The 56,099-nt window shown below is 67.7% G+C and carries 52 protein-coding genes and 1 tRNA gene; 28 read left to right on the forward strand and 25 right to left on the reverse strand.

Annotation, left to right across the window (positions count from 1 at the left end; genetic code table 11):
- Nucleotides 1–76: 76 nt before the first annotated feature.
- The 3 genes from QPK32_RS19970 to QPK32_RS19980 all read right to left on the reverse strand — a co-directional run bounded on the left by QPK32_RS19970 (nt 77) and on the right by QPK32_RS19980 (nt 2,396).
- Nucleotides 77–904: an SDR family NAD(P)-dependent oxidoreductase gene (locus QPK32_RS19970; protein ID WP_374046772.1), complete on the reverse strand. Its 828-nt coding sequence runs from the start codon at nt 902–904 to the stop codon at nt 77–79.
- 80 nt (nt 905–984) lie between these two features.
- Complete coding sequence (locus QPK32_RS19975) at nt 985–1,407, reverse strand: MarR family winged helix-turn-helix transcriptional regulator (protein WP_290414550.1); 423 nt, start codon at nt 1,405–1,407, stop codon at nt 985–987.
- Between the two features lie 68 nt (nt 1,408–1,475).
- Nucleotides 1,476–2,396, reverse strand: a complete 921-nt coding sequence (locus QPK32_RS19980; RefSeq protein ID WP_290414551.1) for a LysR family transcriptional regulator — start codon at nt 2,394–2,396, stop codon at nt 1,476–1,478.
- A 113-nt stretch (nt 2,397–2,509) separates the two neighbouring features.
- On the opposite strand from QPK32_RS19980, the gene QPK32_RS19985 reads away from it, so the two are divergent.
- The gene (locus QPK32_RS19985; RefSeq protein ID WP_290414552.1) at nt 2,510–3,109 is read left to right on the forward strand and encodes an FMN-dependent NADH-azoreductase; all 600 of its coding nucleotides are present in this window, start codon (nt 2,510–2,512) and stop codon (nt 3,107–3,109) included.
- A gap of 23 nt (nt 3,110–3,132) precedes the next feature.
- Here QPK32_RS19985 and QPK32_RS19990 read toward each other — a convergent pair whose 3' ends face one another.
- Nucleotides 3,133–3,711 (reverse strand): ester cyclase, encoded by a 579-nt coding sequence (locus QPK32_RS19990; protein ID WP_290414553.1) that lies wholly within the window; start codon nt 3,709–3,711, stop codon nt 3,133–3,135.
- A 116-nt stretch (nt 3,712–3,827) separates the two neighbouring features.
- Between QPK32_RS19990 and QPK32_RS19995 the strand changes: the two genes are divergently transcribed.
- Nucleotides 3,828–4,730, forward strand: coding sequence for a LysR family transcriptional regulator (locus tag QPK32_RS19995; protein WP_290414554.1), 903 nt, complete (start codon nt 3,828–3,830; stop codon nt 4,728–4,730).
- 77 nt (nt 4,731–4,807) lie between these two features.
- Here QPK32_RS19995 and QPK32_RS20000 read toward each other — a convergent pair whose 3' ends face one another.
- The 3 genes from QPK32_RS20000 to QPK32_RS20010 form a co-directional block, all read right to left on the reverse strand.
- Entirely contained in the window at nt 4,808–5,845 is a 1,038-nt protein-coding gene (locus QPK32_RS20000) for an LD-carboxypeptidase (RefSeq protein WP_290414555.1), read from the reverse strand.
- Entirely contained in the window at nt 5,846–8,608 is a 2,763-nt protein-coding gene (locus QPK32_RS20005) for a TonB-dependent receptor (RefSeq protein ID WP_290414556.1), read from the reverse strand.
- 180 nt (nt 8,609–8,788) lie between these two features.
- Nucleotides 8,789–10,585 (reverse strand): ABC transporter substrate-binding protein, encoded by a 1,797-nt coding sequence (locus QPK32_RS20010; RefSeq protein WP_290414557.1) that lies wholly within the window; start codon nt 10,583–10,585, stop codon nt 8,789–8,791.
- Between the two features lie 267 nt (nt 10,586–10,852).
- Between QPK32_RS20010 and QPK32_RS20015 the strand changes: the two genes are divergently transcribed.
- Both QPK32_RS20015 and dacB read left to right on the forward strand, forming a co-directional pair.
- Nucleotides 10,853–12,091, forward strand: a complete 1,239-nt coding sequence (locus tag QPK32_RS20015) for a nucleoside recognition domain-containing protein (protein WP_290414558.1) — start codon at nt 10,853–10,855, stop codon at nt 12,089–12,091.
- A 44-nt stretch (nt 12,092–12,135) separates the two neighbouring features.
- Nucleotides 12,136–13,698 (forward strand): D-alanyl-D-alanine carboxypeptidase/D-alanyl-D-alanine-endopeptidase, encoded by a 1,563-nt coding sequence (dacB, locus tag QPK32_RS20020; protein WP_290414559.1) that lies wholly within the window; start codon nt 12,136–12,138, stop codon nt 13,696–13,698.
- Between the two features lie 176 nt (nt 13,699–13,874).
- Here dacB and QPK32_RS20025 read toward each other — a convergent pair whose 3' ends face one another.
- The 8 genes from QPK32_RS20025 to murQ form a co-directional block, all read right to left on the reverse strand.
- Nucleotides 13,875–14,798: a hypothetical protein gene (locus tag QPK32_RS20025; protein WP_290414560.1), complete on the reverse strand. Its 924-nt coding sequence runs from the start codon at nt 14,796–14,798 to the stop codon at nt 13,875–13,877.
- Nucleotides 14,799–14,950: 152 nt separating this feature from the next.
- Nucleotides 14,951–15,577 carry a M15 family metallopeptidase gene (locus tag QPK32_RS20030; RefSeq protein WP_290414561.1) on the reverse strand — a complete coding sequence of 209 codons (627 nt, stop codon included), beginning with the start codon at nt 15,575–15,577 and terminating at the stop codon, nt 14,951–14,953.
- Nucleotides 15,574–16,485, reverse strand: a complete 912-nt coding sequence (locus QPK32_RS20035; protein ID WP_290414562.1) for a LysR family transcriptional regulator — start codon at nt 16,483–16,485, stop codon at nt 15,574–15,576. Before QPK32_RS20035 ends, QPK32_RS20030 begins: the two co-directional genes overlap by 4 nt.
- Before the next feature lie 72 nt (nt 16,486–16,557).
- The gene (locus tag QPK32_RS20040; protein ID WP_290414563.1) at nt 16,558–17,598 is read right to left on the reverse strand and encodes an N-acetylmuramoyl-L-alanine amidase; all 1,041 of its coding nucleotides are present in this window, start codon (nt 17,596–17,598) and stop codon (nt 16,558–16,560) included.
- 4 nt (nt 17,599–17,602) lie between these two features.
- Nucleotides 17,603–18,562, reverse strand: coding sequence for a BadF/BadG/BcrA/BcrD ATPase family protein (locus QPK32_RS20045; RefSeq protein ID WP_290414564.1), 960 nt, complete (start codon nt 18,560–18,562; stop codon nt 17,603–17,605).
- A gap of 82 nt (nt 18,563–18,644) precedes the next feature.
- A complete protein-coding gene (locus QPK32_RS20050; RefSeq protein WP_290414565.1) occupies nt 18,645–20,285 on the reverse strand; it encodes a glycoside hydrolase family 10 protein in 1,641 nt (546 codons plus the stop codon).
- 54 nt (nt 20,286–20,339) lie between these two features.
- Nucleotides 20,340–21,605, reverse strand: coding sequence for an MFS transporter (locus tag QPK32_RS20055; RefSeq protein WP_290414566.1), 1,266 nt, complete (start codon nt 21,603–21,605; stop codon nt 20,340–20,342).
- 47 nt (nt 21,606–21,652) lie between these two features.
- Nucleotides 21,653–22,534 carry an N-acetylmuramic acid 6-phosphate etherase gene (murQ, locus tag QPK32_RS20060; RefSeq protein ID WP_290414567.1) on the reverse strand — a complete coding sequence of 294 codons (882 nt, stop codon included), beginning with the start codon at nt 22,532–22,534 and terminating at the stop codon, nt 21,653–21,655.
- 330 nt (nt 22,535–22,864) lie between these two features.
- Between murQ and QPK32_RS20065 the strand changes: the two genes are divergently transcribed.
- From QPK32_RS20065 to QPK32_RS20115, 11 genes are all read left to right on the forward strand, one after another.
- On the forward strand, nt 22,865–24,109 hold the full coding sequence (locus tag QPK32_RS20065; RefSeq protein ID WP_290414568.1) for a D-amino acid dehydrogenase: 1,245 nt from the start codon (nt 22,865–22,867) through the stop codon (nt 24,107–24,109).
- 226 nt (nt 24,110–24,335) lie between these two features.
- A complete protein-coding gene (locus QPK32_RS20070; RefSeq protein ID WP_290414569.1) occupies nt 24,336–24,785 on the forward strand; it encodes a YchJ family protein in 450 nt (149 codons plus the stop codon).
- Nucleotides 24,786–24,804: 19 nt separating this feature from the next.
- Nucleotides 24,805–26,412: a carboxyl transferase domain-containing protein gene (locus QPK32_RS20075; RefSeq protein ID WP_290414570.1), complete on the forward strand. Its 1,608-nt coding sequence runs from the start codon at nt 24,805–24,807 to the stop codon at nt 26,410–26,412.
- Nucleotides 26,413–26,421: 9 nt separating this feature from the next.
- Nucleotides 26,422–27,207 (forward strand): enoyl-CoA hydratase/isomerase family protein, encoded by a 786-nt coding sequence (locus QPK32_RS20080; protein WP_290414571.1) that lies wholly within the window; start codon nt 26,422–26,424, stop codon nt 27,205–27,207.
- Between the two features lie 31 nt (nt 27,208–27,238).
- Complete coding sequence (bioA, locus tag QPK32_RS20085; protein WP_290414572.1) at nt 27,239–28,579, forward strand: adenosylmethionine--8-amino-7-oxononanoate transaminase; 1,341 nt, start codon at nt 27,239–27,241, stop codon at nt 28,577–28,579.
- A gap of 2 nt (nt 28,580–28,581) precedes the next feature.
- Nucleotides 28,582–29,769, forward strand: coding sequence for an 8-amino-7-oxononanoate synthase (gene bioF / locus QPK32_RS20090; RefSeq protein WP_290414573.1), 1,188 nt, complete (start codon nt 28,582–28,584; stop codon nt 29,767–29,769).
- Nucleotides 29,766–30,599 (forward strand): dethiobiotin synthase, encoded by an 834-nt coding sequence (gene bioD, locus QPK32_RS20095; RefSeq protein WP_290414574.1) that lies wholly within the window; start codon nt 29,766–29,768, stop codon nt 30,597–30,599. Before bioF ends, bioD begins: the two co-directional genes overlap by 4 nt.
- 21 nt (nt 30,600–30,620) lie before the next feature.
- Nucleotides 30,621–31,649, forward strand: a complete 1,029-nt coding sequence (gene bioB, locus QPK32_RS20100) for a biotin synthase BioB (protein ID WP_290414575.1) — start codon at nt 30,621–30,623, stop codon at nt 31,647–31,649.
- Nucleotides 31,650–31,792: 143 nt separating this feature from the next.
- On the forward strand, nt 31,793–33,817 hold the full coding sequence (locus tag QPK32_RS20105) for an acetyl/propionyl/methylcrotonyl-CoA carboxylase subunit alpha (RefSeq protein WP_290414576.1): 2,025 nt from the start codon (nt 31,793–31,795) through the stop codon (nt 33,815–33,817).
- Nucleotides 33,818–33,922: 105 nt separating this feature from the next.
- Nucleotides 33,923–34,852 (forward strand): glyoxylate/hydroxypyruvate reductase A, encoded by a 930-nt coding sequence (locus QPK32_RS20110; RefSeq protein WP_290414577.1) that lies wholly within the window; start codon nt 33,923–33,925, stop codon nt 34,850–34,852.
- Nucleotides 34,853–34,872: 20 nt separating this feature from the next.
- Nucleotides 34,873–35,781: a hydroxymethylglutaryl-CoA lyase gene (locus QPK32_RS20115; RefSeq protein WP_290414578.1), complete on the forward strand. Its 909-nt coding sequence runs from the start codon at nt 34,873–34,875 to the stop codon at nt 35,779–35,781.
- Nucleotides 35,782–35,834: 53 nt separating this feature from the next.
- Here the strand turns inward: QPK32_RS20115 and QPK32_RS20120 are convergent.
- Nucleotides 35,835–35,911 (reverse strand) — tRNA-Pro (locus QPK32_RS20120).
- A gap of 99 nt (nt 35,912–36,010) precedes the next feature.
- On the opposite strand from QPK32_RS20120, the gene QPK32_RS20125 reads away from it, so the two are divergent.
- From QPK32_RS20125 to QPK32_RS20135, 3 genes are all read left to right on the forward strand, one after another.
- Nucleotides 36,011–36,685, forward strand: coding sequence for a hypothetical protein (locus QPK32_RS20125; protein ID WP_290414579.1), 675 nt, complete (start codon nt 36,011–36,013; stop codon nt 36,683–36,685).
- Between the two features lie 63 nt (nt 36,686–36,748).
- Nucleotides 36,749–37,333: a TetR/AcrR family transcriptional regulator gene (locus tag QPK32_RS20130; protein WP_290414580.1), complete on the forward strand. Its 585-nt coding sequence runs from the start codon at nt 36,749–36,751 to the stop codon at nt 37,331–37,333.
- A gap of 107 nt (nt 37,334–37,440) precedes the next feature.
- Nucleotides 37,441–38,013: a DUF308 domain-containing protein gene (locus QPK32_RS20135; RefSeq protein WP_290414581.1), complete on the forward strand. Its 573-nt coding sequence runs from the start codon at nt 37,441–37,443 to the stop codon at nt 38,011–38,013.
- On the opposite strand, the gene rsmI is transcribed toward QPK32_RS20135, so the two are convergent.
- Nucleotides 38,000–38,917: a 16S rRNA (cytidine(1402)-2'-O)-methyltransferase gene (rsmI, locus tag QPK32_RS20140; RefSeq protein ID WP_290414659.1), complete on the reverse strand. Its 918-nt coding sequence runs from the start codon at nt 38,915–38,917 to the stop codon at nt 38,000–38,002. The two genes, QPK32_RS20135 and rsmI, sit on opposite strands and share 14 nt — an antisense overlap.
- Nucleotides 38,918–39,065: 148 nt before the next feature.
- Between rsmI and QPK32_RS20145 the strand changes: the two genes are divergently transcribed.
- From QPK32_RS20145 to QPK32_RS20175, 7 genes are all read left to right on the forward strand, one after another.
- Nucleotides 39,066–40,337 carry a penicillin-binding protein activator gene (locus QPK32_RS20145; protein ID WP_290414582.1) on the forward strand — a complete coding sequence of 424 codons (1,272 nt, stop codon included), beginning with the start codon at nt 39,066–39,068 and terminating at the stop codon, nt 40,335–40,337.
- A gap of 1 nt (nt 40,338) precedes the next feature.
- Nucleotides 40,339–40,698 (forward strand): YraN family protein, encoded by a 360-nt coding sequence (locus QPK32_RS20150; protein ID WP_290414583.1) that lies wholly within the window; start codon nt 40,339–40,341, stop codon nt 40,696–40,698.
- Between the two features lie 56 nt (nt 40,699–40,754).
- Nucleotides 40,755–41,351: a phosphoheptose isomerase gene (locus QPK32_RS20155; protein ID WP_290414584.1), complete on the forward strand. Its 597-nt coding sequence runs from the start codon at nt 40,755–40,757 to the stop codon at nt 41,349–41,351.
- Nucleotides 41,341–41,994: a BON domain-containing protein gene (locus tag QPK32_RS20160; protein WP_290414585.1), complete on the forward strand. Its 654-nt coding sequence runs from the start codon at nt 41,341–41,343 to the stop codon at nt 41,992–41,994. The genes QPK32_RS20155 and QPK32_RS20160 overlap by 11 nt, the downstream gene beginning before the upstream one ends.
- A gap of 178 nt (nt 41,995–42,172) precedes the next feature.
- Nucleotides 42,173–42,697 (forward strand): TlpA disulfide reductase family protein, encoded by a 525-nt coding sequence (locus QPK32_RS20165; RefSeq protein ID WP_290414586.1) that lies wholly within the window; start codon nt 42,173–42,175, stop codon nt 42,695–42,697.
- 221 nt (nt 42,698–42,918) lie between these two features.
- The gene (locus QPK32_RS20170) at nt 42,919–43,566 is read left to right on the forward strand and encodes a hypothetical protein (RefSeq protein ID WP_290414587.1); all 648 of its coding nucleotides are present in this window, start codon (nt 42,919–42,921) and stop codon (nt 43,564–43,566) included.
- A 62-nt stretch (nt 43,567–43,628) separates the two neighbouring features.
- Nucleotides 43,629–44,333, forward strand: a complete 705-nt coding sequence (locus tag QPK32_RS20175; protein ID WP_290414588.1) for an MgtC/SapB family protein — start codon at nt 43,629–43,631, stop codon at nt 44,331–44,333.
- On the opposite strand, the gene QPK32_RS20180 is transcribed toward QPK32_RS20175, so the two are convergent.
- The 4 genes from QPK32_RS20180 to oxc form a co-directional block, all read right to left on the reverse strand.
- Nucleotides 44,302–46,248 carry a helicase-related protein gene (locus QPK32_RS20180; protein WP_290414589.1) on the reverse strand — a complete coding sequence of 649 codons (1,947 nt, stop codon included), beginning with the start codon at nt 46,246–46,248 and terminating at the stop codon, nt 44,302–44,304. The two genes, QPK32_RS20175 and QPK32_RS20180, sit on opposite strands and share 32 nt — an antisense overlap.
- A 76-nt stretch (nt 46,249–46,324) precedes the next feature.
- Nucleotides 46,325–46,753 carry a PAS domain-containing protein gene (locus tag QPK32_RS20185; RefSeq protein WP_290414590.1) on the reverse strand — a complete coding sequence of 143 codons (429 nt, stop codon included), beginning with the start codon at nt 46,751–46,753 and terminating at the stop codon, nt 46,325–46,327.
- An 81-nt stretch (nt 46,754–46,834) separates the two neighbouring features.
- Nucleotides 46,835–48,085, reverse strand: coding sequence for a formyl-CoA transferase (gene frc, locus QPK32_RS20190; protein WP_290414591.1), 1,251 nt, complete (start codon nt 48,083–48,085; stop codon nt 46,835–46,837).
- A 114-nt stretch (nt 48,086–48,199) separates the two neighbouring features.
- Nucleotides 48,200–49,903 (reverse strand): oxalyl-CoA decarboxylase, encoded by a 1,704-nt coding sequence (gene oxc / locus QPK32_RS20195; RefSeq protein WP_290414592.1) that lies wholly within the window; start codon nt 49,901–49,903, stop codon nt 48,200–48,202.
- Between the two features lie 193 nt (nt 49,904–50,096).
- Between oxc and QPK32_RS20200 the strand changes: the two genes are divergently transcribed.
- Together QPK32_RS20200 and QPK32_RS20205 are read left to right on the forward strand one after the other, a co-directional pair.
- A complete protein-coding gene (locus QPK32_RS20200) occupies nt 50,097–50,705 on the forward strand; it encodes a Crp/Fnr family transcriptional regulator (RefSeq protein ID WP_290414593.1) in 609 nt (202 codons plus the stop codon).
- 188 nt (nt 50,706–50,893) lie between these two features.
- Nucleotides 50,894–51,031, forward strand: a complete 138-nt coding sequence (locus QPK32_RS20205) for a hypothetical protein (RefSeq protein WP_290414594.1) — start codon at nt 50,894–50,896, stop codon at nt 51,029–51,031.
- 100 nt (nt 51,032–51,131) lie between these two features.
- Here the strand turns inward: QPK32_RS20205 and QPK32_RS20210 are convergent, their stop codons facing one another.
- The 4 genes from QPK32_RS20210 to QPK32_RS20225 form a co-directional block, all read right to left on the reverse strand.
- Nucleotides 51,132–52,148: a 2-dehydropantoate 2-reductase gene (locus QPK32_RS20210; RefSeq protein WP_290414595.1), complete on the reverse strand. Its 1,017-nt coding sequence runs from the start codon at nt 52,146–52,148 to the stop codon at nt 51,132–51,134.
- Between the two features lie 17 nt (nt 52,149–52,165).
- Nucleotides 52,166–52,933: a fumarylacetoacetate hydrolase family protein gene (locus QPK32_RS20215; protein ID WP_290414596.1), complete on the reverse strand. Its 768-nt coding sequence runs from the start codon at nt 52,931–52,933 to the stop codon at nt 52,166–52,168.
- A 79-nt stretch (nt 52,934–53,012) separates the two neighbouring features.
- A complete protein-coding gene (oxlT, locus tag QPK32_RS20220; RefSeq protein ID WP_290414597.1) occupies nt 53,013–54,368 on the reverse strand; it encodes an oxalate/formate MFS antiporter in 1,356 nt (451 codons plus the stop codon).
- Nucleotides 54,369–54,708: 340 nt separating this feature from the next.
- Nucleotides 54,709–55,044: a hypothetical protein gene (locus QPK32_RS20225; RefSeq protein WP_290414598.1), complete on the reverse strand. Its 336-nt coding sequence runs from the start codon at nt 55,042–55,044 to the stop codon at nt 54,709–54,711.
- A 123-nt stretch (nt 55,045–55,167) separates the two neighbouring features.
- Here QPK32_RS20225 and QPK32_RS20230 point away from each other — a divergent pair, with 123 nt between their 5' ends.
- The gene (locus QPK32_RS20230; protein WP_290414599.1) at nt 55,168–56,094 is read left to right on the forward strand and encodes a LysR family transcriptional regulator; all 927 of its coding nucleotides are present in this window, start codon (nt 55,168–55,170) and stop codon (nt 56,092–56,094) included.
- The last annotated feature ends 5 nt before the right edge of the window (nt 56,095–56,099 follow it).

Here is a 56,099-nt window from a genome sequence, read left to right on the forward strand (position 1 = left end):
GGTAGCTAACCACCAACTCAATCAAGATACAAGGGTGGGCGCGGCCGGCGTAGGCACCACGTGCCCACCATCGCGTTCACGCGGCCTTGGCGCTGGCCACGCCGTAGCGGCTGGCCGGCTGCGTGCCCGACAGTTCCGGATGCATCGCGCGGCGCGCGGCTTCGTAGGCATCCCACTTGGCGCCGTCCTGCAGGGCGGGGATGGTGGCGAACTCGCCCTGGTCGAAGCCGGCCAGCGCGGCGTCGACCATGTCCTCGGCACGCATCACGATTTCCTGCGGCAGGTGTTCGACCGGCACGCCGGCGATGCGCCAGAAGTCGGTGGCGGTGGCGCCCGGCAGCACGGCCTGCACGCGCACGCCCTTGTCGGCCAGCTCGTGCTGCAGCGACTGGCTGAAGGCGACGACAAAGGCCTTGCTGCCGCCGTAGACGCCGTTCAGGATTTCCGGCGCGATCGCGGCGATCGAGGCGATATTGATGAAGGCGCCGTGCTTGCGCTCGACGAAGCCCGGGGCCGCGGCATAGGTCAGGCGGGTCAGCGCGGTGACGTTCAGCGCGATCATGTCCTGCATCTTGCCGATGTCCGATTGCAGCAGCGGGCCGGTGCCGCCGACGCCGGCATTGTTCACGAGCAGCGTGATGCTCGCATCGCCGCGCAGCAGGTCTTCGACGCGGGCCAGGTCGGCAGCCCGGGTCAGGTCGGCGGCGACGGTGCGCACGCTGCGGCCGTGGGTGGCTTCCAGGCGGTTGGCCAGCTCCTGCAGGCGGTCGGCGCTGCGGGCCACCAGCACGAGGTCGTAGCCGCGCTTGGCGAGGCGGTCGGCATAGATGGCGCCGATGCCGGTCGATGCACCGGTGATGACGGCGGTGCCCAGCTTGGTGTTGTCGGTTTGGCTCATGATCATTCTCCTTGAAAGTGGTCGTTGAATGTTTTGTGTGTGTACGCACACATTAGTCTAAAAAATTTTGCTGCTGCTGTTGCTACTCAGGTCCCCAGCTTGTGCGTCGACTCGCGCAACTGGCTCGCCAGCTCGCTGCCGAACTTGCGCTCGAATTCTTCCTGCGCGGCCTGCCACACGGGCAAGGCCTCGGCCAGCTTGCGCCGCCCCGCATCGCTCAGGCGCACCACGTTGCGGCGGGCGTCTTCCTGGTCCGGTCCGATGGCCAGGTAGCCGTCGCGCTCCAGCGGTTGCAAGGCACGCACGACGCTGGTGCGCTCCATCACGAGCCCGTCGACCAGGTCCTTCATCGACGCCGCACCGGCGTCGTCGACGTAGATCAGGATCGAAAACTGCGTGCTCGTCAGACCCACGGTCGACAGGCGGTCCTCGTACAGCTTGGTGATGAGACGCGCCGCCTTGCGTGAAGCGAAGCAGTTGCAGTAAGTGAGTCGTTCCGAAGTAGCCATGGACTCAGTATCTAGTGTGTGCACACACATGTCAAGCACTTTTTTCGCGGCCGCGAAAAAACGAGGCTTCAGCAATCCGGGCAGCGGCCCGGCAGGTCTTCGATATGGGCCTTGAGCATGTCGATGAACACCCGGGTGCGGGCGGGCACCAGCCGCCGCCCCGGCAGCAGGCACCAAATGCCGACGCTGGGCAAGCCCCATTCCGGCAGCACGCGTACCAGCCTGCCCTGGTCGATCAGCGACTGCACCACGTAGTCGACGGGCAGGTGGGCGATGCCGGCGCCGGCCAGGGCCAGGTCGCGCTGCAGGCGCGGCGAATTGCAGCGGACGGCGCCCAGCGGCGTCCACTCGGACCGCTCGCCACCACGCTCCAGCCGCCACGCGACGGGCAGGCCGTCGTTCCCCGCCAGCGGCAGGCAGGCGTGCGCCGCCAGCTCGGCGGGCAGTTGCGGGGATCCGTGCCGCGCCAGGTAGTCCGAGCTGGCATACAAGCCTTCGCGCATGTCGAACAGCTTGCGCGCGACGAGCGTGGCATCGTCCGGCAGCCGCGGCGCGGCCCGGATCGCCAGGTCGAAGCGCTCGCCCAGCAGGTCGACGCGGCGCGGCGACACGTCCAGGCGCAGCGCGATCTCCGGATAGCGCTCGCGGAAGGCCAGGCAGAAGCGGGGGAAATCGAACTCGAGGAAGTCGGGCGGCATCGAGACGCGCAGCTCGCCGCGCGGGGCGGCCTGGCGGTGCAGCGCCAGCGCCGACACCTCCTCCGCCTCGTCCACCAGGCGGCGCGCATGCTCGAGGATGCGCTCGCCGAATTCCGTGATCGCCAGGCGCCGCGTGCTGCGCACGAACAGCTTTTCTCCCAGCGCCTCCTCGAGCAGGCCCAGGCGCCGTGACAGCGTCGACTTGGGCAGGTCGATGCGCTCGGCCGCCTGCGTGAAGCTGCCGGCGTCGACCACGCGCACGAACAGGATCAAGTCATTCGCATCGACCATCGGACCGCCTCATTTTTCCAGGAATGGAACAATGATACCCGCAATCCCCACTTAATTCCCGGAAATATGCGGAATAGAATGCTTCCATCGTTTGAACACCCGTGGAGAAAACCATGAACATCCTGCAGATCAACGGCAGCGCCCGCGCCAATGGCGCCAATTCCACCCGCGTCGCCGACGCCATCACGGCGCGCCTGAAGGCCCGTCATCCGGACGCGACCGTCGAGCTGCGCGACCTGGCGCGCGACCCGCATCCGATGCTGGACGAAGCGGCGCTGGGCGCCCTGTTCACGCCGGCCGACCAGCGCACGCCGGAACAGGCCGCGCGCGTGGCCCTGGACGACGCCCTGATCGCGCAACTCAAACGCGCCGACGTCGTCGTGCTGGGCGTGCCGATGTATAACTTCGGCGTCTCGGTGCAGACCAAGTCCTGGATCGACGCCATCGCCCGCGCCGGCCAGACCTTCCGCTACACGGCCAACGGCCCCGAAGGCCTCGTCACCGGCAAGAAGGTCTACGTGGGCCTGGCCCGCGGCGGCATCTACCGCGACACGCCCAACGATGCGCAGGTGCCTTACCTGCGGGGCGTGCTGGGCCTGATGGGCATGACCGACGTCGACTTCATCTACGCCGAAGGCGTGAACATGGGTCCGGAACGCGCCCAGGCCGCCTTCGACGCGGTGGAGGCGCAGATCGCCGAAGCGATCGCCTGATCAGCTCAGCGAGCGCCTGGGCGTCACTTGGCGACCAGGCCCAGTTGCTGCATCAGGGTCAGGTTGTCCTCGATGTGCCAGTTGTCGACGATGCTGCCGCCCTCGATGCGGTAGATGTCGGTGGCGATGAAGTCGATGTCCTGGCCCCGGCCCTTGACCTTGTCCTGCGTGCCTGCCCATTGCCCCGTGAAGTGGCCGTGGAAGCGGTAGTGCGCCGTGACGCGGTCGCCCGTGACGATCATCTGCTGCAGGTCCGCCTTCAGGTCCGGGATCGCGGTGCGCACGAACTTCGAGGCGGCCAGCGGTCCCTGCGGGCCCTGGGCGCGGCCCGGAGGCAGCGTGCGGTCGGTGAAGCGCGGGGCCAGCGCGGCCTGCGCGAAACGGTCCTCGCCGGTATCCCAGAACGTGGCGTAACGGCGCGCGGCCAGCATGGCGGCCTGCGCCTGCGCCTTGGGCAGCGACTTGTCGACGATGACCGTCCGGGCTTGTACCAGGTCGGCATCGGCAACGGGCGCAGCGGCGGAAGCGGCGCCATGGACGGACAGCGCCAGCAGCAGGCCGGCGCCGAAAGAAGCGGTACGGTGGATGGATGCGGTATTCATGGTGGGTTCCTTGTTGTCGTGGGCCGTGTGCTGCTCGGCCATGGACTCATCATAGATTTCCCGAATGTGGAAAAATAGCGGGTAGAAAGGAAAGGATTATTTCCAAAAACCGCAAAATGACCACGCTCGCCCACCATTTCCCCGCCCTCCTCGCCTTCGCCAAGATCGTCTCCTGCGGCAGCCTGTCGGCCGCCGCGCGCGAGCTGGACGTGCCCGTCTCCGTCGTCAGCAAGCGCCTGTCCCTGCTCGAAACGAGCCTCGGCACGCGCCTGCTGCAGCGCACGACGCGGCGCCAGGTGCTGACCGAGGAAGGCGCGCTGTTCCACGCCCGCGTGCTGCGCATCCTCGACGAGGTGGCGCAGGCCGAGGCCGTGCTGCAGCAGCGCCGCGAGGGCGTCGAAGGGCTGCTGCGCGTGACGGCGCCGGGAGAACTGGGGCGGCGCTGGATCGTGCCCGTCGCGGCGGCGTTCCAGGAGCGGCATCCGCGGGTGACGCTGCAACTGGACTTGAGCGACAAGGTCGTCGACCTGATCGACCACGGCGTCGACATGGCGGTGCGCTACGGCGCGCTGGCCGATTCCTCGCTGGTGGCGCGCGAGCTCGCGCCGAACTACCGCGTGCTGTGCGCCTCCCCCGCCTACCTGGAACGCCACGGCGAGCCGCGCGTGCCGGAGGACCTGGCCGCGCACCGCTGCATCGTGATCGGCGACCAGCGCCGCACCGACTGGCGCTTCGACGGCGCGGACAAGGCCGTCGTGCGCGTGGAGGCCAGCGCCCTCACCAACGACGGCGGCGCCGCCCACCAGCTGGCGCTGGAAGGCGCGGGCATCGCCCTGAAGTCGATCTGGGACGTCGGCGACGACCTGCTGGCCGGCCGCCTCGCGCGCGTGCTGCCCGGCCACGCGATCGCGGCGGCGCCACTGCATGCTGTCTATCCGCACCGGCGCAACCTGGCGCCGAAGGTGGAGGCGTTCGTCGCGTTCCTGCGCGAGCGCTTGCAGGACGCGTGGCGGTGGTGACGGCATGGTGGGCACTTGGTGCCCACCCTATGTGACCGCAACAAAGTAGGGTGGGCACCAAGTGCCCACCATGCCCCTCAAGTGACCGCAGGCTCCAGCAAGGTCAGCGTTTGGACCTGCGTGTCGAGCCGTGCCCGGATCCCCAGCGGGATCGTGAACTGGTGGCGGATATGCCCGAACGAGTAGCCCGTTACCGCGGGCACCCGCAGCGGCTTCAAATGCACGTCGAGCGTCTCGTCCAGCGTCAGCGACGATCCTTCTCCCTGCGGCCCGCAGTTCTCGCAGATGCCGATCATCAGCGCGGCCGCCTTGTCGAAACCGCCGGCCAGGTCGAGCTGGGTCATCCAGCGGTCGATGCGGTACGGTTCCTCGTTGACTTCTTCGATGAACAGGATGGCGTCCTTCCAGTCGGCCGCATACGGCGTGCCGGCCAGCGCGCTCACCAGCGACAGGTTGCCGCCCACGAGGGGACCGGTGGCCACGCCCCCGTGCACGGTGCGCACGGCGTAGTGCGGCTCCTCGCGCGCGCGCTGCGCGTTCTCGGGCGCCATCGCGATCGTGTACGCCGGCTGCGGCTCCATCAGCACGGACAGCAGGTGGCCGTCCGCGTACGCCGACGGGGTGCTCGATGCTACCGGGCCGTGGAAGGTCACGAGGCCGGCATGGCGGCGGATCGCCAGGTGCAGCGCCGTGATGTCCGAGTAGCCCAGCAGGACTTTCGGATTGGCGCGGATCAGCGCGTAGTCGAGATGCTTCAGCAGCGAGATGCAGCCGGAACCGCCGCGGATCGCCCACACGGCCTTCACTTCCGGGTCGCGGAACATGCCGTGCAGGTCGGCGATGCGGGCGGCGACGGTGCCGCCGTAGTTGCCCCAGACTTCGCGCAGCCAGGCGCCCTGCTTGACGCGAAAGCCGAGCGATTCGATGTGCCGGACCGCCTTCTCGATGGCGGCGTCGCTGGTGTAGCCGCTGGGGGCCACGAGGCCGACCAGGTCGCCGCGGCGCAGGCGCGGAGGTTTGATGAGCGTTTGCATGCGGGGGATGGCGCGCGCCGGCAGTGCCGGCAGCAGCAGGGCTGCCGCCAGCGCGCGCTGAAAGGTGCGTCGATCGGCCAATCAGAAGAACTTGTACTTGACGTCGAAGCTCAGCGAGCGGCCGCGCGGGTCGGCCACGCGCGGATCCCAGCCGGCGCCCACGACTTCGTCCACGTTGTGCGCGGTGAACGGCGGGTCGCGGTCGAACAGGTTCTGGATGCCGACGGTGATGGTCGTGTTCTTCAGGCCCGTGTACGTGCCCGACAGGCCCCACGTCGTGTAGCTGGACACGTGCGGGTTGAAGCCGGCCGGCGGCGTGCTCTTGCCGGCGTCCGGCAGCTGGTCCTTGTAGCCGTCGCGGTACAGGTTGCTGAGCAGGACGCTCCAGTCGCCGCGGCTCACGTTGAAGGTCGCGTTGTGCTTCCAGCGCAGGTAGATGTCGCGGGTGTAGAAGTTGCCCACGTATTCGACGTAGGGCTGGCCTTCGAACTCGGCGAACTGGTAGCTCTGGGTCCAGGTGCCGTCCAGCGAGGCATTCCACTTGTAGCCGCCCGGCAGGGTGCCGCGGCCGCGCAGGCCGACGTCGGCGCCGCGCGTCTTGAGGCCCGCCGCGTTGATCCAGCCGGCGTCGATGTACTCGATGACGCCGTCGGCGCCGCGGTGGATGTAGTCCTGCAGGTAGGCCGAATTGGCCAGCACGACCTGCGGGGTGCGGTTCAGGATGCGGTCCTTGACGTTGATCGCCCAGTAGTCGACGGACACCGAGAAGTTCGCGTTCGGCTCGACGATGAAGCCCAGCGTGCCCTGCTTCGAGGTTTCCGGCTTCAGGTTCGGGTTGCCGCCGCTGAAGTAGTCGAGGCGCTCGATCGCGCAGAAGCGCGGATCGCCCGGGTGCGTGGCGCAGCCGACCGGGTCGGACACGCCGCTCGGCAGTTCCTGGCTCAGGCGGCCCGCGTACAGCTGGTTGAAGCTCGGCGCCAGGAAGCCCTTGTTGGCCGAACCGCGCAGCATCAGCCAGCCCGTCGGCTTGTAGCTGAAGGCGACCTTCGGATTCGTCGTCGCGCCGATCAGGCTGTAGTCGTCGCGGCGGATCGCCAGCTGCAGTTCCAGGTCCTTGATGACGGGGACGGCCAGCTCGGCGTACACCGCCTTGATGTTGCGCGCCACGCGGTCCTGGTTGCCGTTGCCCGGCGCCAGCAGGATCTGGGTGGCGTCGACGTCCTGGCGGAACTGGTAGCTCTCGCGGCGCAGGTCGGTGCCGATCGCGCCCGAGACGGCGCCGGCCGGCAGGTTGAACAGTTCGCCGGAGATCGAGCCGTTCAACTGGGTCAGCGTGGTCTTGCCGTGCTGCAGGCGGCCATAGAACTTGGTCGATTCCAGCGCATCCATCGCCTGCTGGCTTTGGCCTTCGGCCGGCGAAGCCCACGGGTTCACGACGCCGCTGCCCAGCACCTTGTACAGGGCGGCCGTGTTCGCGTAGCCGTCGAGCAGGTCGGTCGTCGTGCGGCTGAAGCTGTGCGACAGGTCGAGGCGGTAGTCCCACTTGCTGGCGATGGTGCCCTCGGCGCCCAGCAGCAGGCGCGCGGTGTCCGTCTCGTATTTCTGGGTGCGGTCGCCCAGCGGCCAGGCGCGCCACTTGTAGATGATCGGCTTGGTCGGGTCGTAGCTCGGGATGTAGGCCGACAAGTCCTGGTAGTACTGGCCGCCGACCGGGTAGGCGTTGCCGGCCGCCAGCGTGGTCGAGATCTGCACCGGCGTCAGGATCGCCGAGGTGCTGGTGTGCGCGCCCACGACTTCCGCGTACAGGCGGTGTTCCGGCGTGAGCTGGTAGGTGCCGCGGCCGACGAAGTTGGTGCGCTCGGTCGGCAGCTGCATCACGTAGTCGCCGCCGTAGTCGTACGAGCAGGAATAGGTCGAGCGCAGCGGCGACGTCACGTTGGCCCACAGATTGGTCGCGTACTGCTGCATGCCGGCGACCGTGTCGCACTTGCCTTGCAGGCTGAGCAGGCCCGCCTGCAGGTAGTTGCTGTTGCTGCCCGGCATGCGGAAGCCCGTGCCCAGCGCCGTGCCGGCGCCCGTCAGCTGGTTCGCGACGGGGGTGCCCGTGGTATCCGGGGCCAGGCCGCGGCCCGGCTGGAAGCCGTTGGCGAAGCCGCGCTGGCTGGAATCGAGGCGGTCGTTCTTGTCGTAGCCGATGGCGGCCATCACGTTGAAGCGGTCGGTGTCCAGGTTGCCCTTGCCGGCGATCAGCTGCAGGCGGCGGGTGGCGCCGCCGCCGTGTTCCGTGAAGTTGCCGCTGGCATTCGCCTGCACGCCTTCGAAGTCGGTCTTGAGGATGAAGTTGATCACGCCGCCGACGGCGTCGGTGCCGTAGATCGCGGAGGCGCCGTCCTTCAGGACCTCGACGCGGGCGACGGCCGCCAGCGGAATCGTGTTCAGGTCGACCGCCTTGCCCGACAGGCCATAGCCGGCGATGCGGCGGCCGTTGATCAGCACCAGGGTGCCGGATGGGCCCAGGCCGCGCAGCGAGGCGAAGGAGCCGCCGCCGCTGACGCGGTCGGCGTCGGCGCCGAACACGTTGTTCCCCGAGGTCATGTTGTCCGCGCCGGTGCCGTTCGCCGAGATCAGGCGCAGCATCTGTTCCGCATTCGTGATGCCCTGCTTGTCCATCTGGTCGATCGAAATCGTCTGCACGGGGAGCGCGCCTTCGACGGCCATGCGCTTGATGCTGGAACCCGTGATCTCGACGCGCTGCATGGCGGCGGACGATTGCGCCTGCTGGGCGAGGGCGGGGGCGGCCGCGCCGATCAGGGCAATCATGTGGGCAAGAGTCTTCAACTTCACGCGTCTTCTCCTTCGGGTTCTGCTAGGGCTCGGCTTGGGATGTAACAGTCAAGTAATGTCTTTGCATTACGATATTTGTGCGTTCAAAGGTAAGCGTAGAGTTTTTCGCCAGCCAATGAATAATCCGGCGCTGAGTATAACTAGAGGGAATGTTTAGTTAGGGAAAAACCAACGCGGCCCTCACTTCTCTCTGCTGTTCCGTTCTCTTTCCGCAACATCCACGTCCAGGTAACGCCACTGCGTGAACTCGACCGGGTGGCGCTTGTAGTTTTTAAGCCACGGTTGACGGATATCGGCCGACAGCACATGGGTCAACGGCACCCAGGGGTTATAGGCGTGGATCAGCTGGTTCATCTCGGCGTACAGCTTCTGGCGCGCCGGACCGTTGGTCAGCTGGCGCGCCTGCTCGTAGCGGATGTTGTAGGCCGGCAGGTCAAAGCGCGCATAATTGGCGCGGCCCGCGTTCGGGCCGTACAGCAGCTGGTAGAAATTGTCGCCGTCGGGGAAGTCGGCGATCCAGTTACTCTCGAACATCTGCACCTTGCCGAGGCGCGAGGCCTTGATGATCTCCGTCTTCTTGTCCGACTTGAACACGACGCGCAGGCCGACGGCGTTCAGGCATTTGCGCCACAGCTCGTCGCGCAGGCGGCCGCCCACTGTCGCTTCGCTGCTCATTTCCAGCGTCAACGGTTCCGTCTCTCCCGGCTTGCCGCCGCGGCGGGGCTGGCGCCGAAAGCCGTCCGGATCGCGCTTGTCGTAGCCGTACCGGTCCAGCAGCGCGTTCGCGAGCGCCGGGTCGTGCGGCACGGGGCTGCGGTAAGCGGGGTCGTAGCCCAGCACGCCGGGCGGCAGCGGCGACTCCGCCTTCATCGCGAAACCCTTCTTCAGCAGGGCGATGTCCTCGGCGCTGTCGTAGCTGAGCGAGATGGCGCGGCGCAGGGCGATTCGCTCCTTGCCATAGCCGCCCAGCACCGGGTCCTGCATGTTCATCCACATGTAGTAGGTCTGCAGCACGGGAAAGCGATACAGCTGCATGCCGCGCCTGGCGAGGTCCGGCTTCAGCTTGCCGTTGTCGATGACCATGTCCGTCATCGATTCCGGCACCTGTTCCAGGTAGTCGTACTCGCCGTTCAGGAAGCCCAGCATGCGGCCCTGGAATTCCTCGGCAATCTTGACCTCGACGCGGTCCACGCGCGGCAGGCGCTGGCCTTCGAGCGCCTTGGCGATGGCCTGGTCCGCGGGATCGGCGCCCGGCGTGCCGTGGAAGACGGCCGTGGAATCGGGATTGGCGACCAGCACGATGCGGTCGCTGCGCTTCCAGTCGCCCAGCATGAACGGCCCCGTGCCGACCGGGTGGTTGCCGGCCTGGCCCGGATACGCTTCGATCACCTCGCGCGCGACGACGCCGCTGGCGGGCGTGGCGAGATAGAACAGGAAGTTGTTGTCCCGCGCGGACAGGCGGATGCGCAGCGTGTAACGGTCCGGCGCCTGCAGGCCGGGAATCTCGGTGGCGTAGCTGAACCGGTCCTTCAACGCGGCATCGCCCAGCAGCTTGCCGTCGAACATGAAGGACCAGGGCGATTTCAGCGACGGGTCGTACAGGCGCTTGATGCTGTAGACGTAGTCGGCAGCCGTCACTTCGCGCTTGCCGCCCTTGAACGCCGGGTCCGGCGTGAAATGGATGCCGGGGCGGAGGTGGAAGGTGTAGGTCAGCCCATCCTGCGAGATCTCCGGCAGGCCCGTCGCCGTATTGCCCTGCAATTTGACGGGACGCGCCAGGTAGTCGTAGCGCAGCAGCGGATCGAACAGGTTTTCCAGCAGCGACAGCGTGGCGATGTCGGAGGCGACGGCGGGGTCGAGGCCCGTCTCGCTGGTGGACAGGAACATGTGCAGCACCTTGGGCGGGGCGGCGCAGGCGCTGCCGGTGGCGAGGGCGGCGAAGAGGACGGCGGTGGCGAGGGAGCGGAATGGCGGCATGGCGGAGGTCCTGGGGGCGTTGCGTATCATAGGGCCAGGGTTATGAGCAGGCAATATGCCAGTGAAATTGGGCCCCTGCCTTCGCAGGAGCGACGGAACACGCGTCATCGCTCCCAACACAACGTCATCCCTGCGCAGGCAGGGATCCAATTCCCTCTACAGCACCCCACTCCACATAACTTTTTTGCATAACCCCGCCGCATTCTTTCATCAGTGCAGCTTCCCCAGCGCCTATACTCTCCCCTGCACATCGAACGCACACATCACATGGCTCTGAACTACATCTGGATCGGCTTCTTCCTGGTCGGCTTCGTCGCGGCGCTCGCGCAACTGGTTTTCTTCGGCGACACCGAGATCTTCAAGCGCATCATCGACGGCACCTTCGAGTCCGCCAAGACGGGCGTGATGGACATCGCGCTGCCGCTGGCCGGCGTCATGACGCTGTGGCTGGGCATCATGAACATCGGCGAGAAGGCGGGCGCGATCGGCTGGCTGGCCAAGCTCATCTCGCCGTTCTTCTCGCGTATCTTCCCGGAAGTGCCGAAGGACCATCCGGCCACGGGCCACATGGTGATGAACTTCTCGGCCAACCTGCTGGGCCTGGACAATGCCGCCACCCCGTTCGGCCTGAAGGCGATGGAAAGCCTGCAGACGCTGAACCCGAACAAGGACACGGCCACCAATGCCCAGATCATGTTCCTGGTGCTGCACACCTCGGGCCTGACGCTGATCCCGCTGGCGATCATGGCCCAGCGCGCCATCCTCGGCGCGGCCGATCCGTCCGACATCTTCATCCCCTGCATGGTCGCGACCTACGTCGCCACCGTCGCCGGCATCATCGCCGTGTCGATCCGCCAGCGCATCAACCTGTTCGACGGCGTGGTGCTCAGCTGGCTGGGCGGCATGACGGCGGCGATCGCGCTGATGATGTGGTATTTCACCAGCTACCTGAGCAAGACCGAGATCGAGACCGTCTCCAAGGTGGCCAGCAACTTCATCCTGTTTTCCATCATCGTCGTGTTCATCGTCGGCGCCATGCGCAAGGGCGTCAACGTGTACGAGGCCTTCATCGAAGGCGCCAAGGGCGGCATCCAGACCTCGCTCACCATCATTCCCTACCTGGTCGGCATGCTGGTGGCGATTTCCGTGATCCGCAACTCCGGCGTGCTCGGCTACGTCGTCAACGGCCTCGCCTGGGTCATCGGGCAGCTGGGCCTGGACACCAGCTTCACGCCGGCGCTGCCGACGGCGCTGATGAAACCGCTGTCCGGCAGCGGCTCGCGCGCGCTGATGATCGACGCGATGAAGACCTACGGCGTCGACTCCTTCGTGGGCCGCCTGGCCTGCATCTTCCAGGGCTCGGCCGACACCACGTTCTACATCGTCGCCCTGTACTTCGGCTCCGTCGGCGTGCGCAAGACCCGCTATGCGATTTCCTGCGGGCTGATCGCCGACCTGGCCGGCATCGTCGCCGCCATCTCGGTGGCCTACGTCTTCTTCGGCTGACGCTTCGGCTGACCCGACAACGATCAACACTGACAAGGACCAGCATGTCTCGACGCTTCGCTCCCGCCCTCGCCCGCACTGCCGCCGCCGCCGCCACCGTATTCCTGCTGGCCGCCTGGCTGCCGGCCCGCGCGCAGTTGCCGGAACCGGTGACGAGCGCCCTGCGCGCGGCGGCGATCCCCGAGAGCGCCCTGTCCGTGCTGGTGCTGCGCGGCGACCAGACCGTGCTGGCGCACCTGGCCGACCGTCCCATGCAGCCGGCGTCGACCATGAAACTGATCACGACGCTGGCCGGCCTGGAGCAGCTCGGCCCCGTGTTTCGCGGCCGTACCGAATTGCGCACGACCGGGACCGTGGAAGGCGACACGCTGAAGGGCGACCTGTACCTGCGCGGCGGCGCCGACATGGACCTGTCCACGGAGGCCTTGACGGCGATGCTGCGCAGCCTGCGCACACAGGGCATCCACCGCATCGACGGCCGCCTCGTCGTCGACCGCCAGCTGTTCAATCCGGCCCGCGCCGACCTGGGCCGCGCCCCCTTCGACGAGTCGCCCGAGGCGTACTACAACGTCGTGCCCGACGCGCTGCTGATCAACAAGAACATGCTGCAGATCGACATGCGCAGCATCGGCACGGGCAAGCGTGTGAAGGTGACGATGCAGCCGGACCTGGAGGGCGTGACGATCGCCTCCGACATGACGCTCGTCGATGCCGATTGCAGCGCGTGGGAAGACGGCTGGAAGACCCCGGAAGCCGTCCCGCAGCCCGATGGCGGCATCAAGGTCATGCTGCACGGGACCTTCCCGAAAAACTGCGCCGCCCATTACGCGATCAACGTCGTCGACCGCCAGGAATACGTCGACCGCCTGCTGCGCCTGACGTGGAAGCAGCTGGGCGGCAAGCTCGCGGGGACGACCGTCGAAGGCGCGACGCCGCCGGAAGCGCGCCTGCTGGCCGAGCACGTCTCGCGCGCGCTGCCGGAACTCGTCCGCGACATCAACAAGCCCTCGGACAACGCCCTGGCCCGCACCTTGTACCTGAGCCTGGGCGCGCTCGAAGCGGACCCGCTGCTGGGCAGCCGTCCGCAGGCGGGCGGCGCCGCCACGACCCTGTCGCGCAGCGAAGCCGTCGTGCGCACTTGGCTGCGCGGCCACCGCATCGACGATGCCGGCCTGGTGCTCGAAAATGCCGCCGGCCTGTCGCGCACCGAGCAGGTCACCGCGGTGCAGATGGCGGGTGTGCTGCAGGCGGGCTTGCGCAGCAACTGGGCGCCGGAATTCTTGGCCAGCATGCCGATCGTCGCCGTCGACGGCACCATGCGCCGCCGCCTGGCCGGCAGCCCGGCCGCCGGACGCGCGCGCATGAAGACGGGCACGCTGCGCAACGTGGTCGCCCTGGCCGGCTACGTGCCGGATGCGTCCGGTCGCCAGTGCGTGCTGGTGGCCATGCTGGGCAGCGAACTGGTCGGCAACGGACGCGGCCGCGCCGTGCTCGACGCGCTGGTCGACTGGGTCGCGCGGCTGGACGGCGCACCGGCCACGATGCCGGCGCCGGCACCGGCGCCGGACGGTAGGGTGGGCAGCTCCACCATGCTGCCCGCACGATGACGACGCGTGCGCTGCCCACGCGGTGATACGCGCCGCTCGATCCGTCGAGGCCGCGAGCGGCGCCGGGGTCAAGGCAGCTAAGCCAGGCGCAACCATCCGCAACCGCCACGTATCACCGCGTGGACGGCATCACCGGCGCGGCTCGGCCACCACCAGCCCTGGCCGAGCCGTCCACCCTACCGCAAGCCGTCCGGCATCGCGGTGGAGGCCGTGCCCGGCGCCGTTGCGGACGTCGGCGCCGGCGCGGTGACAGAGGTGGTCGCTGCTGCAGGCGCAACCGCTGCCGGAGTAACCGCTGCCGGGGTGGCTGCTGCCGGCGTGGCCGGTGCCGGGGCCGCCGCCGTTGCAGGGATCGTCGCTGCGGGCGCTGTCACCACCGCTGCAGGCGCTGCCGTCGTTGCCGCCGGTGCCGCCGCTGCGGGCGCCACGGCCGCCACGGCCTGCGCATTGCCCGGTCCCGATCCCATCCACGGCGCCTCGGCCAGCTCCGGCCGCGCCTCCACCAGCGAGACGTTCGCGCCCGTGCCTTCGCGGATCGCGCGCACCAGGTCCATCATCGTGTTTTCCGTGAACTTCTCCGGCGTGCCGAACAGGGCGCCGACGCCGCGCCGCGGCAATGCCAGCAGGCCCCCTTCGGGACGGGTGAACACGGTGTACATGTCGAGGTGGTAGCCATTGCGGTAGGGGAACAGGCAGGCGACCAGGTTCAGGTTCTGGCCGCCGCGCACGGTGGGAGCGGCCTTGGCCGTCCACGATGCGCCTTCGCAGGTGGGCGCCGCCGGCGAACTGCCCGCCGCGGGACTGCCCGCTGCCGTGCTGCCGGATGCGGCCGGTTCGGCCATGCGGAAGCGGCCCGGCACGTCGCCGACCGGGGCCCCGGACGGGATCGCCACCACGGCATCCTTCACGTTACGCTGGATGCCGGCGCTGGCGGCCTGGGCCACGGTGGCCTGGGACGCGTTGGTCTTGATGTCGAACACGCGGTAATACTCGACCGTCTTGTCCTGGGCCGCGAACATATTGTCGCCGGTGCTCTGGCACCCCGTCAGCAGGGTCGCCGACAGGGCAAGGAACGTGCCGGCCATCATCGAGTTCTTCATCGTGCACCTCTGTGTGGAATGGATGAGGATGCGGGACGATGACCCATCCCGCATGACAGCCCGATTTTCACGGTGGGGAATGGATGGGAAATGAGATGGCGCAAGCGTGCAGCCGCGCCGTCTGCGCGGCGCGACAGGAACGCCGGCTGCGGTCAGAGCACGCGGCGGAAGGTCTGGCGCACCAGGTTGCGGTCGCCGCAATCGAAATGCCACCACTCGCTGTTGATGCCGTGAAAACCCGCCTGCAGCATGGCCGCGCGCAGCAGCCGGCGGTTGGCCACCTGTTCCTCGCTCAGCCTGCCGGCAATGAGGAAGCCTTCTTCCAGCGCCGGGTGCGACAGGTCCGTCATGTCGTCGAAACCGGTGCCCATGTCGAGTTCGCTGCCGGCGGCATCGAGCAAGGTGATGTCCAGCGCCATGCCGAACGAGTGGATCGAACCGCGCTGCGGATCGGCCAGGTACATGCGCAGATCGGTGCCGGCGAGCGCATCCCACAGTTCCTGCTGCACGCGCTGGGGGCGCACGGCGTCCAGCACCAGCGGCACGACGTCGGGCCGGCGCTCCTTCAGCCAGGCCACCACCCGTTCCAGCGCGGCGGCGGCGTCGACGTGCAGCCAGGCGCAGTCGTACGGGGAATACAGGTCGCGGCCGACGAAGTTGTTCGGACTTGCGTAGCGCAGGTCGACGGCGATGCCGGCGATCGTCGACAGGTGGCGGAAGTGGGGGTCGCGGGCGATGTCTTCGCTGGCGATGGTCAGTCCCGGGACGGCGGCGTTCATGCGGCGGCCCGGTCCTTGTCCAGCAGCGCGCGGGCGGTGGCGCCGATGCAGTTGGCCAGCTCGCGGGCGCCATGCGACAACGGCGCGTGGCTGGCCGTCAGCAGGTACAGCTGGACGGAGATCGCCGGCGCCCACGGCCGGCACTGGACCTTGCCGGGCGCGGCCGACGCGGCGGTGAACGGATCGAGCACGGCGGTGCCGGCGCCCGCCTCCACCAGCGAGCGCGCGATCTGGTACGTTTGCACGACGGTCTGGAACACGGGATGCACGTCCTGGGCCTCGCAGGCGGCCACGACCATTTCGCCGAGCGGATCGCCGTCGGCCAGGCCGATCAGTTCGCCACTCAGGGCCGCCGGCACGATCGGCTGGCGGCATTCCTCCTCGCTCCAGGTGCCGGCCGGCGCCATCACCACCAGGCCGCCCTGGGCGATCGGCTCGGCCTCGATGCCGGGGTGGCGCGGGTCCTGCAGCGACAGCGCGAGGTCGGCCTCTCCCAGGCGCAGCGCGTTCACGATCTCGCTCGTGTGGAAGGTGGCCAGCTCGCAGCGGGTCTGGGCAAAGCTGCGGCGCCAGTCGGTGAGCGCGGCCGGCAGCACGCTGACGGCGATGGTGGGCGTGGACACCAGGCGCACGGTCTCGCCGGCGCGGCTTTTCAGGCTGGCGGCCAGGCGGCGGATGCCCTGCAGGTCGCGGTTCAGCTTCTCCGTCTCGGCGAACAGGCGGTGCGCTTCCGGCTTCGGGTACAGCTTGCCGCGCACGCGTTCGAACAGCGGCATGCCCAGCTGCAGTTCCGCGTGCTGCAGCACCTTGGTCACCGCCGGCTGCGAGATGTGCAACACCTGCGCGGCACCGCTGATGGTGCCGACTTGCATGATGGCGTGGAAGACTTCGATGTGGCGCAGGCGCATGGATCGGTTCCTTAGGATGCGTGGACGATGTCGCGCCTCAGGATAGCGGAAAACGCCTGCTGCATAAAAGCATCATTGCTGGACGGGCGACGGCGGTGTTGCGGGATTGCCGGCCGGCGGCAGCGGCGGGGCGGCCTGGTCGAGCGGCTGGGTCGCCGCCGGCGGCGCGGGCGGCACTGGCGGGACCGGCTGGCCCGGTGTCGGCGCCTGCGGCGGCTGGACGGGCTGGGCCGGCTGGACCGGCTGAACAGGTTGGAACTGCGGCGGCGGCGCCGTCTCCGGCTGCACGGGACGGTAGATCGACGGCGGCACCGGCGGCAGCGGGCCGCTCGGGTTGGTCAGCGCTTCCAGCAGCGCGGCCGTCTCGACGTCGGGCACGCCGGCGATGTTGGACGGACGGTATTTCATCTGGAAGGCGGACAGCACGGTGCGGGTCTGCTCGTCCAGCACGCCGGACTCGACGATGCCATAGCCCCAGGTGTGCAGCTTCTTCTGGAACCAGGCCGTGTCCGGAATCTGGGTCTGGAAGATCGGCGTGACCTGGGCCACGCGCGCGGCGTTCGGCCAGGCGACGAGGCCGGCGTCGGCCAGCTGGCGCCACGGGAACATGGGGCCCGGATCCTGCTTGCGCAGCGGCGCGATGTCGGAGTGGCCCAGCACGTTCTCGGGCGCGATGTGGTGGCGCGTGACGATGTCGCGCACCAGCGGGATGATGGCGTCGATCTGCGATTGCGCGAACGGCGCGTAGACGCGGCCGTTCGGCGTGTCCTTCCAGCCCGGGTTGACGATCTCGATGCCGATCGAGCTGTTGTTCAATTGCGTGAAGTTCTTCCAGCTCGAATTGCCCGCATGCCAGGCGGCGTTCTTCTCGTCGACCAGGTTGTAGATGACGGGCACGGGATCGTCCGTCACCAGGTAGTGGGCGCTGACTTCCTGCTGGGTCAGGATCTTGATCGAGTTGGCGCGGTCGCTGACGGTGTAGTGCAGCACCAGGAAGCGCGCGCGGCTGGCCTGGCCCTTGGCGGTATAGGTATGGTCGTATTGCGGTCCGGACGGCGGCGTGGCGCAGCCGGCCAGCAGGGCGATCAGCAGGGTAGCGGCAAGAGCTTTCATGGGGTCATTGGTCGAGTGGTTGATCGGGTTCGGCATCGAGCGCGGAATCGACTGCCATGCGCGCCGCCGCGTGATGGGCCCCGCCCGCGGTCCGGGTCAGGGGCAGGTCGTCCGGCAGCGCCGCGCGCATCGCCGCGACGATGGACGGGTGCAGTGCCGCCGCGCGGCCGGACACGGCCACGGGACGCGCGCCGAACCGTCCCAGCAGCGCGTGCGCCAGGCGTGCCAGTTCCTCGCCGGCGCGGCGCAGGATCGCGGCCGCCGCGGGATCGGCGTCCGCGGACGCGGCCACGGCCAGCGCCAGCTTGCCGACGGCGCCGCGCTCCTGGCCATAGATGAACTGGCGCGAATACGTCCAGTCGGCGCCGCCGACGTAGTCGAACACGGCGCGCGCCATGGGCGAAGCGCGCCAGGCGCCGGGACGCTCGTCCTCGTCGCGCCAGATGTGGCGCAGCGCCTCGCGTGCGATCCAGAAGCCGCCGCCGCCGTCGTCCAGCACGACGCCGCGCCCGCCGGCACGGTGGAACACGCCGTCCGTGTCGATATAGGCGCCGATCGAGCCCGTGCCCGCATACACGAGGTAGCCCTGGCCGGGCGCGAAGCTGGCGCGGTAGGCGATCTCCATGTCGCTGCAGAAGCGGATCGCGCCCGGCGCCAGGTGCAGCAGCTCGGCCAGCCAGCGCTGCAGCAGTTCGCCGTCGCCGCCGAAGCCCGTCAAGCCGGCCTGTACGCGCGCCGGCTGGCCGTGCACCAGCACGGCGGCCGCCAGTTCGGAAAACGTCGCGCGCACGGCCTCCCGGCCGTGGCCGGTGGCCATCTGCAGCGCGGACAGGCCGGCGCAGGCGCCTTCCGCCACGATGGCGCCGCCGGGTGCGGCCAGCGCCCAGCGCGTCTGGGTGCCGCCGGCATCGATGCCCAGGCCCAGGCCCGCCTGGCGTGCGTGATCAGCTTGCAAATCGGTCATGGTAGGAAAGTCTACGCGGGCGCCCGCCAGAGCGTGAATGAATGCGGCGAATGAATGCTGGCGCTGAACGCATGAGCCAATGTTATGCCTTTAGCGGTTTTCCTGCCCACGCCTGCACGCGCGCGCTTTCGTTGCCGAGGCGGTCGACGGCGCTGACCACCACCAGGTCCGGCTGGCCCAGCTTGACGTCGTCCGGCACCGTCCAGTCCACGCGCGAGGCCGGCACCACGGCGAAGCGCCACTGGCCGCCGTAGCGGGACCACACGGCGTACAGCGCGTTCGCCTTGGCCGCCGCCAGTTTCAGATACACGCCGTTGCCCTTGCGCGCGCCCGTCACGGCCGGGGTGCCCGGGATATCGTTGCCGAGCCAGGGCGTGGCCGGCACCAGGGCCGGGCCGACATAGGCGCTGCTGCGCAACTGGTCGCCGATGCCCTTGCGGTTCTGCATCAGCGCGACCATGCTGAAGTGCACGTGGCCGCTGGCACCGGGTCGCGTGCGCGTGACGCCGATCTGCTCGACGATTTCCTGCGGCGGATAATCCCTGGTCGGCGCGCCGATGCGGCTCGTGTACAGGCCCGGCCACACGTGGCGGTTCCGCGTGTTCTGCGCGATCCAGTAGTCGAGCAGCACGCCGTAGGCCTGGCCCGGCTGGCGGATGCCCCAGTACAGCTGCGGCGTGAAATAGTCGATCCAGCCGTTCTGCAGCCACAGCTCGGCGTCGGCATACAGCTTGTCGTACTGCGAAAAACCGTTGATGCCGGGCGGACGGCGGTCCGGGCGGCCCAGGCCGAACGGGCTGATGCCGAAACGGACCCAGCTCTTTTCGCGGTGGATGCCCTCGTACAGCGCCTCGATCAGGCGGTTGACGTTCTGGCGCCGCCAGGACGCGCGGTCCAGCCTGCCGCCGCCGGCGACGTAGCGCTGCCACGACGGCTGGTCCGGGAAGTCGAGCTCCGTCTTGCCGCTGCGGCCTTCCAGCGCCGCGCCTTCCGCGCCGGACGCGGTGGGCGTCTCGATCGGGTAGGGATAGAAATAGTCGTCGATGTGGACGCCGTCGATGTCGTAGCGGCGCACGACGTCCAGCACCACGTCCAGCGTCTGCTTGACGGCGGCCTCCTCGCCCGGGTCCATCCACAGGAACTTGCCGTAGGATTTGACGGCCGCCGGATTGGTGCGCGCGATGTGGTTCGGCGCGAACGGCGAGCGGGCGCCGTTGTTGCGCGCGCGGTAGGGATTGAACCAGGCATGCAGTTCCAGGCCGCGCGCATGCGCCTGCGTCACCCAGAACTCGAGCGGATCGTAGTACGGCTGCGGCGCGGCGCCCTGCAGGCCCGTCAGGTATTCCGACCAGGGCTCGATCTTCGATGGATAGATGGCGTCCGCGGCCGGCCGTACCTGCAGCACGATGGCGTTCAGGTTCAGCGCCTTGGCGCGGTCGAGGATGGCGATCGCCTCGGCCTGCTGCTTGGCCGCATTCAGGTTCGGCTTGCTGGGCCAGTCGATATTGGCCACCGTCGACACCCAGGCGGCGCGGAATTCGCGCGGCGCCGGCGGCGGCATGTCGCCGCCGGTCGGTCCGGTCACGACGGTCGGTGCCGTCGTACATCCCGTAAATAGTCCTCCCAGCGCCAGCGCACCGGCGACCCCCGCAAGCGCGAACGCGCGTCGTTTCTGATCAGGTTGCAAAACCACTTCGCTGCTTTCAAATTGGATGCGCCGCATTGTACCCAGCTCGGCAATTTCATGACGCAAATACGGACGGGCCGGTGCGATCGCTTATTTCTTTCCAAATTCCGGGTCGATCTTCACCAGCGCCGCCATGGCGAACGCGGGAATCGTGGCCAGGCAGGTCCAGACGAAGAAGTGCCGGTAGCCCAGCATCTCCTGCAGCGCCCCGCTCCACATGCCCGGCACCATCATGCCCAGCGCCATCAGGCCCGTGCAGATCGAGTAATGCGCCGTTTTATACGGACCGTCCGAGACCATGATCATGTACATCAACAGCGCCGTGAAGCCGAAGCCGTAGCCGAACTGCTCGACCGCAAGGAAGGCGCAGATCGTCGCGAAATGCGTGGGCTGGGCCGCGGACAGGTAGACGAACACGAGGTCCGGCAAATGCACGGCGAACACCATCAGCCACAGGCAGCGCTTCAGGCCCAGGCGCGAGATCAGCCAGCCGCCGAACAGGCCGCCGATGGTCAGCGCGATGATGCCGACGGTGCCGTAGGCGGTGCCGTATTCGGCGGTGGACAGGCCCAGGCCGCCCTTCGCGATCGGATCCTTCAGAAAAGGCGCGACCAGCTTCAGCAGCTGCGATTCGCCCAGGCGGAAGGTCAGGATGAAACCGAGGATCAGCCAGATGTCGCGCTTGCGGAAGAAGCTGGCGAAGGTGGCGACGAATTCGCCGAACGGGTCATGCCCTTGCGCCGCCTTGTGGTCGGCGTCCGGATGCGGCAGCACCGCATGGTGCCAGGCGAACAGCGCGAAGAACACGCCGGCCAGCACGAAGAACACGATGGCCCAGGCCTGGTTGGCGTCGTTCAGGCGCGTCGCCAGCCAGCCGGCCAGGATCACCAGCGGGCCCTGCGCGGCCAGCGTGGCCAGGCGGTAGAAGGTGCTGCGCACGCCCACGTAGGCGGCCTGCTGCTGCTGGCGCAGGCCCAGCATGTAGAAGCCGTCGGCGGAGATGTCGTGGGTGGCCGAGCTGAACGCCATGACCCACATGACGGCCAGGCTCACCATGAAGAAGGCGGGCAGGTGCAGCGTGGCGCCGACGGCCCCCAGCGAGGCCGCCAGCACCAGCTGCAGCGTGACGGTCCAGCCGCGCTTGGTGCCGAACATGTCGACCAGCGGCGACCACAGGGGCTTGATCACCCACGGCAGGTACAGCAGGCTCGTGTAGAAGGCGATGTCGGTGTTCGAGATCCCCATGTCCTTGTACATGATGACGGACAGGCTCATCACGACGACGTAGGGAATGGCCTGGCCGAAGTACAGGGAGGGCACCCACGACCATGGGTTTCTGGTTGGCGAAGTCTGCATTGCTCTTTCGTGGCCGGCGGGCGGATGCGGCCGGAGCGCCCTTGCCGTCAGCCGGCCAGGGCTTGGCGCACGCTGCCGTGCGCCGACTCCAGCAGCGCTCGCGCCTGCTCGACCTGGATATTCTTGGACAAGGCCACGATCGCGACCTTGACATGGAAATTGCACTGTTCCAGCACCGCGCGCGCTGCTTCCTCGCTGGCGCCGGTGGCGAACGTCGTGAGGCGGATGGCACGCCGGACCAGCTTGGCGTTGGTAGCTTTCAAGTCTACCATCAGGTTGCCATAAACCTTGTTCAAACGCACCATCAAGGCGCTCGAAAACGCGTTCAGCGCGATCTTTTGCGAGGTGCCGGCCTTCAGGCGCGTGCTGCCCGAGATCGCCTCGGCGCCCGTGTCCAGCGTGATGCCGATTTCCGCTTCCCCGGCGACCGGCGCGCCCGGGTTGTTGGCGAAGCCCACCGTGAGGGCCCCCGCCGCCCGCGCGGCCCGCAGCGCGCCCAGCACATAGGGCGTGGCGCCCGAGGCAGCGAGCAGCAACACGACGTCGCTGGGGCCCACGTCCACGCTGGCCAGGTCGGCGGCGCCCTGTTCCAGGTCGTCCTCGGCCCCCTCGACGGCGACGAACATGGCGTCGTTGCCGCCGGCCAGCAGCGCCACGGCGCGCCCGTGCGGCCAGGAAAAGGTCGGGTACAGTTCGACGCTGTCCAGCACGCCCAGGCGACCCGAGGTGCCGGCGCCCACGTACACGAGCCGCCCACCCGCCTCCATGCGCGGCAGCGCGGCGGTGACGGCGGCGGCGATGCGCGGCGCGGCGGCGCGGACGGCCTCGACGGCCTTGAACTGGTCGTCGACCAGCGCGTTCACCAGTTCCGTGGTCGGGTATTGGTCGAGGGTCGCGTGTTGCTGGGCGGGCGTTTCGGTGTTGAGCATGGCGTCGGCTACCGTTATCGATGATGCATCATTGTGCGCATGCCAGTGTAATACCGATCCCGCCGCGGCTGCCATGAAAGGATCGGCCGCAGGCATTCCGAAAAGTTATGCAGACACGCGGGATGCATAGACCCTGGTTATGCTTGGGCGAACGAATGCACGGTCAGCGGGCAGCGCGCGGGGCGATGATGGTGCAGATTATCACTGAGAGGCCTCGAAACGGTGCATGACATGACTGCCGGTTATGCCTGCCCGCGCTACATTCATTAGCCGCACGACAAGCCAGCGCCTAAGCTTTCGGACCATGTCAATGAACCATAGCGTGCACGGATGCAAGAAATAATCGTCATCGGCGGCGGTGTCGTCGGCCTCACCTCGGCCTGGTGGCTGGTGGAAGCCGGCTACCGCGTCACGCTGCTCGAGCGCGCACCGGCACCGGGCATGGGCACCAGCTTCAGCAATGGCGGCCAGCTCAGCTACCGCTACGTGGCGCCGCTGGCCGATGCCGGCGTGCCGCTGAAGGCCGTGCAATGGCTGTTCCAGGAACACGGTCCGCTGCGCTTCAAGCCGCAGTTCGACCTGCACCAGTGGCGCTGGCTGGCGTCCTTCCTCGCCAACTGCCGCGCCGACGTCAACCGCCGCATGACGAACAAGCTCCTCGAACTGGGCGACCTGTCGCGCCGCGCCATGGCCGAGCTGGCGCCGACCGTGCCGCTCGATGCCTTCCAGTGGCGCGACGCCGGCAAGCTGGTCGTCTACCGCACGCAAAAGGCCTTCGACGCGGCCGTCGCCAAGCCGGACACGGCCGGCACCCGCCAGGTGTGGAGCGCGGCCGAATGCGTGGCCCGCGAACCGGCACTGGCGGCGATGGAAGACCGTCTCGCCGGCGGCATCTACAACGGCGGCGAGGCGGTGGCCGACTGCTACGCCTTCTGCGTGGCGCTGGCCGAACGCCTCGCCGCCCACCCGCGCTTCGCCGGTTTCATCCAGGTGGAGGCGACGCGCATCCTGGCGGACAAGGGGCGCGTGACGGCCCTGGAGACGAGCGCCGGCCCCATCGCCGCCGACGCCTACGTGCTGGCGGCCGGCATGCAGAGCCGCGCGCTGGGGCTGACGGCCGGCATCGACCTGCCGCTGTATCCCTTGAAGGGCTACAGCCTGACGGCGCCGATCCGCCTGGACGACGTGGCGCCCGAGATCAGCGTCACCGATTTCGAGCGCAAGGTGCTGTACGCCCGCATCGGCGACAAATTGCGGGTGGCGGCGATGGTCGACATGGTCGGCGAAGACCTCAGCCTGAACGAGAAGCGCCTGGACAGCCTGGCGCGCCAGGTGCGCGAGACCATGCCGCGCGCGGCCGACTATACCCAGATCGTGCCCTGGGCCGGCCTGCGCCCGGCCACGCCGACCAGTTCCCCCATCATCGGCGCCACGCCCTACGCCAACCTGTGGCTGAACGTGGGCCACGGCCCGTTGGGCTTCACCTTCGCCTGCGGCACGGCAAGCCTGCTGGCCGACCTCATGCAGGGCAAGCCCATGCCCTTCCCTTTGGACGGCTTGACATATCGCCACTGAACTAATTGTTCAAGTGATATTTCCCAAAACCGGGCTCTGACCCCGGCTCTGACCCCGGTTTGAGAAAACGCAAAAATTTTCTCGCGCCCGTTCAAACCGGTTCAATTTATTTTCGGCAAAAAATGCCGGCAGATGAGGCAACTGCGGCCAACGTGCCGGCATCTTGCAAATTCGTAACGCGCGCACAGCCTGCCTCGCGTTCGCGAAATGGCGGATAATTGCCGCCATGGCTACCTCCTCGAAAACCCCTCTTCCTTGTCCCTGCGGCGGCCCGGGCATCATGCGCTGCTGCGGTCCCTATATCGCCGGCGCCGAGCTGCCCCCGACGGCGGAAGCGCTGATGCGTTCGCGCTACGTGGCATTCAAGATGCAGGACGAGGCGTACCTGCGCGCGACCTGGCATCCGAGCACGCGGCCCACCGAGCCCATCGTCAACAAGGACGAAAAGATCCAATGGCTTGGACTTGAGATAAAATCTGGTTTACGTTTACGTCAAGCAGACCTGCCGGAAGATCCAGACAAGGCCACCGTCGAATTCGTCGCCCGCTACAAGATCAATGGCCGCGCCTATACCCTGCATGAAATCAGTCGTTTCGTGCGCGAGCCGGATCCCGCCCTGGGCGGCAAACCGCGGTGGTTCTACCTGGACGGCAGTTTTCCCGAGTATCCAGAATAGAACAACGCCAGGAGACGCAATGCCATCCATCGAGAGCAAACTCAACCCGCGCGGCGAGGACTTCAAGGTCAACGCCGCCGCCATGCAAGCCCTGGTCGACGACCTGCGCGCGAAGGTCGCCGCCGTCGCCGAAGGGGGCGGCGCGGCGGCCTGCGCCAAGCACGTCGCCCGCGGCAAGCTGCTGCCGCGCGAACGCGTGCAGATGCTGCTCGATCCCGGCACGCCGTTCCTGGAACTGTCGCAACTGGCCGCCTACGGCATGTACGACGATGCGGCGCCCGCCGCCGGCATCATCACGGGCATCGGCAGGGTCAGCGACCAGGAATGCGTCATCGTCTGCAACGACGCCACCGTCAAGGGCGGCACCTACTACCCGGTGACGGTGAAAAAACACCTGCGCGCCCAGGAGATCGCCGAGCAGAACAAGCTGCCCTGCATCTACCTGGTCGACTCGGGCGGCGCCAACCTGCCGAACCAGGACGAGGTGTTCCCCGACCGCGACCACTTCGGCCGCATCTTCTACAACCAGGCCAACCTGTCGGCGCAGGGCATCCCGCAAGTCGCCGTCGTGATGGGCTCGTGCACGGCCGGCGGCGCCTACGTGCCGGCGATGAGCGACGAGTCGATCATCGTCAAGGAGCAAGGCACGATCTTCCTGGGCGGTCCGCCGCTGGTGAAGGCCGCGACGGGCGAAGTGGTCAGTGCCGAGGACCTGGGCGGCGGCGACGTGCACACGCGCCTGTCCGGCGTGGCCGATCACCTGGCCCAGGACGACACGCACGCGCTGGCGCTGGCGCGCACCATCGTCTCGAACCTGAACCGCGGCAAGCCGCAGCAGGATTCCGTGCGCGCGGCGGCGGAACCGAAGTACGCGCCGGAAGAACTGTACGGCGTGATCCCCGTCGACACCCGCAAGCCCTTCGATGTGCGCGAGGTCATCGCCCGCATCGTCGACGACAGCGCGTTCGACGAATTCAAGGCGAGATACGGCACCACGCTCGTGTGCGGCTTCGCCCACATCTTCGGCATGAAGGTCGGGATCATCGCCAACAACGGCATCCTGTTCTCGGAATCGGCGCTCAAGGGCACGCACTTCATCGAGCTGTGCTGCCAGCGCAAGATCCCGCTCGTCTTCCTGCAGAACATCACCGGCTTCATGGTCGGCCGCAAGTACGAGAACGAAGGCATCGCCCGCAACGGCGCCAAGATGGTGACGGCCGTCGCCACGGCCGCCGTGCCCAAGTTCACGGTGATCATCGGCGGCTCCTTCGGCGCCGGCAACTACGGCATGTGCGGCCGCGCGTTCTCGCCGCGCTTCCTGTGGATGTGGCCGAACGCGCGCATCTCCGTCATGGGCGGCGACCAGGCCGCGTCCGTGCTGGCCACCGTCAAGCGCGACGGCATCGAGGCCAAGGGCGGGCAATGGAGCGCCGACGAGGAAAGCGCGTTCAAGCAGCCGATCAAGGAACAGTACGAGCGCCAGGGCCACCCGTACTACGCCACCGCGCGCCTGTGGGACGACGGCGTCATCGACCCGGCCGACACGCGCATGGTGCTGGGCCTGGGCCTCTCGGCCGCGCTGAATGCGCCGATCGAAGAGACGAAGTTCGGCGTCTTCCGCATGTAAGGGGGCGACATGGACTATCAGACCCTGACCGTCGCCGTCGACGGCCGCATCGCGCGCGTCACGCTGAACCGCCCGGAACTGCGCAACGCCTTCAACGAGCAGAGCATCGCCGAGCTGGCGCTCGCCTTCGACGAACTGGGACGCCACGAACTGGTGCGCGCCATCGTGCTGCAGGCGAACGGTTCCGCCTTCTGCGCCGGCGCGGACCTGAACTGGATGAAGAAGATGGCCGGCTACTCGGACAGCGAGAACCGCGCCGACGCCATGCTGCTGGCCGACATGCTGCGCACGATCTACCTGTGCCCGAAGCCCGTGGTGGCCAAGGTACAGGGCGACTGCTACGCCGGCGGCATGGGCCTGGTGGCGGCCTGCGACATGGCCGTCAGCGTGGACACGGCCAACTTCTGCCTGTCCGAGGTAAAGCTGGGCCTGATCCCGGCGACGATCTCGCCCTACGTGATCAAGGCGATGGGCGAGAACGCGGCGCGCCGTTACTTCCTGACGGCGGAACGCTTCGACGCGCGCGAAGCCCACCGCATCGGCTTCGTGCACGAGGTCGTCGCGGCCGACGCGCTGGACGCACGCGCCGCGGCGCTGGCCGAGACGCTGGCCAACAACAGCCCGAACGCCGTCAAGGAAGCCAAGAAACTGGTGCGCGAGATCGCCGGACAGCCCGTCACGGAAGGCCTGCTGGAAGATACCGCCGGACGCATCGCCGCGATCCGCGCGTCAACCGAAGGACGCGAAGGGGTCGCGTCCTTCCTCGAAAAACGCCGGCCCTCGTGGCTGGATTAGCAAGTCATCAGCAATAGAAGCGGGAATAACGTTGAATCAGAATACCTCCTCCGACTGGATCGCGCGCAGCTTGCGCAGCGTCTGGCATCCATGCACGCAAATGCAGCACCACGAAGAGGTGCCGCTGATCGCCGTCAGCCGCGCCAAGGGGGCGTGGCTGTACGACCATGAAGGACGGCGCTACATGGACGGCATCAGCTCGTGGTGGGTCAACCTGTTCGGCCACGCGAACCCGCGCATCAACGCCGCCCTGAAGGAGCAGCTCGACACGCTGGAACACGCGATGCTGGCCGGCTTCACCCACGAGCCGGTGGTCGAGCTGTCCGAGCGCCTGGCCGCGCTGACGGGCCACAACCTGGGCCATGCCTTCTACGCATCGGACGGCGCCTCCGCCGTCGAGATCGCGCTGAAGATGAGCTTTCATTACTGGCGCAACGCCGGCCATGCGGACAAGCAGGAATTCGTCTGCCTGCAGGGCTCCTACCACGGCGAGACGGTCGGCGCGCTGGGCGTGACCGACGTCGCCCTGTTCAAGGATGCCTACGGCCCGCTGCTGCGCGCCGCGCGCACGGTGGCCTCGCCCGATGCGCGCAATGCGCGCGAGGGAGAGTCGGCGCAGGACGTGGCGCTGCGCGCCGCGCAGGACGTGGAGGAACTGTTCGCCGAACGGGCCGACCATATCGCCGCCATCATCGTCGAGCCGCTGGTGCAGTGCGCGACCGGCATGGCGATGCACGACCCGCTGTACCTGCAGCGCCTGCGCGAGCTGTGCGACAAATACCACGTGCACCTGATCGCCGACGAGATCGCGGTCGGCTGCGGCCGCACCGGCACCTTCTTCGCCTGCGAACAGGCGGCAATCTGGCCGGACTTCATGTGCCTGTCGAAGGGCATCAGCGGCGGCTACCTGCCGCTGTCCCTGGTGCTCACCACCGAGAAGGTCTACGAGGCGTTCTACAGCGAGGACATCACGCGCGGCTTCCTGCATTCGCACTCGTACACGGGCAATGCGCTGGCCTGCCGCGCGGCGCTCGCGACGCTGCGGATCTTCGAGGAAGACGACGTGCTGAACAAGAACCGCGCGACGGCCACCCGCCTGATGACGGAACTGGCGCCGCTGCTGGACCACCCGCGCGCGACCAACTTCCGCCAGCGCGGCATGATCCTCGCGTTCGACGCCGTCGAGCCGGACAGCGCGCGCGCCGCGACCTTCGCGCGCCGCTTCTTTACCAGCGCCGTCGAGAACGAGCTCCTGCTGCGCCCGATCGGCCGCACGGTCTACCTGATGCCGCCCTACGTGCTGGACGAGGAAGAGATCGTGGGCCTGGCCGCGCGCACGCGCAAGGTATTCGAGACGGTGATCGCGGCGTGACGATGGACCTGATCGCCCACATCGACAGCCAGCTCGAGGCGCTGGCCGCGCGCAGCCTGACCCGGCGCCGCCGCACGGCCGAGACGCCGTGCGCGCCGCGCCAGGTCGTCGACGGCCGCGAACTGCTCGCGTTCTGCAGCAACGACTACCTGGGCCTGGCCGCGCACCCGCGCGTGGTCGAGGCGCTGCGCGAAGGCGCGTCCCTGTACGGCGCCGGCAGCGGCGCCTCCCACCTCGTGTCCGGCCACGGCCGCGCGCACGCGCAGCTGGAAGAACGCCTGGCCGCGTTCGAGGCGCCGCACCTGGTCGATGCGCGCGCGCTGTACTTCTGCACCGGCTACATGGCCAACCTGGCCGTGCTGACGGCGCTGGGCGGCGACAAGGAAGCCATGATCTTCTCGGAAGCGCTGAACCACGCGTCGCTGATCGACGGTGCGCGCCTGGCCCGGGCCGGTGTCACCGTCTACCCGCACGGCGACACGGCGGCGCTGGACGCGCAGCTGGCAGCAAGCAACGCCGCCACGAAGATCGTCGTCACCGACAGCGTGTTCAGCATGGACGGCGACCTGGCCCCGCTGCCGCAACTGCTGGCCCTGTGCGAACGGTACGGCGCCTGGCTCGTCGTCGACGACGCCCACGGCTTCGGCGTGCTGGGAGAGAACGGCCGCGGCGCGCTCGAGCACTTCGGCCTGCGCTCGCCCAACCTCGTCTACGTCGGCACGCTGGGCAAGGCCGCCGGCGTGGGCGGCGCCTTCGTGGCGGCGCATGCGTCCGTGGTCGAGCTGCTGGTCCAGCGCGCCCGACCCTACATCTACACGACGGCCGCGGCACCGGCGCTGGCGCACGCGCTGCTGGCCAGCCTCGACATCATCGAGGGCGAGGAAGGCCGCGCGCGCCGCGTCCACTTGAATACGCTGATCGCCCGACTGGACGGGGAACTGCGCCTGGAACGCTGGCAGCGCCCGCCCTCGACGACGGCGATCCAGCCGATCGTCATCGGCGCCAACGACGAGGCGCTGGCCGTCTCCGCCCATCTGCACGAGCAGGGCCTGTGGGTGCCGGCGATCCGCCCGCCGACCGTGGCGCCGGGCACGGCACGCCTGCGCGTGACCCTGTCGGCGGCGCACACGCATGACGACGTCGCGCAGCTCGCCGCTGCGCTCAACCGCCTGGAAAGGAGCGGAGCATGACCCTGAACGATCCCGAACAAACCGGAAACGGCACGGCTGCCAACCCGGACGTCGGCTTCGCCGAACCCGCAACGGCCACGGAGCCGAAGACCATCGAGGTGCCGGCCGCGCTGGCCGCCGAAGGCATCCCGACCCGCTTCGCCTGCTTCGTCACCGGCACCGACACCGAGATCGGCAAGACGCTGATCTCCAGCGCGATCCTGCACAAGCTCGTGCAGCAGGGCCAGCGCGCCTGCGGCATGAAGCCGATCGCGGCCGGCGCCGAGGAACGCGACGGCGTGCTGCACAACGACGACGCCGCCATGCTGCGCGCCGCCGGCAACGTGAACCTGCCGCAGCACATCACCACGCCCTTCATGCTGCGCGAACCGTGCGCGCCGCACATCGCGGCCGCATTGGAGGGCGTGACGATCGAACCGGTGCCCATCATGACGGCGTATGCCGAGATCCTGGGCGCGTCCGACGCCACCGTCGTCGAAGGCGTGGGCGGCTTCTGCGTGCCGTTCTCGAACGACTTCGACAGCGCCGACCTGGCCGTGCAATTGAACCTGCCGGTGGTGCTGGTGGTCGGCCTGCGCCTGGGCTGCATCAACCATGCGCTGCTGACGGCCGAGGCGATCGTCGCGCGCGGCCTGGTGCTGGCCGGCTGGGTCGCCAACCAGGTCGACCCGGACATGCGCTTCGCCGACGAGAACATCGTGGCGCTGCAGGAGCGCATGCCGGCGCCGCTGCTGGGCCGCGTGCCCCGGCTGCAAGAACCCACGGCTGCGCAAGCGGCCGCCTACATCGAACTCGCGGGCCTGCCGGGATGGCCGGCCACGCGTGCGTAATCTTTCAAAACAAGGAATCCCATGTCCCAAGTCGTCACTCTCCACCCGCCGGCCGCCCCCGTCACGCTGCCGAAGAACGCCACCTGGCCGCTGGCCGACGTGCTCGCGCTGTTCGAGCTGCCGCTGCCGGAACTGATGTTCCGCGCCGCCCAGGCGCACCGCACCCACTTCCCCGACGGCGACGTCGAACTGGCCACGCTGCTGTCGATCAAGACCGGCGGCTGCGAGGAAGACTGCGGCTACTGCCCGCAGGCGGCGCGCTACGACACCGGCGTCGAAGCCAAGAAGATCCTCGACCTGGACATCGTGCTGGCCGCCGCCAGCGAAGCCAAGGCCAAGGGCGCGACCCGCTTCTGCATGGGCGCCGCCTGGCGCAGCCCGAAGGAACGCGACATGGAAAAGGTCGAAGCCATGGTGCGCGGCGTGAAGGCGCTGGGCATGGAGACCTGCGCCACGCTGGGCATGCTGGAAGAAGGCCAGGCCGAACAGCTGGCCGCCGCCGGCCTGGACTTCTACAACCATAACATCGACACCTCGCCGGACTTCTACGGCGACGTCATCTCGACCCGCGAATACCAGGACCGCCTGGACACGCTGGGCCGCGTGCGCAATGCGGGCCTGAAGGTCTGCTGCGGCGGCATCGTCGGCATGGGCGAGACCCGCGAACAGCGCGCCGGCCTGATCGCCCAGCTGGCGAACATGAATCCGTATCCGGAATCGGTGCCCGTCAACCACCTCGTGCAGGTCGAAGGCACGCCGCTGCACGGCCTGCCGCCGCTGGACCCGATCGAATTCGTGCGCACCATCGCCGTCGCCCGCATCACGATGCCGAAGGCGCGCGTGCGCCTGTCGGCGGGCCGGCGCGAGCTGGGCGAAGCGGTGCAGGCGATGTGCTTCATGGCCGGCGCCAACTCGATCTTCTACGGCGACAAGCTGCTGACGACCGACAATCCGGAAGCGAACGATGACCGCGCGCTGCTGGAGAAGCTGGGCCTCAAGACGCGCGCGACGACGCTGAACGAGGCGCCGAAGGAGCGTTGCGGCTGCTGATGAAGCACGCTGCGCTTGAACGTCGCCCCTGCGGAGGCAGGGGCCCAATTTTGAGCTGCCGAAACGCGTGCAAATTGGGTCCCTGCCTTCGCAGGGACGACGTGGTTGATTTTCATAAAATTTAAAACATTACGAGACACCACATGTTCACCAAGATCCTCATCGCCAACCGTGGCGAAATCGCCTGCAGGGTCGCCGCCACCGCGCGCCGCCTGGGCATCCGTACCGTTGCCGTCTATTCGGAAGCCGACGCCGGCGCCAAGCACGTGGCGGTGTGCGATGAAGCGATCCTGATCGGACCTGCCGCCGCGCGCGACAGCTACCTGAAGGGCGAGCGCATCATCGAGGCCGCCCTGGCCACGGGCGCGCAGGCGATCCACCCCGGCTACGGTTTCCTGTCGGAGAACGCGGAGTTCGCGGAGGCATGCGCCGCCGCCGGCCTCGTGTTCATCGGCCCGCCGGGCAGCGCGATGCGCGCGATGGGATCGAAGTCGGCCGCCAAGCAGCTGATGGAAGGCGCCGGCGTGCCGCTGGTGCCGGGCTACCACGGCGTCGACCAGGACCCGCAGCTGCTGCAGCGCGAGGCGGACCGCATCGGCTATCCGGTGCTGCTCAAGGCCAGCGCCGGCGGCGGCGGCAAGGGCATGCGCGTGGTGGAGCGCAGCGAGGACCTGCAGGCCGCGCTGGCCTCGTGCAAGCGCGAAGCCATCTCCTCCTTCGGCGACGACAAGGTGCTCGTCGAAAAATACCTGACCCGCCCGCGCCACATCGAGATCCAGGTGTTCGCGGACACGCACGGCAACTGCGTGTACCTGCACGAGCGCGACTGTTCCGTGCAGCGGCGCCACCAGAAGGTGCTGGAAGAAGCGCCGGCGCCCGGCATGCCGGCGGATCGCCGCGCCGCGATGGGCGAAGCGGCGGTGGCGGCGGCAAGGGCCGTCGGCTACGTCGGCGCCGGCACCGTGGAGTTCATCGCCAACCAGGACGGCTCGTTCTACTTCATGGAGATGAACACGCGATTGCAGGTCGAGCACCCGGTCACGGAAATGATCACGGGGACCGACCTGGTCGAATGGCAGCTGCGCGTGGCCGCCGGCCAGCCGCTGCCGAAGAAGCAGCACGAACTGGGCATCCATGGCCACGCGATCGAGGCGCGCGTGTATGCCGAGAATCCCGAGAAGGGCTTCCTGCCGTCGACCGGCACGCTGCGCTGCATGGACACGCCCGGCCACGTCGCCTTCGAACTGGGCGGCACGGCCGCCGCGCCGGCCGCCGTGCGCATCGATTCCGGCGTGCGCGCGGGCGACGCCATCTCGCCGTTCTACGACCCGATGATCGCCAAGCTGATCGTCTGGGGCGCGGACCGCCAACAGGCGCTGGCACGCATGGCGCAGGCGCTGGGCGAGTTCCACATCGTCGGCCTGGCCACCAATATCGCCTTCCTGAAACGCCTGGTCGAGGGAGACGCGTTCGCCGGCGCCGACCTGGACACGGGCCTCATCGAGCGTACCAATGCCTCGCTGTTCCCGCCCAACGGACCGGCGCCGCTGGATGCGCTGGCATTGGCCGCCGTCTCGCTGGCGGCCGGAGATACACCTGCGAGTGCGGACAATCCCTGGGCCAGCGCACATGGCTGGCGCATGAACGGCAGCTACCGCCGCGTGCTCTCGTTCGCGGACGACTACGCCGCCACGCTGGACGACAAGGCCTATCGCGTCGGCGTGACCTACGGGCGCGCGGGCTGGACGCTGGATGTCGACGGCGCCAGGCACGACATCGCGCTCGTTGCGAACGACGCCGGCAGGCTGGCGATCCGCGTCGACGGCCGCGCCGTCCAGGGCACCGTGCGCCGCGAGGGCGAATCGCTGCACGTGTTCAGCGGCGGCCTGCACCACGTGCTGGCGTGGAACGATCCGCTGGCCCACGCGGGCGAACACGAGACGGCCGGCGGCCGCCTGACGGCGCCGATGCCGGGCAAGGTGGTGGCCGTGATCGCCTCCAGCGGCCAGCAGGTCAAGAAGGGCGAGCCGCTCGTGATCATGGAAGCCATGAAGATGGAGCACACGATCGCCGCGCCGAGCGACGGCCTGGTCGAGGAAGTGCTGTACCAGGTCGGCGACCAGGTGGCGGACGGCGCGCCGCTGCTGGCGTTCCAGGCGGCGGCGTAGCGGGCCGTTCATGGTGGGCACGTGGTGCCCACCCTACGTACGCATGCCGTAGGGTGGGCATCACATGCCCACCGAACCACAAGCACAATAACAAAGGAGACAACGATGCGGATACTGCTGTACCGCAGCGACGGCGACACGGGTCCCTGGGCCGAGGACTTCGCCGCGGCGCTGCCGCATGCCGAGACCGTCGCGTGGCGGGAAGGGGTGGCCACGCCCCCGTGCGACTACGCCGCCGTCTGGGCGCCGCCGCCCGCCATGCTGGCCGACCTGGCGCGGGTGAAGGCGGTCTTCCTGATGGGCGCCGGCGTCGACGGCCTCCTGAAATTCGGCGACGCCCTGCCCGACGTGCCCATCGTGCGCCTGGGCGATGCCGGCATGGGCGAGCAGATGGCGGACTATGTGCTGCACGCCGTGCTGCGCTACTTCCGCCGCTTCGACGAGTACGCGCAGCAGGCGCGCCAGGGCCTGTGGAACCCGCTGGCCGCGCGCGACAAGGCCGAATTCTCCGTCGGCGTGCTGGGACTCGGCAAGCTGGGCGTGCCCGTGCTGCAGGCGCTGCGCCGGCAGGGCTTTCCCGTGCGCGGCTGGAGCCGCACGCCGAAGGACCTGCCCCACATGGCCTGCTACGCCGGCATGGAGACGCTGGACGCCTTCCTGGCCGATACCCGCGTGCTCGTGTGCATGCTGCCGCTGACGCCCGACACGAACAACCTGCTCGACCGCGCGCGCCTGTCGCGGCTGCCGCAGGGCGCCTACCTCGTCAACGTCGCGCGCGGGGCACTGGTGGCGGAGCCGGACCTGCTCGCGCTGATCCGCGCCGGCCATATCGCGGGGGCCACACTGGACGTGTTCCGCAACGAGCCGCTGCCCGCGCCGCATCCGTTCTGGGACGAGCCGCGCATCACCATCACGCCGCACGTCTCGGCGCTGACGCTGCGCGGCGAAGCGGTGCGCCAGATCGCGACGAAGATACGCCTGCTCGAACAGGGCGAGACGGTCGCGGACGTCGTCGACCGGCAACGGGGATACTGAATGAAAATCGAGGAGATGCCATGAACCTGCCGAACAAGGTCAAGATCGTCGAAGTGGGCCCGCGCGACGGCCTGCAGAACGAAAAGGAGGCGGTGTCCGCCGCCGTGAAGATCGAGCTGGTCGACCGCCTCGCGCGCGCCGGCTTCCGGAACGTGGAGGCGGCGTCCTTCGTGTCACCGAAATGGGTGCCGCAGATGGCGACCAGCGCCGAGGTCCTGGCCGGCATCGCCCGCCTGCCCGGCACCATCTATTCCGCGCTGACGCCGAACATGCAGGGCTTCGAGGCGGCGCTGGCCAGCCGCGCCGACGAAGTCGTGATCTTCGGCTCGGCATCGGAAGCGTTCTCGCAGCGGAACATCAACTGCTCGATCGCGGAATCGATCGCGCGCTTCGAGCCGGTGGCGCGCGCGGCCAAGGATCACGGGCTGCGCCTGCGCGGCAGCGTCAGCTGCTCGTTCGGCTGCCCGTACCAGGGCGAGGTCCCCTTGTCCGCGGTGGCCGACGTGGTGGGCCGCATGCGCGACCTGGGCTGCGACGAGATCGACATCGCCGACACCATCGGCGTCTCCACGCCGAGGAAGACGCAGGCCGTGATGGAGACGGCGGCGCGCGCGTTCGACCTGGCGCGCATCGCCGGCCACTTCCACGACACCTACGGCCAGGCGCTGGCGAACATCTATGCCAGCATGGAAGTGGGCGTGGCGATCTTCCATTCGTCCGTATCGGGCCTGGGCGGTTGTCCGTATGCCAAGGGCGCGACGGGCAACGTCGCCACCGAGGACGTGCTGTACATGCTGCACGGCTTGGGGATCGAGACGGGCGTGGACCTGGACCAGGTAGTGGATGCGGGCGACTTCATCTCGCGCCAGCTGGGACGCAAGGGCGCGAGCCGCGCGGGGAATGCCTTGCTCGCCAAACGCACGGCCTGACCGCGCGGAAATGAAAAAAGGCCGACGATCGCTCGTCGGCCTTTTCGTTATACTGGTCGGAGTACAAGGATTCGAACCTTGGACCCTCTGGTCCCAAACCAGATGCGCTACCGGGCTGCGCTACACTCCGAAGACGGCCATCATAACCGTCGCGGACACCCGGGTCAAGGAAAGCACCCTTGATTGAGCGCGGCTGCGGTTTTCCTGCACAAACCTGATGGATCGAGACGTGAACGCGACTTTCGACTTCGACGCCGCCAACCCCGCCCTGCCCGCGCCCGAACGCAGGCAGGTCATGCGCATCGTCGCGGGCATGGCCCTGTCGATCGCCGTGCACGTCGTGCTGCTGGCGCTGTACCGCGCGCCGGCCGCCCCGCCCGCGCCGCCGGCCAGCGAAGCGCTGACGGTGCGCCTGCGCGCCGCACCTGTGCCTGCACCTGTCCCTGTGCCGATCCCAGAACCTGTGCAGCCCTCCGTTCCCCGTGACGAGACGCCCGCCGTGCCGAAGGCGGCACCGGCGCCGCGCAGCCGATCCGCCGAACGCCCGGCGCGCCGCGTGATCGCCGTCGACCCCGAGGTGCGCCAATCGGCCGAGGAAAGCTATCCCGTCGAGGCGGCGTCCGAGCCGCCCGCGCAGGCCGCGGCACCGGAAACGCCGGCCGCCCCGCGCTTCGACCTGGACGCCGCGCGCAAGACGGCGCGCCTCGTCGCGGGCGAACCCGATCCCGCCAAGAAAGGCACGGCGCTGGAGCGCCTGCCGCCGCCGCCCTTGCAAACCGAGAACAAGTTCGAGCGCGCGATCAAGTCGGCCAAGCGGCGCGACTGCAAGGATGGCGTGCCGGGCGGCTTGCTGGCGCCCCTGTTCCTGGCCATGGACAAGAAGGACAGCGGCTGCAAGTGGTGAGCCGCGCGGCGGACCGTCACAAAACGCTTGTCCATCATCCTACCTTCTAGTAGGATGATTCGCATGAACAAATCTTCGACCACAGCCGACGATATCCTGGCCTGCACGCGCAAGCTGATCGTCGCCGGCGGCTACAACGGCTTCAGCTATGCGGACATCGCCGACGTGGTCGGCATCCGCAAGGCCAGCATCCACCACCATTTCCCCAGCAAGGCGGAGCTGGTGACGACGCTCGTCGCCCGCTACCGGGAAGCGGCCGAGGAAGGCATCGCCAACCTGGCACGCAGCATTCCCGAGCCGCTCGAGCAATTGCGCGCCTACCTGCGCTACTGGGAGACCTGCATCGAGGATGCCAGCGCGCCGTTCTGCATCTGCGCGCTGCTGGCCGGCGAACTGCCGCTGCTGCCGGAAGCGGTGGCGCTCGAAGTGCGGGCTTATTTCCGCTTCCTGTCAGGCTGGCTGGCCTCGGTATTGGAACGGGGCGTGCAGGAAGGCGCTCTAACGCTGGCGCACCCGCCGCGCGTGGAGGCGGAAGCGTTCATGGCCATCGTCCATGGCGCCATGCTGTCGGCGCGCGCCTATGGCGATGCCCGGACCTTCGGCGCCATCATGTGGCCGCAACTGGAGCGCTTCTCGGCAGGAAAGTAAATATAAGCAGTATCCGCGCGGCCCAGGCGCGCTGCGGGGGTAGTCGTCGTCTTTGTGCGCCCAACACGCCTACCAACTAGTAGGTAGCAAACTCGAAAGGAACCATCATGCAAGCACACGACAGCACCGGCCAGGAACGCTGGCTGACCCGCTACTATTTCACCCGCGCCGCGTTTTCCTTCGCCTGGGTCGCCGCGGCCCTCACGGCGGGACGGCAATCCTGGCTCGCCGCCGCGGCCCTGCTGGTCGCCTATCCCGTCTGGGATGCGCTGGCCAACTACGTCGACGGGGCCAAAAGCGGCGGCCTGGGCCGCAACAAGACGCAGGCCGTCAACGTCGCGGTGAGCCTGGCGACGGCCATTGCCGTGGCGTTCTCGCTGGCGAGCATGAACCTGGTGCTGGGCGTGTTCGGCGCCTGGGCGATCCTGTCCGGCCTGCTGCAGCTGGGCACGGCGCTGCGGCGCTGGAAGACCCACGGCGCGCAGTGGGCGATGGTGCTGAGCGGCGCCCAGTCGGCGCTGGCGGGCGGCTTCTTCATTGCCCAGGCGCGGATGCCGGCGGTGCCGTCGATCGCCAACGTGGCCGGCTATGCGGGCGTCGGCGCCGCCTATTTCCTCGTGTCGGCGGTGTGGCTGACCGTCACCGTGGCGCGTAGAAAGGTGGCGCTCACTCGCCCTTGATCTGCAGGGCGCGCTCGTACAGCGCGTTCTTCTTCTTCCCCGTGATCTGCGCGGCCAGGCTGGCCGCCTGCTTCACCGAGCACTCCGCCAGCAGGATGTTCAGGATGCGCTCCGCCTCGGCATCGCCTTCCTCGCCGGCCTGGGGCGCGCCCTCGACCAGCACGACGAATTCGCCCCGTTCGCGGTTGGCGTCGGCCTTCACCCAGGCCAGCGCCTCGCCCAGCGGGCAGCGGTGGATTTCCTCGAACAGCTTGGTCAGCTCGCGCGCGAACACGACTTGCCGCGTGGGCTCGAACACGGCCGCCAGGGCCTCGACGCAATCGACGATGCGATGCGGTGCCTCATAGATGACGAGGGTCGCCGCCATCGGCTTGAGCGCCGCCAGTTCCGCTTCGCGCTGCTTCGTCTTGGCCGGCAGGAATCCGACAAAATGGAAGCGGTCGTTGACCAGGCCGCTGGCCGACAACGCCGTCACCGCCGCCGACGCGCCCGGCAGCGGCACCACGTTCAGGCCGGCGGCGCGCACGGCGTCGACGATGCGCGCGCCCGGATCGGACACGGCCGGCGTACCGGCGTCGGACACCAACGCCACCCGTTCGCCCGCCTGCAGGCGCTGCACCAGTTTTTCCGCCGCCTCGCGCTCGTTGTGCTGGTGCGCGGCCACCATGTGCTTGTTCAGGCCGAAACGGGCCAGCAGCGCCCCGGTCTTGCGCGTATCCTCGCAGGCCACGACGTCGGCCAGCGCCAGCAGGTGCAGGGCGCGCAGCGTGATGTCGGTGACGTTGCCGATCGGCGTTGCCACTACATAAAGTGTGCCAGTAGGATAAGATTGCTGGGCGGCCTCGCCCAGCACGGGCAGTTGGACGATCTGGGTGGTCTGCTGACTGTTCTCTTTAACTGTCATGGTGGGATAGATGCAAATAAAAACTTTCAAGGCACGGGCCGTCGGCATGGCGTCGGTACTCATGCCGCTGTTGTTCGTCGCCGGTTGCAGCTCGATCTGCGTCGACCCCGACCCGCGAGTGTGCCCCACGGGCAGCACAAACACAAGCTTGACGCCCGTCGTGGAGGAGCGCTCGGCCCGGCCGCTGGCGGCGCCCGTCCGGGCCGCCCCGGCCCCGGCCACCCCGCAGCCGGATCCGTCCGACGCCGTGCAGACGGCGCCGATCCAGCTGTTCGACGGTCCGGCGGCCGATGCGGGCGCGGGCGCGGCACGCGCCGGCGCGGCTCCCCTGGCGGCCAATGCCGGCCCGGTCGGCGCCGGCGTGCGCATCGCCCTGCTGCTGCCGATGAACTCGGCCAGCCTGGGCGGCGCCGCCGAAGCGGTGCGCGCCGGCTTCATGGCCGGCTTCCAGCGCGACGGCAGCGGCGTGCAGGTCGAGCTGGTGCCGACCGGCGACGCGCCGGACGAAACGCTGGCCGCCTATGCGCGCGCGGCCGCCAGCCACGACCTCGTCGTCGGCCCGCTGGCCCGTCCCGCGGTGAGCGCGCTGGCGTCCGGCGGCGCCGTCGCCAAGCCGACCATCGCCCTGAACCATCCGGAACAGCGCGGCGTGCTGCCGCGCGGGATGCTGGTGGCCGGCCTCTCGATCGAGGACGAGGCGGCCCAGGTGGCGGAATGGGCGGCGCGCGAGCGGCCCCAGGGACGCGTTCTGATCCTGACCGGCAGCGCGGCCTGGGCGTTGCGCGCGGCGGGCGCCTTCGAGGCGCGCTGGAGCGCGCTCGGCCGCACCGGCCAGCGCTTCGACCTGCCGTCCAGCGGCGGCCGGGTGGAACTGTCCGCCATCGATACGCTCAAGACCCGCATCGGCATCGATCCGCCCGACCTCGTGTTCGCCGCGCTCGACGTGGCCGAACTGCGCCAGGTCGTCGCCCAGACCGGCCAGGTCTGCGCCGTGATCGCCTGCTACGGCGGCTCGTCCGTCAATCCGGGCCGCGCGCCCGGCGCGGGCGTGGCCGAGCTGAACGGCCTGCGCCTCGTCGACGTGCCCTGGCTGGTGCGGCGCGACGCCAGCGCCGTGATGGTCTATCCGCGTCCCGACGACAACGCCCAGCCGCTGTACATGAGCCGCCTGTACGCGCTCGGCATCGATGCCTTCCGCGTGGCGCGCGACGTCGCGCTGCAGCCGGGTACGCCGCTCGCGATCGATGGCGTGACCGGACAATTGTCCACCGGCGGCGATGCCGCCTTCCCCAGGCTGCAGCGGCGCGAAGCCGAAGCCATCTACCAGAACGGCGACTTCCAACCGGCGCCCCCGCCGGTCGATCCGGCGGCCACGATGCCGGTGAACCCGCCGGCCGCACCGGCCAGAACGGGCGGCTGACATGTGGCCGACCCGCCTGTCGCAGAAGCAGGAACAGGGTCGGAAATGGGAAGAAGCGGCCATGGCGTATCTTCGGCGCCACGGTCTTGTCTTGATCGAAGCGAATTTCCGGTGCAAGCTGGGCGAGATCGACTTGATCGTGCGCGACGGCGCTACCCTCGTCTTCGTCGAAGTGCGCCAGCGCGCCGCCGGCGCCCCGGTCGATGCCGCCACCAGTATCGGTCCGGCGAAGATCCGCCGCATCGTGCGCGCCGCCCAGTACTACCTGCAGCGCTTCCGCCAGATGCCGCCTTGCCGCATCGATGTCATCGCCATTAACGGAAACGATATTCAATGGTTAAGAAACGCCATTGAAGTGTAAGCATTTTTTTCCCCAGTTGCTCGTTGGCCATGGGCACTGCACTATAATCTTCGACCATGAATACTCAACGCATCCTCGCCCACTTCCAGGAAAGCGCCGAACTGAAACTGAAGGCCGCCCCGATCCTGGCACAACCGATTTCCAACGCCATCGAACTGATGTTCAATGCGCTTTCCAACGGCAACAAGATCCTCGCCTGCGGCAATGGCGGCTCGGCCGGCGATTCGCAGCACTTCGCCGCCGAACTCGTCGGCCGCTTCGAGCGCGAGCGCTTTCCGCTGCCGGCGATCGCGCTGACCACCGACACGTCGATCATCACGGCCGTCGGCAACGACTACAGCTTCAACGAGATCTTCAGCAAGCAGGTGCAGGCGTTCGGCCAGGCCGGCGACATCCTGCTGGCGATCTCGACCTCCGGCAATTCCGGCAACGTCGTCGCGGCCGTCGAAGCGGCGCTCGAGCGCGAGATGCGCGTCGTGGCGCTGACCGGCAAGGATGGCGGCAAGCTGGGCCAGATGCTGACCGACGCCGACGTGCACATCAACGTGCCGCATTCGCGCACCGCACGCATCCAGGAAGTGCACCTGGTGGTGATCCATAGTATCTGCGACGGCCTCGACGTCGCCCTGTTCGGAGAAGAAGATGCAAATTAACGCCGCCGCCCTGCTGCGCCCTCTGTCCAAGGCCGTGCTGTGCGCGGCCCTGCTGGCTTCCCTGCAAGGCTGCGTCGCGGTCGTGGCCGGCGCTGCCGTCGGCGGCGCCGTCGCGACGGCCGACCGCCGCACGCTGGGCGCCCAGACCGAGGACAAGGCGATCGCGGTGAAGGCCGAAACGAGCCTGGGCGAGATCACCGGCGACCTCGGCCACGTCAACGTCAACAGCTACAACCGCAAGGTCCTGCTGACCGGCGAGGTCCGCGACGAGGCGATGAAGCGCGCCGTCGAGAACCACGTGCGCGGCGTGTCCAACGTCGAGTCCGTCATCAACGAACTGGAGATCGCCGGCCCGGCCAGCTATACCTCGCGCTCGAACGATGCGCTGATCACCAGCAAGGTCAAGCTCAGCCTGGCGGACAAGAAGACCATCTCGGCGACCTCGTTCAAGGTCGTCACCGAGCGCGGCAATGTCTACCTGATGGGCCTGGTCACTCAGCGCGAAGGCAATATCGCCGCCGACGTCGCCAAGGGCGTGTCCGGCGTCATGCGCGTGGTCAAGATCTTCGAGTACATCAGCGAAGAAGACCTGCGCTCGATGCAGCCGCAACAGGCGCAATCCCAGCCGCGCGGCAATTCCTGAAGCGGCGGCCTTCGGAGGCTGTCGCGAAAGGTGCAGGGCAAGGCGCGGCGCCGAAGACAGTGCTAGTGCACGGCGAGGCGCCGCAACGCCGCCATGCGCCTTTCGCGACAGCCTCTTCAGCAGGGAATGGGCGACGGGCCTATAATGGCTCGTCGCCAACAGAGGATGTGTCGAGACCATGACCGCAACTTCTTCCACTACCCGTTCCTGGGCCAAGCCCGCCTTCATCGGCGCGGCCGTGCTGGCCATCGCCGGCATCGGCTTCGCCACCTTCGGCAAGCAGCAGCAAGCCCCCGACGTCACCTTCATCAGCATCGATGGCCAGAAGATCAGCTCGCAGGATTTGCGCGGCAAGGTCGTGATGGTCAATTTCTGGGCCACGTCCTGCACCACCTGCGTGAAGGAAATGCCGCAGATGATCGAGACCTATAACAAGTTCAAGGGCCAGGGCCTGGAATTCGTCGCGGTGGCGATGAACTACGACCGCCCCGACTATGTGCTGAACTACACCCAGGCCAAGCAGCTGCCGTTCAAGGTGGCGCTCGATTCCGGCGGCGACCTGGCCAAGCAGTTCGGCGACGTCAACATGACCCCGACCACCTTCGTCATCGACAAGGACGGCAAGATCCTCAAGCGCTACCTGGGCGAGCCGGATTTCGGACAACTGCATACCTTGCTGCAAAAGTCGCTGAGCACGACCTGACGCACACCGTGTGCGAGCGCCTGAGAAAGCCTCCAGGGCAAGGCGCGTTGTCGAAGACAGTACGCGCGTACGGCGAGACAATGCAACGCCGCCATGGAGGCTTTGTCAGGCGCTCTGTCTTGCACACGCCTGACATCCCGCAAATCGGGCCAATGCCTTTGGCCCAAGCTTGACGCGCCTGCTGACGCTGTTCCACATTGCCCTGGCAAAGGAGATGGCGAATGCGTACATGGATCCCGGCCCTGCGGCTGCCCTGCCTGCTGCTGCCCTGCCTGCTGACGGCGGGATGCACGAGCGTCGATACGCAGCTGCGCAACACCGTCGTGCTGCACTACCAGCACGTGGCCAATGTCCAGCGGATCGATTTTTCCACGCCCGTGATGCTGCCCGGGCGCGGCGCGCCGGCGCACTTCGTGCAGCCGCTCGAATCGCAGGGCTTCTGGGCCGTGTTCGTGGTGTGCAGCGTGGATGCGACGGGCGCCGGCATTCCCAGCTTTTACTTCGACGCCGAGCGCCTGCGCGTGCAATACGGCGAGCAGCGCTACGGCCCGCTACGCCCCTACACGGTACGCCTGGACGACACGACCGACCTGAACACGCGCCGGGACACGCCGGTGCTGGCCGCGGCCATCGCCGCCGAGATCGGCGAAGGGCCGCAGAGCCAGATCTTCCGCCACGGCTTCCACCCGGACCTCGACATCCGCGTCGCCCTCTACGTTCCGCATGCCTTGCCGGACTATTCCGGCGATCGACTGCCGCTGCGCTACGAAGGCGGCCAGACCCTGGTGCTGGGCAACGACTATCCGCCGTCGAGCATTCCCATCGCCGGGCTGGGCGGGACCGGGATCGCCTCGCACTGCCTGCCGTGACCCATCATGACACATGCACGCTTGCGCCCGGAGCACAAAAGCGCGCGTGATACCATGGGCCGATGAGCAACCTGCCCCAGCTGGAATTCATTGCACGCCTCGGCCTCGCGGCCCTGCTCGGCGGCGCGATCGGCTTCGAGCGCGAACGCCTGTCCTGGGCGGCCGGATTGCGCACGCACATGCTCGTGTCCGTCGGCGCCTGCCTGTTCATGATCGTCTCCGCCTACGGCTTCATGGAAGTCCTGGGCCACGAGCACATCTCGCTCGACCCCTCGCGCGTCGCGGCCCAGGTGGTCTCGGGCATCGGTTTCCTGGGCGCCGGCTCGATCCTGCTGCGCGGCGAAATCGTGCGCGGCCTGACGACGGCCGCCAGCCTGTGGACGGTGGCGGCGATCGGCCTGGCCGTCGGCGGGGGCCTGTACGTGGCGGCGGTCGCGGCCACGGTGATCATCCTGTTCATCCTGGCCGGCATCAAGCCGCTGGAACGCTGGTATTTCTCCACGCGCCAGCGCCGCGAACTGCTGATTTCCGCCGAGCGCGGCCGCGTGACGCTGCCCGTGCTGCAGCGCGAGCTGGGCCACGTGACGGGCCGCATCAGCACCTTCGTCGTCCAGCACAACGAGGAAGCGGCCGACATCGACGACGTGCTGATCGCCTTTACGCGCATGTCGGCCCAGGAATTCAATGTGATGCTCGAGCGCCTGCAGCGCATCCCCGGCGTGCTCAAGCTGGACGTCAAGGGCCAGCCGGAACAGCGCGGCGCCTAGGGCTCACCAGCGCCCGCGTTCCTTCTTCGACTGGCGCTTGCGCGCTGCTGGGGAAGAACTCCGGCATGCGGTAGCCGAGCCAGGCATAGGCCGAATACATGCGGCAGGTATCCTCGACTTCCTGCAGGTTTTGCCAGAACAGCTCCTGCGGATGGGGCTGCAGCTTGCAGACCTTGCGCTTGGCCAGCGATTGCGCCCAGTGCGACCAGGCGCTTTCCAGCGTCGGCACCCTGGTCGAGATCGGCACCAGCGACATCGTGAATTTCTCGGCCACGCTCAGGTCGAGCGTATCGAGCCATTCGGCGCGCTCGTTCTGCTCCTCCGTGATCTTCGGATAGAAAAAGCCGTCCGGCACGTCGATATTGTGCACGAAGCGCTTCAGCAGTTTCACGAGCGAGGTCTCGCCCGTCACCGCCGAGATGCGGTGCAATTGCTCGATCGACGGCGCCACCGCGAAGCCGCTCGCCTTGACGGGCGGGATCTTTTCCTTCATCAGCGAGCGCACGATCTCGTGCGTGTCGTCGTCGTAGCCGGCGACAAAACCTTCCTCGTGCACGCCGTAGCGGCCGGCGCGTCCCGCGATCTGCTTGGCCAGCGCCGCCGAGATCTCTTCTTCCTCGACACCGTTGTACTTGACGGCCGTCGTCATCACGATGCGCTGGATCGGCATGTTCAAGCCCATGGCGATCGCATCGGTGCCGACGACGATGTCGGCCTGCCCCTCGCGGAAGCGTTCCGCCTGGGCGCGCCGCACTTCCGGAGACAGATTGCCGTAGACGGTGGCGACCGTCAGCCCCAGCTCCGTGATCATGTCGCGCCACATCAGCACGTTGCGGCGCGAGAACGCGATGACGGCATCGCCGCGGCGCAGGTTGCGGATCCGGCGCACGGCCGACGGTTCCATCGACAGCGGCGCCTTGCGTTTCAGCACGTGCACCTCGAGGGGGCACTCGAGGCGTTCGGCCAGCGCCTCGATCGCGCGGCGCGCTTCCGGAGCGCCGACCAGGTACACGGTCGAGGCCGGCGCGCCGCACACGGCCGCGGTCCAGGCGGCGCCGCGGTCGCGGTCGGCCAGCATCTGGATCTCGTCGATGACGGCAACCTCGACCCGCGTGCGGGTATCGAGCATCTCGACCGTGCTGACGACGTGGGTCGCGTTCTCGGCCAGGCGCCGCTCTTCTCCCGTGACGAGGCTCACGGCCAGCGGCTCGCCGTCGTCGCGCCGGACGGCCTGCAGGCGTTCGTAGTTTTCCAGCGCCAGCAGGCGCAGCGGCGCCAGGTAGACGCCGCTGCCGGCCTGGGCCAGCGCTTCCATCGCCCGGTGGGTCTTGCCGGAGTTGGTCGGGCCCAGCAGCGCGACGAAGCGGCGCGCCATCTTGCTGGCGACCTCGAACGAGGCCGGGTACTCGGCCAGGTTGATGCTTTCCTTGGTGCGCGCCGCATGGCGCTCTTCCTGTTCGCGCTCGACGGCGTGCTCCAGGCGCTGGCGGATGCGGTCGAACACGTACTCGGCCGGTTCGGACGTTTCCAGCTCTTCCAGCACGTGCAGGAACAGCATCGGATCGAAGCCCGCTTCCTCGCAGGCATCGGCGACCTCGCGCACGAATTCCTCGACCTCCTGGTTCAGGTCGTCGGCCGCGTCGCGGCTGGCGCGCTCCTCGATCAGTTCGCGGCGTGCGGACAACTCCATCTTGCGCCACTTGCTCGGCTTGGCCAGCACGCCGCGCGACGGCACCAGACGGTACTCGACGTGCAGGCCGTCGACGCGCACGGCGCCGCCGAAGCGCAGGAAGACGCGGCCTTCCATCTTGACCAGTTCGATGCCGCGCGCGGCAAGGTTCAAGTCGTGCTCGAGGAAGGCGTCGTCGTCGCCCAGGTTGGTATCGGAATCGTTGTCGCTGCGGTGTTGGGTCATGTGATGCCAATGATATCTCGTTGGCAGCACTATAACGGATACGCCCCGGGCCCGGCACGCGCCACCGGCGGCATGCCTAGCGCGTCGGCACCGCCTCCAGTTCGCGCAGGCGCGAGCGCAACGCGCGCTCCTCGGTCCAGCGCGCGGTATCGTCGCGCACGACGGCCGCGATGGCGGCCACCTTGCCGTCCGGCGCATGCAGCAGCGCCACGGTGAAGGCGATCGACAAGGGCTTGCCTTCCTTGTGCAGCGCGGGCACGCGCAGGACGTCGCTGCCGTAGCGCGTTTCTCCGGTCGCCATGGTCTTGTGGTAACCGTCCCAGTGGCGCCCCTGCTGGCGCTCGGGAATGATCAGGTCGAGCGACTGGCCGACGGCATCGTCTTCCGTGAATCCGAAGATGCGCGTGGCCGCCGCATTCCAGAACACGATCGTGCCGGCGGCATCGCAGACGACGATGCCGTCGCCCAACGCCTGGGCCAGTTGCTGAAAGTCGAGCTGCTGCATGGCTCCTCCTGCAAAAGACGATGCGCGCCGGCATCCGCGGGCGCGCATCGGGTGCGCATCGGTTACCTCAAGCGGCGGGCATCAGACCACGCGCCGTTCGTGGAAGTCCTTGATCTGCTGCTGGCTGTAGCCCATGCTCTCCAGGATCTCGTCGGTATGCTCGCCCAGCAGCGGTGACGCCTTGATTTCCGGCTTCATGTCCGAGAACTTGATCGGGCTGCCCACCGTCAGGTAGGTGCCGCGCTCCTTGTGGTCGACCTCGACGATCGTGCCGCTGGCGCGCAGCGACGGGTCGTTCGCCAGCTCCTTCATCGTCAGCACCGGCGCGCACGGGATGTCGAACTTGCGCAGCACGTCGACGGCCTCGAACTTGGTCTTGTCCTTCAGCCATTCCTCGATGGTGCCGAAGATGTCGAAGATCTTGTCCTGGCGCGCCTGCGCCGTCATGTAGGCCGGATCGTCGATCCATTCCTCCTTGCCGATGGCGCGGCAGATCGGCGCCCACGCGTGGCCCTGGATCGTGAAATAGATGTAGGCATTCGGATCCGTCTCCCAGCCCTTGCATTTCAGGACCCAGCCCGGCTGGCCGCCGCCGCCCGCGTTGCCGCCGCGCGGCACCACGTCCGAGAAGCTGCCGTGCGGATATTGCGGATACTCTTCCAGGTAACCCACGCGGTCCAGGCGCTGCTGGTCGCGCAACTTCACGCGGCACAGGTTCAGCACGCTGTCCTGCATCGACACCGCGACCTTCTGCCCCTTGCCGGTCGTGTCGCGCGCGCGCAGCGCCGTCAGGATGCCGATGGCGAGATGCATGCCGGTGTTGCTGTCGCCCAGCGCGGCGGCGGACACGGTCGGCGGACCGTCGTCGAAGCCGGTGGTCGATGCCGCGCCGCCCGCGCACTGCGCCACGTTCTCGTACACCTTCAGGTCTTCGTAGTGGTGGCCGTCGCTGAAGCCCTTCACGGACGCGACGATCATGCCGGGATTCAGTTCCTTGATGTGCTCCCAGGTAAAGCCCATGCGGTCCAGCGCGCCGGGGCCGAAGTTTTCCACCAGCACGTCGGATTCCTTGATCAGCTTCGTCAGGATTTCCTTGCCTTCCGGCGTCTTGGTGTCCAGCGTCAGCGAGCGCTTATTGCTGTTCAACATGGTGAAATACAGGGCGTCCACGCCCGGGATGTCGCGCAGCTGCGAACGGGTGACGTCGCCGGCGCCGGGGCGCTCGACCTTGATCACGTCGGCGCCGTACCAGGCCAGCAGCTGGGTGCAGGCCGGACCTGCCTGCACGTGCGTGAAGTCGATGATCTTGATGCCTTCCAACGGTTTGCTCATGATGCCTGTCTCCTTGTCGATGTCTGCAAACGTGACGGGTCTGCGCGCCGGCGTGCGTGGCGCCGGCGCTGGCCTGCTGTACTTGCTGTACTTGCTGTCGCTGGGTGCTCGGGATTACTTCTTGGCGCTCTGCGGATTCAGGTTGGTCAGGCGGCCGCTCTCGGTGCCGGCCGTCTCGTCGATGACGGCATTGATCAGGGCGGGCTTGCCGGCCGCGATGGCTTCGCGCAGCGCACTGGCCAGTTCTTCCGGCGTGGTCGCGTGGTAGCCGATGCCGCCGAAGGCCTCGATCATCTTGTCGTAGCGGGCGTTCTTGACGAACACGGTGGGCGCCACGTCCTTGCCGCCGGTGGGATTGACGTCGGTGCCCTTGTACACGCCGTTGTTGTTGAAGACGATCGTCGTCACGGGCAACTCGTAGCGGCAGATGGTTTCCAGCTCCATGCCGGAGAAGCCGAAGGCGCTGTCGCCTTCCACGGCCACCACCGGCTTGCCGCTGGTGACGGCCGCGCCGATGGCATAGCCCATGCCGATGCCCATGATGCCCCAGGTGCCGGAATCGAAACGCTTGCGCGGCTGGTACTGGTCGATGATGCTGCGCGCATAGTCCAGCGTGTTGGCGCCCTCGTTGACGAGGTTGATGTCCGGATGGTCCTTCAGGACGTCTCGGATCGCGCGCAGCGCGCTGTGGAAATTCATCGGCACCGGATTCTTGTCCAGCAGCGCGGCCATCTTGGCCTGGTTCTGCTCCTTGCGCTGGGCGATGGCGCCGAGCCATTCCGCGTCGGGCTGCTCGATGCCGGCGGCGTCCAGCCCTTGCAGCAGCGCGGCCACGCAGGAACCGATGTCGCCCGCCAGCGGCGCGGCGATCGGCACGTTGCTGTCGAATTCCGTCGGCGCGATGTCGATCTGCACGAACTGCTTCGGCTTGCCCCAGGTCTTGCCCTTGCCATGCGCCAGCAGCCAGTTCAGGCGCGCGCCGATCAGCACGACGACGTCGGCCTCGGCCAGCACGAAGGAGCGCGCCGCGGATGCCGACTGCGCATGGGTGTCCGGCAGCAGGCCCTTGGCCATCGACATCGGCAGGTAGGGAATGCCGGTGCGTTCGACCAGCGCCTGGATGTCGGCATCGGCCTGGGCGTAGGCGGCGCCCTTGCCCAGCAGGATCAGCGGCTTCTTCGCGCCCTTGATGAGGTCCAGCGCGCGCTGCACGGAGTCCGGCGCCGGCAACTGGCGCGGCACCGGATCGACGACCTTCACCAGCGAGCGCTTGCCGTGGCCAGCCTCGATCGTCTGCGCCAGCAGCTGGGCCGGCAGGTCGAGGTAGACGCCGCCCGGGCGGCCCGAGACGGCGGCGCGGATCGCGCGCGCCACGCCGGTGCCGATGTCCTCGGCCTTGTTGATGCGGTAGGCCGCCTTCGCGTACGGCTTGGCGGCGTTGAGCTGGTCCATCTCTTCGTAGTCGCCCTGCTGCAGGTCGACGATCTCGCGTTCGCTGGAGCCGGAAATCAGGATCATGGGGAAGCAGTTGGTGGTGGCATTCGCCAGCGCCGTCAGGCCATTCAGGAAACCGGGCGCCGACACGGTCAGGCAGATGCCCGGCTTTTGCGTCATGAAGCCGGCGATGGCGGCGGCGTTACCCGCGTTCTGCTCGTGGCGGAAACCGATGAAGCGCATGCCTTCCGCCTGCGCCAGGCGGGCCAGGTCCGTGATCGGGATCCCGACCAGGCCGAAGATCGTGTCGATGTCGTTTTCCTTCAGGGCGTCGATCACCAGGTGGAAGCCATCGGTGACTTCTACCGATACGTTGTGTGTCATGGTTGTCTCCGGTTATGAGCCGCCGTCGCCGCATGCTTGCTGCGGTGCGTCGAAGCTCCTCGTTGTCGGTGCAGGCGACCTGACCAGCCGTCTCGCCCTGGAAATCATCATAGCCAGCACGCCTGATTTCAATCATTGACCCCGGTCAAGATTCGCCAGATGATGTAGAGACTCCGACCATCGACCGGCCGCCATGACCCTCATTGCCAATCACCCGGAACGAAACATCATTCGCGTGCAGTTGAAGCAGAACGTCGTACTCAAGGAGTTGCGCGACAGCGAAATGGCCGCGCTCGAACCCTATCTCACCATCACCAACCACCAGAAGGGCGACCTGCTGCTGAACCAGGGGGTCTACGAGATGGAGCAGTACTTCATCCTCGACGGCATCCTGAAGCGCCAGGTCACCAACCACGAGGCGAAGGAAATGATCCTGCGCTTCTCGTCGGAACGCGACATCGAGACCAGCTACGCCGCCTGGCGCCTCAAGACACCGACGCCCTACAGCATCGTGTGCGTGACGAAGGCGCGCGTGGCCAGCATGCCGCTGACGCAATGGGTCGATTTCCTGCAGAGCCACAGCCTCGTGAAGGAAGCGTTCGAGTTCGAAGTGATGAGCCTGATGAGCGGCATCATGGCGCACACGATCACCTTGCACCTGCTCGACGCGCCGGGCCGCGTGCACCGCTTCATGCGCAAGCAGCCCGAGTTGTTCGAGCGCCTGCCGAAGAAGGAACTGGCGGCCTACCTGAACCTGTCTCCCGAAACCCTGAGCCGCCTGAAACACCAGGGAAAGATCTGAAAACAACGTTTTTTGCAGCGCCGCCACAGATTTTTTCTGCCTCTTTTTTGGGCGCTTTTTCATAGCTAGACATTCATGCGTGGAATGTCCCGTATCACGCCGTTCAATTGGACGATGGACAGTCTGCCTTTACAATCAAAGGCATACATCTTTTCGACCTTGAATAAGGAGTGGCAACCATGAATGGCATGAGCGACACCGCAACGCAACAAAACGGCGCATCTTTCTCCTTCGCAGCACTGATCGCCGCCCTGTTCCAGCTGAACCTGCGCGACAAGCTGAGCGCAGCCAACCGCGACGACGGCGCCCACACCTGGGGCCTGTAATTCCGCGGCTTGTCTTCCGGGAGCCGCACGACGAGGTTCCCGCAAGCGCCGCCCGCACGTCCGACGCACCGGCCGGGATCCCCCCGCCGGTGCGTTCTTTTTACGCGGTCACCGCCTTCTGCAGGCGCACGCCGCCGCGTGCTTCCACCATTGTCTGTTCAAGCAATTTCACCAGCGCATAGGCCGAATCGATATGCGGGGTGGGCGTGCCGGTCATGCGCGCCAGCTCGATCACCGAGCCCACCAGGGCATCGATTTCCGGCCCGCGGCCCGCTTCCACATCCTGCAGCATCGACGTCTTGTGCTTGCCGATCTTCTCGGCCCCTGCGATGCGCCGCTCCAGGCTGACGCGGAAGGAAATGCCCAGCCGCGCCGCCACGCTTTCGGCCTCGCGCATCATGTCGGCCGCCAGGTCGCGCGCGAGCGGGTGCTGGCAGATGTCGACCAGCGTCGAATGCGCCAGCGCGCTGATCGGGTTGAACGACAGGTTGCCCCACAGCTTCAGCCAGATCTCGGCGCGGATGTCGTCCAGGATCGGCGACTTGAAGCCAGCCGCCTCGAACGCCGCCGTGACGCGCACGATCCGTTCGCTCGTGCTGCCGTCGAGCTCGCCCAACGGAAAGCGGTTGCCCTCGATATGGCGGATGACGCCGGGCGCGAGCAATTCCGCCGCCGGATAGACGACGCAACCGAGCACGCGCTCCGGCGGGATCAGGCGCGCCAGGTCGCCGCCCGGGTCCACGCTGTGCACGCTGCGTCCCTCGTACTCGCCGCCGTGGCGGTGGAAGTACCAGAACGGAATCCCGTTCTGCATCGTCACCACGACCGTGTCCGGCCCGAACAGCTTGCCCACGCGCGCTGCCACGTCCCCGACCTGGTGCGCCTTCACGGCCAGCACCACCACGTCCTGCACCCCTGCGGCATCGTAGTCGTCCGTGGCCTGCACTTGCGCCGCCACGCGTTCCGTTCCATCCGTCTCCACGAGCCGGATGCCGTGCGCGCGGATGGCTTGCAGGTTCGCCCCGCGCACGACGAAGGTCACCGTCTGCCCTGCCAGCGCGAGCCTCGCCCCGACGAGTCCGCCTATGGCGCCCGCCCCGATCACTGCGATCTTCATGACACACCCCTTGATGGTTACTCGAAACGGTTGGTGAGCGTGCCGATGCCGTCGATCTCCACCTCGATCGTGCTGCCCGGGCGCATCGAGCCCACGCCGACCGACGTCCCGCACAGCAGGAGGTCGCCCGGCTCCAATGTCATGTCCTGCGAAATCATGCTGACCAGTTCGGCCACGCTGAACACCATGTCGTTGACCGGATAGTCCTGGCGTACCTCGCCGTTGAGGATGGTGCGCACGACCAGCATCGCCGGATTCAGCCCGGTGGCGATCACGGGCCCGAACGGGCAGAAGGTATCGAAGCCCTTGGCGCGCACCCATTGCGGGAAGGTCGGATCGCGCTGGATGATCTCGCCCACCGTCACGTCGTTCGCGCAGGTATAGCCGAAGATATGGTCGGGCGCGCTTTCCACCGTCACGCCGCTGCAGGTGCTGCCGATCACGATCGCCAGTTCGCCCTCGAAGGCCACCTTGGCATCGGTCCGCGGCTTGCGGATCGTGCCGCCCGGCGCCAGGAAGGACGTCGGCGGCTTCATCAGGTACAGGGGTTCGGGCGGCGGCGCCAGGCCGAGCTTCTTGCCCAGCGCATGAAAATTATTCCACATCGCCAGCACCTTGCCGGGAACGACGGGCGTGAGCACGGTGACGTCGGCCAGGTTGATCGCGATGTCGGTGCGGCTCGGGCCGTCGAACATGTCGCCCTTGAAGACCCGGATCTTGTCGCCATCGAGCGTGCCGAAGCGCACCGTGTCGAGATGCAGGAAGCGTATCCAGCGCTGGATCATGGGAAGCCTCTTTCAGGAGGATCGTCGTTCCGTGTGATACGCGTGCGGCGGGACGCCGCACGCGCCAGGCGTATCGCCTTCAGTTGCTTGCCCGGGCTGCCGCGGTACCGCCGGCAGGGCTGCTGGTACCGGGCACGTAGTCGCCCTCGGCGGCGCTGACGATGCCGCTGGACTCCTCGATGAAGCGCTTGCGCATCGGCCGGAGTACCCACCATGCCATGATCGCCGCCACCGCGTTCATGCCGCAGCCGATGAAGAACACGGATTCCCAGCTGCCGCTGGCGGCCATGATCAGGCTGGAGATCGGCACGAAGATCGAGGCCGTGCCCTTCGCCGTGTACATCAGGCCCGCGTTGCCGGCGGCGTTGCGGGTGCCGAAGGTATCCGCCGTCGTGGCCGGGAACAGGCTGTAGATCTCGCCCCAGGCAAAGAACACGAGGCCGGTCAGGATGACGAACATGATCGGGTCGCGGCCGAAGTAGTACAGCGCGATGATGCCGACCGATTCCAGCGCGAAGGCGATGAACATCGTCTTCTCGCGGCCGATCTGGTCCGATACCCAGCCGAAGAACGGCCGCGTCAAGCCGTTCAGCACGCGGTCGATGGCCAGTGCGAAGGTCAGCGCCGGCAGCACCATGCCCATGACGTTGAAGCGGACGCCATCGATCTCGAAGTCCTTGGCGATCGGGCCCATCTGCGCGGTAGCCATCAGGCCGCCGGCGGCGACCAGCACGAACATCACGTACATGACCCAGAATACGGGTTTGCGCACCATCTGCGACGGCGTGAAATCGGCCGTGGTCTGCAGCACGTTCGGGTTCTTCTTCTTGGCCGACTTGGCGGCCTGGTGCGGCGGCCGCACCATCATGGCGGCCAGCAGCATCACGATCGCGCCCTGGCCGATGCCGAAGTAGAGGAAGGTATCGGCATAGCCGCTGCTTTCGATCATCTTCGAGATCGGGATGATGGTGGCGGCCGAGCCGGCACCGAAGCCCGCAGCCGTCAGGCCGGCGGCCAGGCCGCGCCGGTCGGGGAACCATTTCAGTGCCGATCCCACGCAGGTGCCGTAGACCGCACCTGCGCCGATGCCGCTGATGGCCGCGGCGACGTACAGCACGAACAGCGTGGAAGCGAACGAATTCATCACCCAGCCGATCGCGCACAGCAGGCCGCCGAACAGCACCACGGGGCGCGGCCCCCATTTGTCGACGGCCCAGCCTTCGATCGGCACCAGCCACGTCTCGGTGAGGATGAAGATGGTGAACGCCACCTGGATGGCCGCCTTGGACCAGCCGTGGGCTTCCGACAGCGGATTGACGAACAGGGTCCAGCCGTACTGCAGGTTGGCGATCATGGCCATGCAGACGATGCCCATGACGAGTTGGATCCAGCGGAACGATGCTGGTCTTTCGACTGCCAGTGTCTCGGTTTTCATGCGATGTCTCCTGTGCTTTGGTTTTTATGCGCTGGAAGGTGTCGCTTCAGGTACGGTCTCCACGTCGTACCCGGCGGTCGTGCGCACCGGGCGGATCGGCTGCATGAAGGCGGGGGGCACTGGCATGGCGGTGCGCTGGGTTGCTCATGACCTTGTCTCCAGATAGGGGTTCACGAAAGCTACCGAAGGATTCTGGAACCGTTTTTTTTCGCGCCGCCGGTCGGGTCCGGCCTGGCGCCGCTTATGGAAAGTTCAACAGATGGGCCGATTGTGGAAGAACGGTTTTCGCATATCCTTGACCGCGGTTAAGTTTCGAAAATCTGGTCCCGGCCCGCGACGTTCAGACCCCGACCTGGTGCTGGCGCAGCGCGCGCCAGTCGATCGCGGCCGCCGGATTGCAACCGGGCGCCGTCAATTGCGGCACGCAGCGTTCCTTGGCCGCGAGGATCGCGTCGACGAGGAACTCGGCGTCGTAGGCCTTGAGCAGGTGGGACTGGTGCTGCGCCAGGTAGTCGCGCACGCAGTCGCGTTCTCCGTCCGCGCACGGCAGTTCGAAGGCCGCATCCCAGAACCAGTTCAGTCCCAGTTCGTGGAAGGCGGCGTTGTAGGCGTTGCGGCGCAGCTGCGCATCGGATCCTGCATGGATGTCGTTACCGCTGTCGATCAAGTTCGTCATGGCACTCTCTCTCCGGTCGTGTGTTCAACGGACTGCACATCGATACTAGGGGATTTAAATGATTAGAAAAATTTAAAGTTTTTAGGGATAATCATTAGGGATCGCTGATACATCGGAGCCGTGATGAAGAACGCCACGCTGCGCCAGCTAAAAGTCTTCGAGGCAGTTGCTCGCCACCTCAGTTTCTCCCGCGCTGCAGCAGAACTGCACCTCACGCAGCCGGCCGTCTCGACCCAGATCCGCACGCTCGAAGGCCATGTGGGGCTGGCGCTGTTCGAACAACTCGGGAAGAAGACCTACCTGACGCAGGCGGGCACGGAACTGCTGCAGTTCTCGCGCGCGATCATCCAGCAGTTCCACGAGGCCGACACGGCGATGGCGCAGCACCGCGGCATCGCCGGCGGCCAGCTGAACGTGGCCGTGATCAGCGCCGGCGATTATTTTTTCCCGCAGCTGATGGTGGCGTTCGCGCGCCGCCATCCCGGCGTGCAGCTGAACCTGTCCGTGCACAACCGCGAGGAGCTGCTCGGCCAGATCGCGGAGAACCGCACGGACCTGGCCGTGATGGTGCGTCCGCCCGCGCAGGAGGACATGCACAGCGAGGCTTTCGCGCCGCACCCCTACGTGATCGTGTCCGCGCCGGACCACCCGCTGGCGGGACGCGCGCGCATCGGCATGGAGGAATTGCTGCGCCACCCTTTCGTGGTGCGCGAGCGCGGTTCGGATACCTGGCAGTCGATGGAGGACGCCTTCGGCGCGCACATGGACGGCATCCGCGTGGCGATGGCGATCCGCAGCACGGAGACGATCAAGCAGGCCGTCATCGCCGGCATCGGCCTGGGTTTCCTGTCGGCGCACACGATCGGCCGCGAACTGGCGGACGGCAGCCTGGTGGTGCTGCCGGTGGACGGTTTTCCGCTGATGCTGCACTGGTACGTGGTGCACCGCCGCGAGAAACGCCTGCCGCCGGTGGCGCGTGCCTTCCATGCCTTCCTGATGGAGGAAGGCGCGCAGCGCATCGCTGCGCTGATTCCCTCGGCCCACCACTGACGGCG

This window comes from Massilia sp. YIM B02763, assembly GCF_030412015.1.
GTDB lineage: Bacteria > Pseudomonadota > Gammaproteobacteria > Burkholderiales > Burkholderiaceae_D > Telluria.

What these genes read in the sequence shown, in the direction of transcription:
- QPK32_RS19970 (WP_374046772.1), bottom strand. Translation starts at nt 904, where the DNA reads ATGATCATGAGCCAAACCGACAACACCAAGCTGGGCACCGCCGTCATC.
- QPK32_RS19975 (WP_290414550.1), bottom strand. Translation starts at nt 1,407, where the DNA reads ATGGCTACTTCGGAACGACTCACTTACTGCAACTGCTTCGCTTCACGC.
- QPK32_RS19980 (WP_290414551.1), bottom strand. Translation starts at nt 2,396, where the DNA reads ATGGTCGATGCGAATGACTTGATCCTGTTCGTGCGCGTGGTCGACGCC.
- QPK32_RS19985 (WP_290414552.1), top strand. Translation starts at nt 2,510, where the DNA reads ATGAACATCCTGCAGATCAACGGCAGCGCCCGCGCCAATGGCGCCAAT.
- QPK32_RS19990 (WP_290414553.1), bottom strand. Translation starts at nt 3,711, where the DNA reads ATGAATACCGCATCCATCCACCGTACCGCTTCTTTCGGCGCCGGCCTG.
- QPK32_RS19995 (WP_290414554.1), top strand. Translation starts at nt 3,828, where the DNA reads ATGACCACGCTCGCCCACCATTTCCCCGCCCTCCTCGCCTTCGCCAAG.
- QPK32_RS20010 (WP_290414557.1), bottom strand. Translation starts at nt 10,585, where the DNA reads ATGCCGCCATTCCGCTCCCTCGCCACCGCCGTCCTCTTCGCCGCCCTC.
- QPK32_RS20015 (WP_290414558.1), top strand. Translation starts at nt 10,853, where the DNA reads ATGGCTCTGAACTACATCTGGATCGGCTTCTTCCTGGTCGGCTTCGTC.
- dacB (WP_290414559.1), top strand. Translation starts at nt 12,136, where the DNA reads ATGTCTCGACGCTTCGCTCCCGCCCTCGCCCGCACTGCCGCCGCCGCC.
- QPK32_RS20025 (WP_290414560.1), bottom strand. Translation starts at nt 14,798, where the DNA reads ATGAAGAACTCGATGATGGCCGGCACGTTCCTTGCCCTGTCGGCGACC.
- QPK32_RS20030 (WP_290414561.1), bottom strand. Translation starts at nt 15,577, where the DNA reads ATGAACGCCGCCGTCCCGGGACTGACCATCGCCAGCGAAGACATCGCC.
- QPK32_RS20035 (WP_290414562.1), bottom strand. Translation starts at nt 16,485, where the DNA reads ATGCGCCTGCGCCACATCGAAGTCTTCCACGCCATCATGCAAGTCGGC.
- QPK32_RS20040 (WP_290414563.1), bottom strand. Translation starts at nt 17,598, where the DNA reads ATGAAAGCTCTTGCCGCTACCCTGCTGATCGCCCTGCTGGCCGGCTGC.
- QPK32_RS20045 (WP_290414564.1), bottom strand. Translation starts at nt 18,562, where the DNA reads ATGACCGATTTGCAAGCTGATCACGCACGCCAGGCGGGCCTGGGCCTG.
- QPK32_RS20050 (WP_290414565.1), bottom strand. Translation starts at nt 20,285, where the DNA reads ATGCGGCGCATCCAATTTGAAAGCAGCGAAGTGGTTTTGCAACCTGAT.
- QPK32_RS20055 (WP_290414566.1), bottom strand. Translation starts at nt 21,605, where the DNA reads ATGCAGACTTCGCCAACCAGAAACCCATGGTCGTGGGTGCCCTCCCTG.
- murQ (WP_290414567.1), bottom strand. Translation starts at nt 22,534, where the DNA reads ATGCTCAACACCGAAACGCCCGCCCAGCAACACGCGACCCTCGACCAA.
- QPK32_RS20065 (WP_290414568.1), top strand. Translation starts at nt 22,865, where the DNA reads ATGCAAGAAATAATCGTCATCGGCGGCGGTGTCGTCGGCCTCACCTCG.
- QPK32_RS20070 (WP_290414569.1), top strand. Translation starts at nt 24,336, where the DNA reads ATGGCTACCTCCTCGAAAACCCCTCTTCCTTGTCCCTGCGGCGGCCCG.
- QPK32_RS20075 (WP_290414570.1), top strand. Translation starts at nt 24,805, where the DNA reads ATGCCATCCATCGAGAGCAAACTCAACCCGCGCGGCGAGGACTTCAAG.
- QPK32_RS20080 (WP_290414571.1), top strand. Translation starts at nt 26,422, where the DNA reads ATGGACTATCAGACCCTGACCGTCGCCGTCGACGGCCGCATCGCGCGC.
- bioF (WP_290414573.1), top strand. Translation starts at nt 28,582, where the DNA reads ATGGACCTGATCGCCCACATCGACAGCCAGCTCGAGGCGCTGGCCGCG.
- bioD (WP_290414574.1), top strand. Translation starts at nt 29,766, where the DNA reads ATGACCCTGAACGATCCCGAACAAACCGGAAACGGCACGGCTGCCAAC.
- bioB (WP_290414575.1), top strand. Translation starts at nt 30,621, where the DNA reads ATGTCCCAAGTCGTCACTCTCCACCCGCCGGCCGCCCCCGTCACGCTG.
- QPK32_RS20105 (WP_290414576.1), top strand. Translation starts at nt 31,793, where the DNA reads ATGTTCACCAAGATCCTCATCGCCAACCGTGGCGAAATCGCCTGCAGG.
- QPK32_RS20110 (WP_290414577.1), top strand. Translation starts at nt 33,923, where the DNA reads ATGCGGATACTGCTGTACCGCAGCGACGGCGACACGGGTCCCTGGGCC.
- QPK32_RS20115 (WP_290414578.1), top strand. Translation starts at nt 34,873, where the DNA reads ATGAACCTGCCGAACAAGGTCAAGATCGTCGAAGTGGGCCCGCGCGAC.
- QPK32_RS20130 (WP_290414580.1), top strand. Translation starts at nt 36,749, where the DNA reads ATGAACAAATCTTCGACCACAGCCGACGATATCCTGGCCTGCACGCGC.
- QPK32_RS20135 (WP_290414581.1), top strand. Translation starts at nt 37,441, where the DNA reads ATGCAAGCACACGACAGCACCGGCCAGGAACGCTGGCTGACCCGCTAC.
- rsmI (WP_290414659.1), bottom strand. Translation starts at nt 38,917, where the DNA reads ATGACAGTTAAAGAGAACAGTCAGCAGACCACCCAGATCGTCCAACTG.
- QPK32_RS20150 (WP_290414583.1), top strand. Translation starts at nt 40,339, where the DNA reads ATGTGGCCGACCCGCCTGTCGCAGAAGCAGGAACAGGGTCGGAAATGG.
- QPK32_RS20155 (WP_290414584.1), top strand. Translation starts at nt 40,755, where the DNA reads ATGAATACTCAACGCATCCTCGCCCACTTCCAGGAAAGCGCCGAACTG.
- QPK32_RS20160 (WP_290414585.1), top strand. Translation starts at nt 41,341, where the DNA reads ATGCAAATTAACGCCGCCGCCCTGCTGCGCCCTCTGTCCAAGGCCGTG.
- QPK32_RS20165 (WP_290414586.1), top strand. Translation starts at nt 42,173, where the DNA reads ATGACCGCAACTTCTTCCACTACCCGTTCCTGGGCCAAGCCCGCCTTC.
- QPK32_RS20170 (WP_290414587.1), top strand. Translation starts at nt 42,919, where the DNA reads ATGCGTACATGGATCCCGGCCCTGCGGCTGCCCTGCCTGCTGCTGCCC.
- QPK32_RS20175 (WP_290414588.1), top strand. Translation starts at nt 43,629, where the DNA reads ATGAGCAACCTGCCCCAGCTGGAATTCATTGCACGCCTCGGCCTCGCG.
- QPK32_RS20180 (WP_290414589.1), bottom strand. Translation starts at nt 46,248, where the DNA reads ATGACCCAACACCGCAGCGACAACGATTCCGATACCAACCTGGGCGAC.
- QPK32_RS20185 (WP_290414590.1), bottom strand. Translation starts at nt 46,753, where the DNA reads ATGCAGCAGCTCGACTTTCAGCAACTGGCCCAGGCGTTGGGCGACGGC.
- frc (WP_290414591.1), bottom strand. Translation starts at nt 48,085, where the DNA reads ATGAGCAAACCGTTGGAAGGCATCAAGATCATCGACTTCACGCACGTG.
- oxc (WP_290414592.1), bottom strand. Translation starts at nt 49,903, where the DNA reads ATGACACACAACGTATCGGTAGAAGTCACCGATGGCTTCCACCTGGTG.
- QPK32_RS20200 (WP_290414593.1), top strand. Translation starts at nt 50,097, where the DNA reads ATGACCCTCATTGCCAATCACCCGGAACGAAACATCATTCGCGTGCAG.
- QPK32_RS20205 (WP_290414594.1), top strand. Translation starts at nt 50,894, where the DNA reads ATGAGCGACACCGCAACGCAACAAAACGGCGCATCTTTCTCCTTCGCA.
- QPK32_RS20210 (WP_290414595.1), bottom strand. Translation starts at nt 52,148, where the DNA reads ATGAAGATCGCAGTGATCGGGGCGGGCGCCATAGGCGGACTCGTCGGG.
- QPK32_RS20215 (WP_290414596.1), bottom strand. Translation starts at nt 52,933, where the DNA reads ATGATCCAGCGCTGGATACGCTTCCTGCATCTCGACACGGTGCGCTTC.
- oxlT (WP_290414597.1), bottom strand. Translation starts at nt 54,368, where the DNA reads ATGAAAACCGAGACACTGGCAGTCGAAAGACCAGCATCGTTCCGCTGG.
- QPK32_RS20225 (WP_290414598.1), bottom strand. Translation starts at nt 55,044, where the DNA reads ATGACGAACTTGATCGACAGCGGTAACGACATCCATGCAGGATCCGAT.
- QPK32_RS20230 (WP_290414599.1), top strand. Translation starts at nt 55,168, where the DNA reads ATGAAGAACGCCACGCTGCGCCAGCTAAAAGTCTTCGAGGCAGTTGCT.